Source organism: Miniimonas arenae (assembly GCF_006351005.1).
GTDB classification, from domain to species: domain Bacteria; phylum Actinomycetota; class Actinomycetes; order Actinomycetales; family Beutenbergiaceae; genus Miniimonas; species Miniimonas arenae.
The window spans coordinates 1-47,982 of the sequence record NZ_VENP01000024.1 but is presented as its reverse complement, the minus strand read 5'-3'; the positions used below and the strand labels follow the sequence as shown (position 1 = coordinate 47,982).

32 protein-coding genes and 1 riboswitch are annotated in these 47,982 nt (G+C 74.1%); of the genes, 15 read left to right on the top strand and 17 right to left on the bottom strand.

Annotation, left to right across the window (positions count from 1 at the left end; genetic code table 11):
* The first annotated feature begins 187 nt into the window (after positions 1–187).
* Positions 188–288, top strand: a riboswitch (SAM riboswitch).
* Positions 289–330: 42 nt separating this feature from the next.
* From FH969_RS07980 to FH969_RS07960, 5 genes are all read left to right on the top strand, one after another.
* A complete protein-coding gene (locus FH969_RS07980) occupies positions 331–1,278 on the top strand; it encodes a methylenetetrahydrofolate reductase (RefSeq protein WP_139986836.1) in 948 nt (315 codons plus the stop codon).
* An 85-nt stretch (positions 1,279–1,363) separates the two neighbouring features.
* Positions 1,364–3,736, top strand: a complete 2,373-nt coding sequence (gene metE / locus FH969_RS07975) for a 5-methyltetrahydropteroyltriglutamate--homocysteine S-methyltransferase (RefSeq protein WP_139986834.1) — start codon at positions 1,364–1,366, stop codon at positions 3,734–3,736.
* A 699-nt stretch (positions 3,737–4,435) separates the two neighbouring features.
* On the top strand, positions 4,436–5,863 hold the full coding sequence (locus FH969_RS07970) for an ABC transporter substrate-binding protein (RefSeq protein WP_425462454.1): 1,428 nt from the start codon (positions 4,436–4,438) through the stop codon (positions 5,861–5,863).
* A 216-nt stretch (positions 5,864–6,079) separates the two neighbouring features.
* Positions 6,080–7,069: a carbohydrate ABC transporter permease gene (locus FH969_RS07965; RefSeq protein ID WP_108718531.1), complete on the top strand. Its 990-nt coding sequence runs from the start codon at positions 6,080–6,082 to the stop codon at positions 7,067–7,069.
* Positions 7,066–8,010 (top strand): carbohydrate ABC transporter permease, encoded by a 945-nt coding sequence (locus FH969_RS07960; protein ID WP_108718530.1) that lies wholly within the window; start codon positions 7,066–7,068, stop codon positions 8,008–8,010. The genes FH969_RS07965 and FH969_RS07960 overlap by 4 nt, the downstream gene beginning before the upstream one ends.
* A 219-nt stretch (positions 8,011–8,229) precedes the next feature.
* Here the strand turns inward: FH969_RS07960 and FH969_RS07955 are convergent, their stop codons facing one another.
* Positions 8,230–12,168: a TM0106 family RecB-like putative nuclease gene (locus FH969_RS07955; RefSeq protein WP_139986832.1), complete on the bottom strand. Its 3,939-nt coding sequence runs from the start codon at positions 12,166–12,168 to the stop codon at positions 8,230–8,232.
* Between the two features lie 288 nt (positions 12,169–12,456).
* On the opposite strand from FH969_RS07955, the gene FH969_RS07950 reads away from it, so the two are divergent.
* The 3 genes from FH969_RS07950 to FH969_RS07940 all read left to right on the top strand — a co-directional run bounded on the left by FH969_RS07950 (position 12,457) and on the right by FH969_RS07940 (position 15,912).
* Positions 12,457–13,524 carry a VIT1/CCC1 transporter family protein gene (locus tag FH969_RS07950; RefSeq protein ID WP_246071776.1) on the top strand — a complete coding sequence of 356 codons (1,068 nt, stop codon included), beginning with the start codon at positions 12,457–12,459 and terminating at the stop codon, positions 13,522–13,524.
* Between the two features lie 75 nt (positions 13,525–13,599).
* A complete protein-coding gene (locus FH969_RS07945; RefSeq protein ID WP_139986830.1) occupies positions 13,600–14,517 on the top strand; it encodes a hypothetical protein in 918 nt (305 codons plus the stop codon).
* A gap of 18 nt (positions 14,518–14,535) precedes the next feature.
* Positions 14,536–15,912, top strand: coding sequence for an MFS transporter (locus tag FH969_RS07940; protein WP_139986828.1), 1,377 nt, complete (start codon positions 14,536–14,538; stop codon positions 15,910–15,912).
* A gap of 156 nt (positions 15,913–16,068) precedes the next feature.
* Here FH969_RS07940 and FH969_RS07935 read toward each other — a convergent pair whose 3' ends face one another.
* The 3 genes from FH969_RS07935 to FH969_RS07925 all read right to left on the bottom strand — a co-directional run bounded on the left by FH969_RS07935 (position 16,069) and on the right by FH969_RS07925 (position 17,744).
* Entirely contained in the window at positions 16,069–16,554 is a 486-nt protein-coding gene (locus FH969_RS07935) for a pyridoxamine 5'-phosphate oxidase family protein (RefSeq protein WP_108718524.1), read from the bottom strand.
* Between the two features lie 126 nt (positions 16,555–16,680).
* Complete coding sequence (locus FH969_RS07930; protein ID WP_108718523.1) at positions 16,681–16,995, bottom strand: AzlD domain-containing protein; 315 nt, start codon at positions 16,993–16,995, stop codon at positions 16,681–16,683.
* Positions 16,992–17,744 (bottom strand): AzlC family ABC transporter permease, encoded by a 753-nt coding sequence (locus FH969_RS07925; RefSeq protein WP_139986826.1) that lies wholly within the window; start codon positions 17,742–17,744, stop codon positions 16,992–16,994. Before FH969_RS07925 ends, FH969_RS07930 begins: the two co-directional genes overlap by 4 nt.
* 66 nt (positions 17,745–17,810) lie before the next feature.
* On the opposite strand from FH969_RS07925, the gene FH969_RS07920 reads away from it, so the two are divergent.
* Positions 17,811–18,401, top strand: a complete 591-nt coding sequence (locus FH969_RS07920) for a helix-turn-helix domain-containing protein (protein ID WP_108718521.1) — start codon at positions 17,811–17,813, stop codon at positions 18,399–18,401.
* Positions 18,402–18,443: 42 nt separating this feature from the next.
* On the opposite strand, the gene FH969_RS07915 is transcribed toward FH969_RS07920, so the two are convergent.
* From FH969_RS07915 to FH969_RS07885, 8 genes are all read right to left on the bottom strand, one after another.
* Complete coding sequence (locus FH969_RS07915) at positions 18,444–19,094, bottom strand: MBL fold metallo-hydrolase (protein WP_139986824.1); 651 nt, start codon at positions 19,092–19,094, stop codon at positions 18,444–18,446.
* Positions 19,095–19,126: 32 nt separating this feature from the next.
* Entirely contained in the window at positions 19,127–19,261 is a 135-nt protein-coding gene (locus FH969_RS15970) for a hypothetical protein (protein WP_281285354.1), read from the bottom strand.
* Positions 19,262–19,270: 9 nt separating this feature from the next.
* Positions 19,271–19,762 (bottom strand): Pr6Pr family membrane protein, encoded by a 492-nt coding sequence (locus FH969_RS07910; protein ID WP_139986822.1) that lies wholly within the window; start codon positions 19,760–19,762, stop codon positions 19,271–19,273.
* On the bottom strand, positions 19,759–21,405 hold the full coding sequence (locus FH969_RS07905; RefSeq protein WP_139986820.1) for a phytoene desaturase family protein: 1,647 nt from the start codon (positions 21,403–21,405) through the stop codon (positions 19,759–19,761). Before FH969_RS07905 ends, FH969_RS07910 begins: the two co-directional genes overlap by 4 nt.
* Positions 21,406–21,470: 65 nt before the next feature.
* Entirely contained in the window at positions 21,471–21,842 is a 372-nt protein-coding gene (locus tag FH969_RS15715) for a hypothetical protein (protein ID WP_139986818.1), read from the bottom strand.
* A 371-nt stretch (positions 21,843–22,213) separates the two neighbouring features.
* A complete protein-coding gene (locus tag FH969_RS07895) occupies positions 22,214–22,669 on the bottom strand; it encodes an Hsp20/alpha crystallin family protein (RefSeq protein ID WP_139986816.1) in 456 nt (151 codons plus the stop codon).
* Between the two features lie 176 nt (positions 22,670–22,845).
* A complete protein-coding gene (locus tag FH969_RS07890; RefSeq protein ID WP_139986814.1) occupies positions 22,846–24,180 on the bottom strand; it encodes a uracil-xanthine permease family protein in 1,335 nt (444 codons plus the stop codon).
* A gap of 164 nt (positions 24,181–24,344) precedes the next feature.
* Complete coding sequence (locus FH969_RS07885) at positions 24,345–25,433, bottom strand: LppM family (lipo)protein (RefSeq protein ID WP_108718514.1); 1,089 nt, start codon at positions 25,431–25,433, stop codon at positions 24,345–24,347.
* Positions 25,434–25,605: 172 nt separating this feature from the next.
* Between FH969_RS07885 and pgi the strand changes: the two genes are divergently transcribed.
* Complete coding sequence (pgi, locus tag FH969_RS07880) at positions 25,606–27,285, top strand: glucose-6-phosphate isomerase (protein ID WP_108720072.1); 1,680 nt, start codon at positions 25,606–25,608, stop codon at positions 27,283–27,285.
* A 206-nt stretch (positions 27,286–27,491) separates the two neighbouring features.
* Here the strand turns inward: pgi and trxA are convergent, their stop codons facing one another.
* On the bottom strand, positions 27,492–27,875 hold the full coding sequence (gene trxA, locus FH969_RS07875; RefSeq protein ID WP_108718513.1) for a thioredoxin: 384 nt from the start codon (positions 27,873–27,875) through the stop codon (positions 27,492–27,494).
* Between the two features lie 33 nt (positions 27,876–27,908).
* Positions 27,909–29,159 carry an MFS transporter gene (locus FH969_RS07870; protein WP_108718512.1) on the bottom strand — a complete coding sequence of 417 codons (1,251 nt, stop codon included), beginning with the start codon at positions 29,157–29,159 and terminating at the stop codon, positions 27,909–27,911.
* 231 nt (positions 29,160–29,390) lie between these two features.
* Here FH969_RS07870 and FH969_RS07865 point away from each other — a divergent pair, with 231 nt between their 5' ends.
* On the top strand, positions 29,391–36,089 hold the full coding sequence (locus FH969_RS07865) for an ExeM/NucH family extracellular endonuclease (RefSeq protein ID WP_342777002.1): 6,699 nt from the start codon (positions 29,391–29,393) through the stop codon (positions 36,087–36,089).
* 74 nt (positions 36,090–36,163) lie between these two features.
* Here the strand turns inward: FH969_RS07865 and pgm are convergent, their stop codons facing one another.
* Positions 36,164–37,843 (bottom strand): phosphoglucomutase (alpha-D-glucose-1,6-bisphosphate-dependent), encoded by a 1,680-nt coding sequence (pgm, locus tag FH969_RS07860; RefSeq protein WP_139986810.1) that lies wholly within the window; start codon positions 37,841–37,843, stop codon positions 36,164–36,166.
* A 127-nt stretch (positions 37,844–37,970) separates the two neighbouring features.
* Between pgm and FH969_RS07855 the strand changes: the two genes are divergently transcribed.
* Both FH969_RS07855 and FH969_RS07850 read left to right on the top strand, forming a co-directional pair.
* On the top strand, positions 37,971–38,966 hold the full coding sequence (locus FH969_RS07855) for a DUF5926 family protein (RefSeq protein WP_246071774.1): 996 nt from the start codon (positions 37,971–37,973) through the stop codon (positions 38,964–38,966).
* A 228-nt stretch (positions 38,967–39,194) separates the two neighbouring features.
* Positions 39,195–39,905 carry a glycosyltransferase family 2 protein gene (locus FH969_RS07850; RefSeq protein WP_234417933.1) on the top strand — a complete coding sequence of 237 codons (711 nt, stop codon included), beginning with the start codon at positions 39,195–39,197 and terminating at the stop codon, positions 39,903–39,905.
* A gap of 21 nt (positions 39,906–39,926) precedes the next feature.
* Here the strand turns inward: FH969_RS07850 and FH969_RS07845 are convergent, their stop codons facing one another.
* A complete protein-coding gene (locus tag FH969_RS07845; protein ID WP_139986808.1) occupies positions 39,927–42,485 on the bottom strand; it encodes a hypothetical protein in 2,559 nt (852 codons plus the stop codon).
* A gap of 77 nt (positions 42,486–42,562) precedes the next feature.
* Here FH969_RS07845 and FH969_RS07840 point away from each other — a divergent pair, with 77 nt between their 5' ends.
* A complete protein-coding gene (locus tag FH969_RS07840; RefSeq protein ID WP_139986806.1) occupies positions 42,563–44,962 on the top strand; it encodes a prephenate dehydratase domain-containing protein in 2,400 nt (799 codons plus the stop codon).
* A 95-nt stretch (positions 44,963–45,057) separates the two neighbouring features.
* A complete protein-coding gene (locus FH969_RS07835) occupies positions 45,058–46,590 on the top strand; it encodes an AAA family ATPase (protein ID WP_139986804.1) in 1,533 nt (510 codons plus the stop codon).
* 33 nt (positions 46,591–46,623) lie between these two features.
* Here FH969_RS07835 and FH969_RS07830 read toward each other — a convergent pair whose 3' ends face one another.
* Positions 46,624–47,754, bottom strand: coding sequence for a diacylglycerol/lipid kinase family protein (locus FH969_RS07830; protein ID WP_246071773.1), 1,131 nt, complete (start codon positions 47,752–47,754; stop codon positions 46,624–46,626).
* Positions 47,755–47,982 lie beyond the last annotated feature (228 nt).

Sequence of the window (47,982 nt, the reverse complement as noted above, 5' to 3'; positions counted from 1 at the left end):
GGTTCGTCGCACGAGGGGGCCGTAGTTGCACATGAGAATGATGTGCATCTAGAGCGATGGGCGGAAGGAGACGGCGCAGGTTGAGCGGCACAACAGATGGCCCAGCAGGGCACCTCGCACTCCGTCTCGCGATGCGGACGGCGATCCGGTCCGTGGACGGGGATTCGGCGCCCGCGCTAGGCTCCCCACACCATCCAGAGCGGCCGAGAGACCTGGCTCGTCGACGCCGCAGCAACCCCCAACGGAAGCCTCCCGCGGGAAGGGTGCTCACGCCAGGATCGATGGAGACACCATGCGGGCACACCACCCGTGGCGCAGCGGGAGGCGACGATGACCACGTCGGAGCTCTACCGCGCCCCACGACCCACGATCAGCTTCGAGCTCTACCCACCGCGCACTCCGCGCGGCGAGGAGCAGGTCCACGAGACGGCGGCGCGCCTGGCGGCCGGCGAGGCGGACTACTTCTCGGTCACCTACGGCGCCTCGGGCACCACGTCGGAGCGCTCGCAGGCGCTCGTCGAGCACCTGCTGGCCGAGACCCGAGTCCCAGTCATTGCCCACCTCACCTGCGTGGGGCGCAGCCGGTCGCAGCTGCGCGACGTCGTCAGCGGCCTGCTCGACGCGGGCGTGCGCGACTTCCTGGCGCTGCGCGGCGACCCGCCCGAGGGCGGCGAGTGGTCGCCGGGGGGTGACGGCCTGGCGCGCGCGTGCGACCTCGTCGCGCTCATCCGCGAGGTGGAGGCGGAGCGCTTCGGCCTGCCGCCCGCGAGCCCGGTCGAGCGCCTCGTCGCTCGCCGCACCCGGCGCGACGGCGTGAGCATCGCCGTCGCCGCCTACCCGGGTTACACCGTGCCCGGCCTGTCCGGCGAGTTCCAGGTGCGCGACGACGAGCTCACCGCCCTGCGCGCCAAGCAGGACGCGGGGGCGGACTTCGCAATCACCCAGGTGTTCTTCGACGTCGAGGCGTACGTCGCGCTGCAGCGCGCCGCGCGCGCGGCCGGGATCGTCCTGCCGCTCGTGCCGGGCGTGCTCCCGCTCACCGACCCCGACCGGATCCGCAGGCTGTGCGCGCTCAACCGGATCCCCGAGCCCGCCGAGCTGCTCGCCGAGCTCGAGGCGGCCGGCGGCCCGGAGGAGGCGTACGCGCTCGGCGTGCGGCGCACCGCCGACCTCGTCCGCGGCGTGCTCGCCGCGGGCGCCCCCGGTCTGCACCTCTACACGTTCAACCAGCACGCCGCGGTGACGCGGCTGCTCGACGAGGTCCTGGCTCCGGCCTGAGCCGCCTCCCTCAGTCACTCGACCTCACCCGACCACCGGCGAGCACGAAGCCTCTCCTCGCCACCGCCCGTTCCAGGAGAGCACCATGACCACTCAGTCCACCCCGTTCCCCGCCGCCACGATCCTCGGCTACCCGCGCATCGGCCCCCGCCGCGAGCTCAAGCGTGCGCTCGAGGACCACTGGGCCGGCCGCACCGACGAGGCCGCGTTCGAGGCGAGCGCCGCGCAGGTGCGTCGCGCAGCCGTGACGCGCCTGCGCGACCTCGGCCTCACCGAGCCGGCCGCCGTCCCGCTGGACTTCGCCCACTACGACCAGGTGCTCGACGTCGTGCTCGCACTCGGTGCGTTGCCTGCGCGGCTCGCCACCGACCCCGAGGTCGCTCCGCTCCTGACCGAGGTGGACGGCGCGACGGTGCAGCCGCTGCCGCTCGCCGTCGAGTGGGCGCTCGCGCGCGGCACGACGGCGCAGGGTCCGCTCGAGATGACCAAGTGGTTCGACTCCAACTACCACTACCTCGTGCCCGAGATCGGCCCGGACACCCCGCTCGCCTACCGTGGCTCGCGCCGCGCCGACCACGTCCGCGAGGCGGCGGCGCTCGGCGTGGCCGGCCGTCCGGTGCTCGTGGGTCCCGTGACGTTCCTCCTGCTCGCCAAGGCCGCGGCCGACGCCCCGGCGGGCTTCGACCCGCTCGACCGGCTCGACGACGTCGTCGCCGGCTACGCCGCGCTCCTCGCGGACCTGCGCGCGGCGGGCGCGGAGTGGGTGCAGCTCGACGAGCCCGCCCTGGTGAGCGACTCCTGGGCGCGCACGACGGCGGAGCTCGCCTCCGCCGTCGGGTACGCGTACGCAGCGCTCGCCGCGGCGCAGGAGCGACCGGCGATCTTCGTCGCCGCGCCCTACGGCACGCTGCCCGGCGAGGCGCTCGAGGCGCTCGCGGGCGCGGGGGTCGAGGCCGTGGGCGTCGACCTGGTCAAGGGTGAGCTGCCCGACGGCGAGGCGCCCGACCTCGGCGCGCTCACCCTGGTCGCGGGCGTGGTCGACGGACACAACGTCTGGCGCACCGACCTCGACGCGGCGGCCGAGCGGGCCGCCGCGCTGGCTGCGCTGGGCGCGGGCGCGACGACGGTCTCGACGTCGACGTCGCTCCTGCACGTCCCGCACACGGTGGCCGACGAGGCCGGTGCCCCGCTGCTGCCCGAGCGCGTGGCCGGCTGGCTGGCGTTCGCGGACGAGAAGGTGGCCGAGGTGCTCGCGATCGCGGCCGGCGCCGACGGCGCACCCGACGCGTTCGCCGCGGCCCGGACCGCCCTGGCCGACCGTGCCGGCGCGCCCGGCGTGGTCCGGCCCGAGGTGCGGGCGCGGGCTGCCGCGCTCACGCCGTCGTCCTTCACGCGGGAGCCGTACGCGGTGCGCCGCGCTGCGCAGGAGGCGGTGCTCGACCTGCCGGCGCTGCCGACCACGACGATCGGTTCCTTCCCGCAGACCGCAGAGCTGCGCCGGGCGCGGGCCGCGCTGCGCCGCGGCGAGCTCACCGAACAGGGCTACGAGGACGCGATGCGCGCCGAGGTCGCCAGCGTGATCGCGCTGCAGGAGGAGCTCGGGCTGGACGTGCTCGTGCACGGCGAGCCGGAGCGCAACGACATGGTGCAGTACTTCGCGGAGCAGCTCGACGGCTTCGCGGTGACGCAGCAGGGCTGGGTGCAGTCCTACGGCTCGCGCTGCACACGTCCCTCGATCCTGTGGGGCGACGTCGCGCGGCCCGCTCCGATCACCGTGCCCTGGGCCACCTACGCGGCGTCGCTCACGTCGGCCCCGGTCAAGGGCATGCTCACCGGGCCCGTGACGATCCTCGCGTGGTCCTTCGTGCGCGACGACCTGCCGCTCGGCGACACCGCGACGCAGGTCGGCCTCGCGCTGCGGGACGAGGTCGCCGACCTCGAGGCCGCCGGCATCGGCGTGATCCAGGTGGACGAGCCGGCGCTGCGCGAGCTGCTGCCGCTGCGCCGCGCGGACCAGGACGCCTACCTGGCCTGGGCGGTCGCGGCCTTCCGGCTCGCGACCTCGGGGGTGGCGGTGCGCACCCAGGTGCACACGCACCTGTGCTACTCGGAGTTCGAAGAGGTGTTCGGGGCGATCGACGCGCTCGACGCCGACGTCACCTCCGTGGAGGCGGCCCGCTCGCGGATGTCGCTGCTGCCCGCCGTCGCGGCGGCCGGCTTCGAGCGCGGCATCGGTCCGGGCGTATGGGACATCCACTCCCCGCGGGTGCCGTCCGAGGAGGAGGTCACCGAGCTGCTCCGGCTTGCACTGGAGTCGGTGGGCGAGCGCTCGCTGTGGGTCAACCCGGACTGCGGGCTCAAGACGCGCGGCTACGCCGAGACGACGGCGGCGCTGCAGGCGCTCGTCGGGGCGGCCCGGCGGGTGCGCGCGGAGATCGGGGCGACGACGGCGGTCTGACGCCGGTTGCGCGTGGCCCGTGGCGGTCCCCGCGGGGGTCGCCACGGGCGTGCGCGGGCCTGCGTGGGGCGCGTCACCCGGGGTTCTTGGTGCGTGCTGCGTGGACGCCGCGGTCGCCACGTCCACCGTGGGCGCGGCAGCGGGGCTCCTGCCGCGTGCTGCGTGGACGCTGCGGTCGCCGTGTCCACCAGGGACGCGGTAGCGGGGCTCTTGGTGCGTGCTGCGTGGACGCTGCGGTCGCCGTGTCCACCGTGGGCGCGGCAGCGGGGCTCCTGCCGCGTGCTGCGTGGACGCCGCGGTCGCCACGTCCACCGTGGGCGCGGCAACGGGGCTCCTCGAGCGCGCTGCGTGGACGCCGTGGTCGTGGTGTCCACCAGGGACGCGGCAACGAGACCGAAGTCGCGTCTCCTGTGGACGCCGCGGTCGCCGTGTCCACCGTAGACGTGGCCACGTGTCCGACGGCGCGCCCCACGTGGTCCCGGTGGCCGCCGCGTCGAACGCTCGCTCGCAAGGCACCGCAAGTCTTTACTGGATTCTTGCGATTCGATGGCGTCCGTTACGCAACCGTTACGGCACTGAATCGTTTCGTCAGTTGCGCAGCGCGCTGTCCCGGGGTTGTATCGGGCGGTCAGCCCCTTCGGGGGATCGCCGCGGCCTGACCGGGGGCGGCGAACCACGACGCTGTGGAGGAGCAACGAGATGACCTCATCGATTGGGATGCGACGTGTGCGTGGGAGCGCTGCCATCGTGGCTGCTGGCTCGCTCGCACTCGTTCTGGCCGCGTGTTCGGGCGGCGACGGTGGCGGTGGGGACGCCACCGGTGGGGGCGATGCGACGGGCGACGGCGGCGGCGACACGGCCGAGGGGATCGACTGCGCACCGTACGAGGAGTTCGGCGACCTGAGCGGCACGAGCGTGTCGGTCTACACGTCGATCGTGGAGCCGGAGTCGGACCAGCAGATCGCGTCGTACAAGCCGTTCGAGGACTGCACCGGCGTCACCATCAACTACGAGGGCTCGCGCGAGTTCGAGGCGCAGCTCCTGGTGCGGATCCAGGCGGGCAACCTGCCCGACGTCGCGTACCTGCCCCAGCCGGGCCTGCTTAACACGATCGTCACGCAGTACGGCGACAAGATCGTGGCGGCGCCCGAGCAGACCGCCGCGAACGTGGACGAGTACTACGACCCGAAGTGGAAGGACTACGGCTCGGTCGACGGCACGTTCTACGCCGCTCCGCTCGGCGCCAACGTGAAGTCCTTCGTCTGGTACTCGCCCTCGATGTTCGAGGACGCGGGCTACGAGATCCCGGAGACGTGGGACGACATGATCACCCTGTCGCAGACGATCGCCGACGAGGCCAAGGCGGGCAACGGCGCAATGCCGTGGTGCGCCGGTGTCGAGTCCGGTGACGCGACCGGCTGGCCGGGCACCGACTGGATCGAGGACGTGGTGCTGCGCACCGCCGGCCCCGACGTCTACGACCAGTGGGTCACCCACGAGATCCCGTTCAACGACCCGCAGATCGTCGACGCGTGGGACACCGCCGGCGAGATCCTCAAGAACCCGGAGTTCGTCAACGCCGGCCTCGGCGGCGTCGACTCGATCGCCACCACGACGTGGACGGACGCCGGCTTCGGGATCCTCGACGGCACCTGCTGGATGCACCGCGCCGCGAACTTCTACGCGACGCAGTGGCCCGAGGGCACCAACGTGGCCCCCGACGGCGACGTCTACGCGTTCTACCTCCCGGGCGACGGCACGAGCAAGCCGGTCCTCGGCGGCGGCGAGTTCGTGGCCGCGTTCGCCGACCGTCCCGAGGTCCAGGCGTTCCAGACCTACCTGTCCTCCCCGGAGTGGGCCAACGCCAAGGCGAAGGCCACCGACACCGGCGGCTGGGTCAGCGCCAACAAGGGCCTGGACCCGGAGAACCTCGCGACCGAGTTCGACAAGCTCAACGCCCAGATCCTCCAGGACCCGGAGTCCGTGTTCCGCTTCGACGGCTCGGACCTCATGCCCGGCGAGGTCGGCGCCGGGACGTTCTGGACCGGCATCGTCAACTGGCTGACCGGCACGGACACCCAGACGGTGGTCGACACGATCGAGGCCTCCTGGCCCGCCAGCAGCTGATCGCCCGTCGAACGGCACAGCGCCGGCTGAGCGCCGGCACCCCGCTTCACCCGTAGCACCGGTTCGAGGGGGTCCACCTCCTGGTGGGCCCCCTCGTTCCACCTCGGCACTCGTGCCGAGCCAGTCTCGAGGTCCTGCTCGAGTCAGCCCACCTCTCCGGCCGCGAGGTCGGACACGCATCCGCCGGTGACGTCGCCGGCGGGAGGGAGCCCCTTCATGGACTGGTTGCTCCGGCCTGAGGCCGCGGGCGAGAAGATCGTGGTGATGGTCATCGCGATCCTCCTGTTCGCCGCCGTCATGGCCCTCATCCTGTTCGCCGTCGACCGCCCCAAGCGGATCAGCGGCACCGTCGTCGCCGTGGCCTTCGCGGGCCCGGCGATCATCCTCGTGACGATCGGCCTGATCTATCCCGCGATCCTCACGATCATCAACTCGTTCAAGAACAAGAACGGCAGCGCCTGGGTCGGCCTTGACAACTACTCTCAGGCGTTCAGCAACCCCGAGCTCCTGCTCGTGCTGCGCAACACCGCGATCTGGGTCATCCTCGTGCCGCTGCTCTCGACGGCACTGGGCTTGATCTACGCCGTGCTGGTGGACCGCACCCGCGGGGAGAAGGTGGCCAAGGCGCTGGTCTTCCTGCCGATGGCGATCTCCATGGTGGGCGCCTCGATCATCTGGAAGTTCGTCTACGAGTTCAAGCCCAACCAGCCCGGTGTGAAGCAGACCGGTCTGCTCAACCAGGTGATCGTGTGGCTCGGCGGCGAGCCGCAGCAGTTCCTCTCCACCCAGCCGTGGAACACGTTCTTCCTCATCGTCGTGATGATCTGGATCCAGACCGGTTTCGCGATGACCATCCTCTCGGCCGCGATCAAGGCGATCCCCGACGACATCATCGAGGCGGCGCGGCTGGACGGGCTCAAGGGCATGAGCATGTTCCGCTACATCACGATCCCGAGCGTCCGGCCTGCCCTCGTCGTCGTGCTCACGACGATCGCGATGGGCACGCTCAAGGTGTTCGACATCGTCCGCACGATGACCGGTGGCCAGTTCGGCACGTCGGTCGTGGCGAACGAGTTCTACACGCAGCAGTTCCGGCAGGCGAACCAGGGCCTCGCGGCCACCCTCGCCGTCATCCTGTTCGTCCTGGTCATCCCGATCGTCGTCTACAACATCGGGCAGATGAAGAAGGTGGAGGAGATCCGATGAGCTATCCCGCGATCGAGTCCACGACTCTCGTCGAGACGGCCGACGGCGGAGGTGACGAGCGGCGCCGTGGGCGGCTGCGTCGCTCGAAGATCGCCGAACGGTCGGAGTCCGCCGCCTCGCGCCTGTCCTCGCCCTGGGCGTCGGCCGTCGCGATCCTCGTGGCGATCCTGTGGACCATCCCGTCCGTCGGCCTGCTGGTGACCTCGTTCCGACCGGAGCTGGACATCCGCCGCAGCGGCTGGTGGACCGGCCTGACCGGTCCGTTCACCGTCCAGAACTACGAGACCGCCTGGTCCGGGTCCGGCGGTCTGGGGCCGTTCTTCGTCAACTCGTTCGTCATCACGCTGCCGGCCGTGCTCATCCCGATCACGATCGCGCTGCTGGCGGCCTACGCGTTCGCGTGGATCGACTTCAAGGGGCGCAACTTCCTGTTCGTGGCGATGTTCGCGCTGCAAGTCGTGCCGCTTCAGGTGGCGCTCGTGCCGCTGCTCAAGGCGTACGTCGACATGGGGATCAACGGCACCTTCTGGTCGGTGTGGATCTCGCACGCGATGTTCGGCCTGCCGCTGGCGATCTTCCTGCTGCACAACTTCATGAAAGACATCCCGCCCGCGCTGGTCGAGGCGGCCCGGGTGGACGGCGCCGGCCACGTGAAGATCTTCTTCCAGGTGCTGCTGCCGCTCCTCGTCCCGGCGATCGCCGCGTTCGGGATCTTCCAGTTCCTCTGGGTCTGGAACGACCTGCTCGTCGGCCTGACGTTCACCGACACCGGCAGCCGCCCGATCACGGTGGCGATCGCCGAGCTCGCGGGCTCGCGCGGCGGCCAGTGGCACCTGCTCACCGCGGGTGCGTTCATCTCGATGATCGTGCCGCTCGTGGTGTTCTTCTCGCTGCAGCGGTACTTCGTCCGAGGGCTTCTGGCGGGGTCGGTCAAGGGCTGACGCCGATCGCTGCCAGGAGGAGAGGAGGCCCCCCGCCCAGCAGGGCGGGGGGCCTTCGCGTGCTTGCGGTCGACTCGGCGCCCGCGTGCGGTGAGCACACGCTACCGGCGCCGGTCGAGACTGCGCGCCGCACCGGCGCCGGTCGAGACTGCGCGCCGCACCGGCGCCGGTCGAGCTTGCGCGCCGCACCGGCGCCGCACCTGCTTCCCCCCGTCCCCGCTACGCCCCGAGCGGTTGGGCCTCGCGCAGCTCGAGCACGGGTGCGCGGGCGCACAGGCGCAGGTAGGCGCCGAGGTCGGCGAGCGCGTCGCCGTCCAGGGGCACGCCGTCGGTGAGTGCGGGCGAGGCGACGAGCACCGCGGCCCACTGGCCGCGCGACACCGCCACGTTGAGCCGGTGCCGGTCCAGCAGGAACCCGACGCCGCGCGGGATCTCCCGGGCCGACGACGCCGCGAGCGTCACGATCGCGACGGCGGCCTCCTGGCCCTGGAACTTGTCGACCGTGCCGACGCGCACGCCGGGCAGGCCGGCGTCGTCGAGCATCGCCCGCACGAGGGCGACCTGCGCGTTGTAGGCGGCGACGACCAGCACGTCGCGGGACTCGGTGGGGCGCGGCGCGCTCTCGCCGTCGGGCCGCCACGGCCGGCCGATGAGGTCGCGCACCAGCCGGACGACCTCGGCTGCCTCTTCCGTGGACGCCGAGCTGTTGCCACGGTGCGCGACCGGCCGCCGGTGCACGCCCGGCGCGAGGCCGTCCAGGTGCCGGACGTCGGTGACGTCGACCTCCGAGCGCAGCCGGCCTGCGTAGGCCAGGTCGGAGGCCGCGGCGCACAGCGCCGAGTGCATGCGCCACGAGCGGTCGAGGAAGTAGCCGTGCGTGGGCGGCATCACCGGCTCCCCACCGGTCACCCAGGCGAGCGCGGACTGGTCGACGGGCTCGTCGTGGTGGCCCTGGCTCACCTGCGGCAGCTGCTGCGGGTCGCCCAGCAGCAGGAGCCGCCGCGCAGACGTGGACGCGGCGAGCGTGTTCGCGAGCGAGAACTGCCCGGCCTCGTCGACGACGAGGAGGTCCAGCTCGCCGTCGGCGATCCGTGACCTGTTGGTGAAGTCCCACATCGTGCCGCCGATGACGCACCCGTCCGAGGCGTGCTGCGCGAGGAAGGTCGCGTGCGCGTCCGGCCCGAGCATCGTCCACGGCGGCGGGACGACGGCGGGGTCGGACAGGTCCGGCGTGGTGGCGGGCTTCTTGGCGACCTGGGCCGCGTCGAGCCCACCGGCGACCACCTGGTCGAGCAGGTTCTCCACCACGGCGTGCGACTGCGCGACGACGCCGACCCGCCAGCCCAGCTGCTGCACGAGCCGCGCGATGACCCGCGCGCCGACGTGCGTCTTGCCGCTGCCCGGCGGCCCCTGCACGGCCAGGTAGGAGCGGTCGAGCGCGGCGGTCGCCCGCGCGATCGCGGCGGCGCGGTCCTCCCCGAGCGGCGGCAGCGCGCCCCCGCCCGCCAGGCGCGGCGTGCGGCGTCGGAGCAGCTCGACCGCGGCGGTGTCCGACAGCGCCGGCGTGCCCGACGGCGTGGGGGCACCGGCGGGGAGCGCGTCCAGATCGCGGAGCGAGAGTCCCGCGGCCCGCGCGGCGACGTCGATGATCGCCGCGTGCGGGTTCTTCGTGGGCACGGGGGCGCCGGGCACGACGGCGACCGGGGTCGCGTCGACGCCGACACCCTCGGCGAACTCGGCCGGCGCCCGCTCGACGACCTCGAACACGGCGCGCGTGCCGTCGGGTGAGACCGAGACCTCGGCGAGGACCGCGTTCGTGGCGGCGTAGGCCGCGCCGGTGCCGATCCGCAGGCCCTCGGCGGCACCGGCGGGGTGCAGGCAGAAGACGTCGCGGCCGGCGTCGGGGGAGCTGGCCGGCCCGAGCGTGCCGGTCAGGCGCAGCCGCCGCCGGCGGTAGCGCCCGGCGGTCGACCACGGCTCGACCACCTCGACCGCCTCGGGCCCGTCGCCGACGCTGAGCACGTCGCGCGTCTCGGCCCACCAGTCGCGCGGCTGGGCGAGCCGCTCGAAGTGCTCGCGCCAGCCCGGAGCCTGCTCGCGCCGATGGTAGTCGACGGCCGCCGCGAGGAGGGCGAACGCCTGGTCGTCGTCGGAGCGGGGCGACTCGCCCGCGGCGGCGAGGAGCGCGCCCACGAGGCGCTGCTCGCCGGTGGGACGAAGGCCGATCTCGGGGCTCGCCGTCGGGCCGGGCGTGGCGGGCGACGCGGGCAGGTCGGCGGCCGGGCCGGGTGTGCCGACGGGCGCCGGGCCGCGCGCCGAAGACTCCGCGGTCGAGACGGGCTGCGACGTGACGCCGGCTCCGGCGCCGGCCAGCGAGCGCAGCCAGAGCAGCAGTCGGCGGGTGGAGACGCAGTCGTACCGGTTGTAGTCGGCGATCTCCGCCATGGCCGCGGCAAAGGCCTCCTCGGCGCCCGGCTCGCCCGCCCCGCGCGCGGCCGCGGCCTCGGCGTAGGCGATGACGGAGTCGCCGCCGGTCGTCACGCCGCCCGCGTCGCGCAGCTCGGCGCCCATGTAGAGGGGCTCGAGCGACTTGAGGCCGTAGGAGGGCTGCGAGACGACGACGGCGTTGCGCACCACCGGGTAGAGGTCCACGAGGACGCCCTCGCGCACGAGCGTGAGCACCTCTTCCAGCCCCGCGCCGTGCCGCTCGGCCAGCCGCTCGAGCGCGGTCTTCTCGTAGGACGCGTAGTGGTAGACGTGCATCCCGGGAAAGCGCGCGCGGCGCCGCTGCAGCCAGGCGAGGAAGTCGACGAGCGCCGCCTTCTCCTGCGCTCGGTCGTGTGCCCAGAACGCGACGTACCGCTCCTGCTCGCCCTCCTCGACGAGCCCGAACAGGTACTCCAGGCCACCCTCGAGCGCGCCGTGCGGCGCCCACATGGGGTCGCCCTCGAAGTCGAAGTAGACGTCGCCCGGGTCGGGCGCGGGCAGCGCGGCCAGGACGTGCCGGCCCTCCCGCTGGAGCACCTGGAACCGCACGACCGGCTCGAGCGCCGCGGACGCCGCGGGGTCGACGTCGGCGAGCGGCACGCCGTCGGGCGTCACGACCCGCGCGCCCGGACCGAGGGTCCAGCCGGCCGCCTCGACCGCGGCGATCCGCGCGCGCTGCCCGGCCTGCGCGGCCGCCTGGCGGACGAGCCGGTCCTGGACCAGCGGCGGGATCCGGGGCACCGGCGTGCGCAGGGCGCCGAGCTCGGCCACCGTGTGCACGCCGGCGGCGAACAGCCGCGTGCGGTGCACCGCCTTCATGCCGTGCACGAGCCGGACGTCGTCGGTCCGCTCCACCTCGGGCGTGCACGCCTCGCACCGCCCGCACGCGCGCCGACGTACGCCGAGACCGGCGGGCAGGAGCGCGAGCTCGGCAGGCTCGGCGTCGCCATCGCGCCACTCCTGCCACGAGACGGGACGCCCGAGCGCGACGTGGGCGTCGATGAGGCCCTCCACGAGCCGCCGCTCGCCGCGGTAGACCTCGAGGAGATCGGCGAGCAGGTGGTCGCTGCGCACGCCGTTGCCGTGGTGCAGCCACACCCGGTCGGTGATCGGCACGTCGAGGGCGAGGAGCTGGTCGGCGTACGCGGCAAGCTGGAGCAGGGCCGTGCCGCGCACCTTGGCGGTCAGCTTCGTGTCCACGACGGCGTAGCGCGGCCGGGGCGTCGAGCTCGCCTGGCGTTCGCCGCCGCCGTCGCCGTCCTTGACGAGGAAGTCGGCGCGTCCGTAGAACCGCCCGTCGAAGAACGTCGCCTGGAACACCACGTCGGCGCCGCCGCGCAGCGCTGCGATCGTCTGCTCCCGCGCGGTGGCGATCGTCGCCCGGAAGTCGCCCTCCGGCTCGATCGCCGCGACGCCGCGGGGGGTCACGCCGTCGTACGTCCCGTACTGCTCCTCGTAGGCGAGCCGCACGCGCGCCTCGTGCGCGTCGCCGAGGAGGGCGGCTCGGCGCAGCATCGGGTCGTCCACCTCGGGCAGTCGCTCGGCGCGCCCGAGCACGCCGTCGAGCGTGCGCAGCAGGCGGAACGGGCAGTCCGCGAGCGTCACGTCCGTGGGCGAGTAGACCACGGTGGGAGAGTCGGCGACGGCGTCGCGACCGGCGAGGATGAACACCTCTGCACGCTAACGCCGACCACCGACGTCCGGGCGTGGGCCCACCCGGCCGGGTGGCCGCGCGCAGGAGTTCGGCTCCCCGACACGTTGCGAGCGGCCCCAACGCGCCGTCAGGATGACCCGGTGACCTCCCCAGAGCCGGCGGCGGGGACGTCCCAGCCGTCCCCTCCCGCGTCGACCCCTGCCCCGTCGACGCCCCCCGCGCCGACCCCGGCCTCGCAGGAGACGGCCCCGCAGCCGCCCGCCCCCAATCTCCCCCCGCCGACCCCGACTCCGTCGGCCGAGGGCCTGCGGACGAGCGCGCGGGCCGCGGACATCCGGCGCTGGCGCGGCTACCTCGCCGACGAGCGCGCCGAGATGCAGATCTACACGGACCTCGCGTCCCGCCGCACGGGCGAGGAGCGGGCGATCCTCCTGGCGCTCGCCGAGGCCGAGAAGCGGCACGAGCAGCACTGGCTCCACCTCCTCGGCGAGCACGCCGGCGACCGGCAGCGGCTGCCCCTGCGCAGCCGGGTGCTCGGCTGGTTCGCGCGCCGGTTCGGGTCGGTCTTCGTGCTGGCGCTCGTGCAGCGCGCCGAGGCGCGGTCCACGTACGCCACCGAGCGCGACGCGACGCCGCAGATGGTGGCCGACGAGCGCATCCACGCCGAGGTGGTGCGCACGCTCGCGGCGCGCGGCCGCGCACAGATGTCGGGCTCGTTCCGGGCCGCGGTGTTCGGGATGAACGACGGCCTCGTGTCCAACCTCGCCCTCGTGCTCGGCATCGGCGCCACGGGCGTCTCCACCGGCGTGGTGCTCGCCACGGGGCTCGCCGGCCTGCTCGCGGGCGCGCTCTCCATGGGTGCGGGGGAGTTCGTGTCCGTGCGCAGCCAGCGGGAGCTGCTCGAGGCCTCGACCCCGGACCCCCTCTCGCGGACCGTCTACCCGCACCTCGACCTCGACCACAACGAGCTCGCGCTCGTCTATCGCGCCCGCGGAGAGTCGCCCGAGGACGCGCGCGTGCACGCCGAGCGCGCGATCACGAGCTACCGACCCGACTCGGTGCAGCCGCGCCACCTGCACACCGAGTTCGAGGAGATCGGCAGCGCCTGGTCGGCTGCGTTCTCCAGCTTCGGGCTCTTCGCGGCGGGCGCCGTCGTACCGGTGCTGCCCTACCTGTTCGGCCTGACCGGCCGCTCGGCCGTGCTCGTGGCGGCGATCCTCGTGGGGGTCGCGCTGCTCGTCACCGGTGCGATCGTCGGGGTGCTCTCGGGCGGTCCGCCGCTGCGCCGGGCGCTGCGCCAGCTCGCGATCGGCTGGGGCGCGGCGGCCGCCACCTATCTCCTCGGCCTCGCGTTCGGCACGCAGGTCGGCTGACGCACGCCCGCACCCCCGCCGAGGCGACCGCCGCGCGCGGTGCAAGGCCCGGCGGAGGTGCGACACAGACCCGGTATGAACCGGCCCGGCAGGAGAAGCCCCGGCACGAACGGCCCCGGCACCACGCGGTCGCTCGCCGTGCTCGCGATGCTGGGCACGGCCGCTCTGACCGGCTGTGCGACCAACGGCCCTGGCGGTGAGCCGGGATCGTCCTGCGCCGTCGTCGAGCCGGCCACGGACGTCACGCTCGACGGGCTCGGCGAGGCCGACGTCCTCGCCCTCGACGCCGTCACGAACTTCTCCCGCGTCGTGGTCTACGCCGACGGACGCGTCGCGATCATGGACGTCGAGGGCTGGGACGGCGAGCGGCCCGACGGCGAGCCCACCGCGAGCGCGGCCCTCACCGACGCACCACCGGCACCCGGGTTCACCGCGGTGCTCGCGGCCGGAACCCTGCGACCCGGCGCCGGGGCCGCCGAGATGGTGCCCGCGATGGCGTGGCCGTGGCCCGTGGTCCCGGACGTCCCCACGCTCTGGGCCGGGCAGCTCTCCCCGTGCGCCCTCGGTCTCCTGGCTGCCCAGGCCGCAGACCTCGCCCATCACGTCGGGGAGCTCGACGGCGATCTCGGCGTCTGGGCCACCACGGACCTCGCGACGACGATCCTCGACTACCGGGGCGAGCCCGCCGTCGTCGCCTCCGCCTACGGTCTGGACGTGGACGCGGACGGCGACCCGGCCTCGCGCTACAGCCAGCGCCAGCGTGACGCACGCGAGCTGATGCGGCAGATGCAGGACACCGTCGTCAGGTACACGAGCGGCGTGCGCGAGGTTCCCGTCACGCGGCTGGAGGTCTACTGGCCGACGGACGCGTGCAGCGCGGTCACCGACCCGGACGAGGTCGCGCAGCTGCTCTCCGGAACGGCCGCCGACGACCACGGCCTCCTCACCAGGGCTCTCGCCCCCGGCGTCGAGGCGTGCGACGGCACCACCTGAGCCGACTAGCGTGGGTCGGTGCGCCGCCTGCTCCTGGACACCCGACCGCTCCACGTCTCACCCGCCTACCGCCGCCTGTGGTGGGGCCTCGGCCTCGCGCAGATCGGCACGATGGTCACGCAGGTCGCGGTCAGCCTGGAGATCTACGAGCAGACGTCCTCGACGTTCGCGGTCGGCATCCTGGGCATCGCGGCCCTCGTCCCGCTCGTGGTGCTCGGCCTGTACGGCGGCGCGCTGGCCGACGCGTTCGACCGGCGCACCGTCGCCCTCGTGTCCGGCGTCGTGATGATCTCGGCCACCGTGGGGCTCGTCGTGCAGGCCGCGCTGCAGCTCGAGCAGCCCTGGGTGCTCTACCTGCTCGTCGCGATCCAGTCGGCCGGCTCGGCGGTCAACGTCCCCACCCGGATGTCGATCATCCCGCGGCTCGTCGGGCGCGACCTGCTGCCCGCCGCGAACGCGCTCGGCACCCTCACCGGCTCCCTCGGCCTCACGGTCGGCCCGCTGCTCGGGGCCGTGCTCGCCGCGTCGGTGGGCTACGCGGCGACCTACGCGCTCGACGTCGTGCTCTTCGGGTTCGCGCTCTACGCGCTGCTCCGCCTCCCGGCGATGCCGCCGGGCACGCCGATCGCGGCGGCGCCCGGGCTCCCTGCCGCGGGCCCGGGGTCGGACGACGTCGCCGCCGTGCTGCCGGCCGACCCCACGGCCGCCGACGGCGAGCCCGCCCCCCGCCGTCAGGCCGGCTTCGCGGCGGTGTGGGAGGGCCTGCAGTTCCTGCGCACGCGGCCGAACCTGCGCACGACCTTCGTGCTCGACATCATCGCCATGGTCACCGCCATGCCTCGCGTGATGTTCCCCGCGGTCGGCGCGGTGATCCTCGGCGGCGGCGAGACGACCACGGGCGGCCTCACGGCGGCCATCGCGATCGGGTCGGTGCTGGCGAGCGCGCTGTCCGGCGGCCTGGGCCGGGTGCGCCGCCAGGGCGTCGCGATCGTCGTGGCGATCGTGGCGTTCGGCGTGTGTGCGGTGGGGTTCGGCCTCTCACTCATGGCGGCCGGGCGGACCTCGCCGTCGTCGCTGCTCGTACCCGTCGCGATCGTCGCGGGCCTGTTCCTCGTCGGCGCGGGCGCCGCGGATGCGGTGAGCGCGGTGTTCCGCCAGACGGTGATGCAGTCGGCCACGCCGGACCACCTGCTGGGCCGCCTCCAGGGCGTGTTCATCGTGGTGGTCGCCGGCGGCCCGCGGCTCGGCGACCTCGTGCTCGGGTCGGCCGCGACCCGGTTCGGCGAGGCGTCGGCCGCCGTCGGCGGCGGGATCGTGTGCATCCTCGCGGTGCTCGCCGTCGCGTTCGGCCAGCGCGGCTTCCTGCGCTACGACGCGCGGCACCCGACGCCGTAGCGCACCCGGCATCGGCGGCTCGGCGGCGGCGCCGTCACGCACGTGCCCACCGCGCCGCGCCCTGGTGTCGGTGACTCCCGGCCGCGCGCGACGGGTTGCCCGGGGGCGGGAGTCACCGACGGTCTGGGACGCGTCGGGCGCTGGGCGGCAGCGCGGCTAGAGGTCGACCGAGCGGTTGGTCGCGACGTCGGGCTCCTCGCCCTTGACCATCGCGACGGCGTACTTGACCAGCGCCACCGGCTTCGGGTCGTCCATGGTCCAGTACTCGGCGGAGTCCGCGTCCACCTTGAGCAGCGCGACGGCCGGGTCCTCGCGGCCGCCCTCGAACCAGGCCTCCGCGTGCGGGTTCCACAGCTCGTCGATCTTCGCCTGGTCGCGCGAGACCGACGCGGTCCCGGCGATCGAGAGGTAGCTGTCGCCCGCGGTGATCGCGACGTTGACGTGCGGGTGCGCCTCGAGCTGGGCCGTCTTCGGGGAGGGCTCGGCGACGAGGAAGTACAGCGTGCCGTCGAAGTCCCGCTCGACGACGGCGAGGGGCCGGCTCAGCAGCTCGCCCTCGGGTCCGACGGTGGTGACGAACGCGGTCCGGGCCTTCTTGACGAGACCCGCGATGGTCTCCAGGTCCTCCTGAGATGCGGTCATGAGCGTGACGGTACGTCCAGGTCCCCGGGCGGGCCTCCCCCTTTCGGGTGGCCGAACGGGCACGGGGTCCGAGGCGACCTCAGGGGCCATCTCGCGAGCCGGCTCAGGGCCAACTCACAGGACGGCTCACAGGCCGAGGAGGCGCAGCAGCGCGGTCGCACCGGCGCCGAGCAGCACGCTCACCACGAGCGGTGCGCGCACGGCCGCCGCGCCGAGCGCCAGCCCCACGCCCACGGGACGTGCCCACCCGTCCGGTGCGGCGCCGTCGTACACCGCGGCCGAGGCGGTGACGGCGATGAGGAGCGCGACGACGCCCTGCTCGAGCAGCTGCTCGACCTGGGCGGCGCGGCCGAGCACGCGGCCGCCGAGCTCGACGCCGAGGCGGCGCGTCGCGTACGTGCCGAGCGCCAGGAGCAGGCCGGCGGCGACGACGGCGCTCACGCGAGGCCGCCGGGTGCGTCGCTCTGGGCAGGCCGCGAGCGGCCGGGCACGAGCACGACGGCGAGCGCCGCCAGGGCGAGCACCGGCGCCAGCCCGGCGGGCACGAGCGGCGTGGTCACCAGGGCGATGACCGCGGCGAGGACGGCGACGGCGAGCGTGCGGCCCGCGCGGATCGCCGGCACCGCGAGCGCGCCGAGCAGCGCGGGCAGCACGGCGTCCAGGCCCCACACGCGCGGGTCGGAGACGACGAGCCCGAGGCCCGCGCCCACCGCGGCGCCGACCGGCCAGCCGAGCGCGACGCCGATCCCGGCGACCCAGAACGTGGCGACCCGCCCGCGGTGGGCCGTGGGGACCGGCGCGGCTGCCGGCGCCGGCGAGGTGGCGAACGCGACGGTCTCGTCGTTCACGAGGTGCGCTCCGAGCGCCCGGCGCCACCCGCGCGGCAGCAGCGGCGAGACGGCCATGCCGTAGACGCTGTTGCGCAGGTTGACGAGGATGCCCGCCGCTGCCGCGAGCCACGGGCTGGCACCGGCGCCGACGAGGCCGACGAAGAGCAGCTCGGCCGAGCCCGCGAGCACGGTGAGCGCGAGCAGCAGCAGCTGCCAGGCGGCGAACCCGGCGCTGACGCCGGTCACGCCGTAGGTCACGCCGACCAGGGCGACGGCGAGCGACATGAGCAGGATCGGGCGACGCAGGTCGCGGGGCACGTCGTGCCACAGCGCCCGGATCGCTCGCAGTCCGTGGGCCATGCGGGGATCGTGCAGCGGTGACCGAACGTTCGTCAAGTCGAACGGACGGTCCGCTAGGGTGAACACATGAGCGGACCGACGTCGCCGAACGGAGCCGACCGTGAGGCTGCCCCGGACGTGCGCGCGCTCGTCGCTGCGGGCCTGCGCGCCGCGCGGACGCGCAGCGGCCTGAGCCTCTCGGAGGTCGCGCGCCGCGCCGGAGTGGCGAAGTCCACGCTCTCGGCGCTCGAGGCCGGTCAGGGCAATCCCGGCGTGGAGACCCTCTGGGCGCTCAGCGACGCGCTCGGCGTCCGGTTCTCGGAGCTCGTCGACCCACCACCCTCGCCCGTGCGACTCCTCCGGGCGGGCGAGGGTCCACGGGTCCCCGCGGGCGAGGCGACCTACGCCGCAACGCTGCTCGCCGCGTGCCCGCCGACGGCGCGACGCGACGCCTACCGCATCACGGCCGAGCCGGGCGTGCCGCGACGCTCGACGCCGCACGCGCGCGGGACGCAGGAGCACGTGGTGCTCGCGGCGGGTCGGGCGCTCGTGGGCCCGACGGACGAGCCGGTCGAGCTCGCCCCGGGGGACTACCTCGCCTACCCCGGCGACGTCGCGCACGTGTTCGAGGCGCTCGAGCCCGGCACGTGGGCGGTGCTGCTGTCCGAGCTGGGCTGAGCAGCGCTGGGCTGAGCAGCGCCCGGCGCCGACGCCGCCCGCTCACCAGCCGCGCGCGAGCCAGGCCGCGACGTCGGCCGCCTCCGCCCCGATGGTGGTGTCCTCGCCGTGCCCGGTGTGCACGGGGGTCTCGGGCGGCAGGACGAGCAGGCGCTCGCGGATCGACGCGACGATGCCCTCGAACGAGGAGTAGGGCCAGCGCGTCGCGCCCGGGCCGCCGTGGAAGAGGGTGTCGCCGGTCATCACGGCGAGCGGCCGGGCCGCCCCGCGCTGCTCCTCGCCGTCACCCTCGCCACCCTCCGGCCACGCGACCACGACGCACGAGCCGGGGGTGTGCCCCGGCGTGTGCCGCACCTCGACCTCGCCCCCGGCGACGGCGAGCCGCAGGCCATCAGTGAGCTCGCCGTCGGGCGCGTCCACGAGCGACTCGTGCCAGAGGGTGCGGTCGGCCGCGTGCAGGAGGACGGGCGCGTGCGTGCGGGCGCGCAGCCGCGGCGCCGCGCCGACGTGGTCCCAGTGCCCGTGCGTCACGAGGGTGGCCACGACGCGCCGGTCACCGACCGCGTCGGCGATCGCGTCGCCGTCGTGCGCCGCGTCCACGACGACGACCTCCGCGTCGTCCCCGACGAGCCACACGTTGTTCGTGAAGTCCGTGCGGCCCGGGGCCGGCACGACGAGCCGCTCGATGCGCATCGCCCCACTGTGCCGCGCGGGGCCGCCCCGCGTCACCCTCGCCGGCCCGAGCGGCCCGTGCGGCCCGAGCGGCCCCTCGGGCCCGTCCCGCCGAGCGCGTTGCCCACCCACGCCACCAGCAACGCCATGGCGAAGAACGCGACGGCCACGAGCAGGCTGCCCACCACCACGGGTGCCTACCCGCCGTCGCGCGGGTCGAGGAACGGGTAGGGGTACCAGTCCACGATCGGACCGCGCACGAGGGTGTAGGCGAGGTAGGCGAGGGGCACGAGCATCCACGCCACCACGCGGCGCGGCGTGGTGCGCGTGCGCGGCGGGTCCAGCAGCCAGTCGGCGACCATGCGGATGGGCACGACGACGTGCAGCACCGTGTTCGGGAACCCCTCGGTCTGCACGTCCACACCGCGCAGCATCGTGTTGTAGACGATCCCGGTGAGTCCGAGGAAGGTCACGGCGGCGCCGCGGACGACGTCGGGCACGGGTGCCACGAGCGCCCACGCGCACACCACGGCGCCGAGCAGGTTCGAGAGCACCGTGAAGTAGGAGTAGTGGTTCGCGGGGGAGAACGCGTCCCCGAGCGACGTCACGAGGTACGTCTCCGCCGCCACCACGAGGGCCACGACGGCGATCCGCACCACCGCGCTCGCGCGCAGTTGCGCGGGGGTCACGCCTGCTCCAGCACGGCCTGCGCCGCGTTGTGCCCGCCGAGCCCCGACACCGCGCCGCCGCGCACCGCACCGGACCCGCACAGCAGGATCCGATCGTGCGCCGTCGCGACGCCCCAGCGCTGCGCGGGGGAGAGCTCGCCGTCGGGCGCCGCGTCCTCGCGCCACGGCCAGGCGAGCGGCCCGTGGAAGATGTGTCCGCCGGGCATGCCGACGGAGCGCTCGACGTCGAGCGTGGTGCGCACCTCGACGCAGGGGTTGCCGTGGGCGTCGTGCGCGACGACGTCGAGCACCGGCTCGGCGAGGACGGAGTCCAGGGCTCGCAGGACCGCGTCCCGCAGCGCCTCGCGGAGCGCGTCGTTGCCGTGCGCCGCGACGAGCCGGTGCGGTGTGTGCAGGCCGAACACGGTGAGGGTCTGCGCGCCGGACGCCGCGAGCTCCGGCCCGAGGATCGAGCGGTCGCTCAGGGTGTGGCAGTAGATCTCGCAGGGCAGCGGGTCGGGCACGGCGCCACCCGCCGCGCGCGCGAACGCGGCGGTCAGCTCGCTCGCGAGCTCGTGCACGTGGAACGTGCCGGCGAAGGCGGCGGCGGGGTCGACGCTCGTGTCCCGCAGGCGCGGCAGCTGGTCCAGGACGAGGTTCACCTTGACCTGCGCGCCCTCCGGGGCGGTCGCCGGTGCCGGGTCGGTGCCGGCGTCCTCTGCCAGCAGGCGGTCCAGCACGGCCGGGGCGAGGCCCGCGAGCACGACGGCGCCGCTCACCTCGTGCGTGCGGCCCGCCCGGGTGAAGCGCACCTCGCCCGCGGGGCTGACCGCGACGACCTCGGCGCCGGTGAGCAGCTCGGCGCCCGCGCTGCTCGCGGCGCGGGCGAGGGCGCCGGAGACCGTGCCCATGCCGCCGACCGGGACGTCCCAGTCGCCAGTGCCGCCGCCGATCACGTGGTAGAGGTAGCACCGGTTCTGCGCGAGGGAGCGCTCGTGGAGGTCGGCAAACGTGCCGATGAGGGCGTCGGTCGCGACGACGCCGCGGACCAGGTCGGACGCGAAGCGGCGGTCCAGGGCCTCGCCGAGCGGGCGCTCGACGAGGTCGCGCCAGAGCGCCTCGGCTCCGGCGTCGGCTCCGGGTTCGGCGTCGGCTTCCGTGCGTGCGAGGGCGCCGGCCTCGGCGAGGAACCGCTCGCGCACCTCGGTCCGGGTGGGCAGCGGCTGGATGAGGGTCGGTGCCAGCGCCCGGGCGAGTGCCGCGGTGCCCGCGTACCAGCGCGACCAGGGTTCGGCGTCGTGCTCCGCGCCCACGCGCGCGAACGCCGCCCGGTGGGCGACGGCGTCGGCGGCGGAGTCGACGAGCAGGCCGCGGGCGGGGTCGTGCGGGTCGGGCGTGTAGGAGGAGAAGCGGCGCCGGACGAGGGTGAGGTCGAGGTCGAGGTCGAGGTCCCGGGCGATCGCCCGGGGCAGCAGGCTGACGAGGTAGGAGTAGCGCGAGAGGTGCGCGTCCACGCCGTCGAACGGTCGCTCGGACACGGCGGCGCCACCGAGGTGGTCGGCGCGCTCCAGCAGGAGGACGCGCCGACCGGCCCGCGCGAGGTAGGCCGCGGCGGTGAGGGCGTTGTGGCCGCCGCCGAGGACGACGACGTCGTAGCGCTGCACGACCCGAGCGTAGGGCGCCGCCGTCCGGAGGGCGGGCGCTCGAGCCGCCGCGCGGCTCAGGTGGCTCAGGCGGCCGTGGCAGCCAGCACGTAGCGGGCGGCGTCGGCCGCGGCCTGCGGCGTGAGGCGGTGCGTGGTGCGCACCGCCGTCTGCGCGCCGGGCGCGTCGCCGACGAGGTCGCCGTCGGTGTGCACCTCGACGCCCCAGGAGCGGGGCTGGTCGGCGGGACGGCCAGGGCCGTCGTCGACCACGAGGAAGACACGGCGGCCGTCGTCGAGGAACGCGATCGGCACGGGCCGGCTCGCGGTGAGGGTGGTCTCGCCGGCGAGCTCGCCGGCCAGGAGGCTGCGGACGGTCTCGGTGACGGCGAGCACGGCGGTGGCCTCGTCGGTCATGCCGGTGCGGTCGATCGGTCGGAAGGTCGGGATGGTGGTCATGGGTACTGCTCCTTGCGTGCATGCGGCCCGGTCGTCGGGTTCCGAGGAACGCAGCGGGTGCGCGCTCACGACGGCGCAGCTCGCCCAGGTGGGCGGCGCACCGTGCCGGTGACGTCCGGGAGGGGGCACGGCGACGATCCGTCGTCGCCACGCTCCCCGTGGGTGCCGGGCGGGTGCCCGGTCGACTCGTCCGGCCGGTGTGACCACGGCCGTGGACGAGCCGCCCACGTTACGTCATAACGCCGACAAGGGCCAACGCATTCCCGGTGAGGTGGGACGAGTCACGACGGCGAGGGGCCGCCGTCCGGGTGGACGGCGGCCCCTCGGGGGTGCTGCGAGCGCGGCGGGCGTCAGGCCATGTGCGCGGCGACTCAGTCGTTCGCGGGCGCGGCCTCGACGGCCTCGGCCTGGACGACGCCTCCGTCGCTCTGGCCGTGCTGCACCTCGATGCGACGCGGCTTCGCCTCCTGCGCCACCGGGATGGTGAGCGTGAGCACGCCGTCGTGGTAGGTCGCGCTGATCGCGTCGAGCGCGAGACCGCGGCCGACGGTGAGCTGGCGCGCGTAGGTGCCGGTCGGGCGCTCCTTGGCGAGCCACTGCACGTCGTTCGCCTCGGGGGCCGTGCGCTGCGCCCGGATGCTCAGCGTGCGGTCCTCGACGTTGACGTCGATCGTGCCCGGGTCCGCCCCGGGGATGTCGACCGTGAGCACGTAGTGGTCGCCGGACCGGTACAGGTCCATCGGCATCTGCGCGGCGGCGCGGTCGGCGTTGAGCATCTGTCCGACGAAGCGGTCGAGCTCGCGGAACGGGTCGTAGGTCTTGGCCATCTGTCGCTCCTCGTGACGGTGGGACTGCCCCGTGCGGTCCCGCTGACGTCATTGCTAGCACTCGGTAGCGGTGAGTGCCAAGAGAGTTGAGTCGGGTTCACTCAAGGCGAACGACGGGCGGCATCGACGCAGGTCAGGGCGCCATCGGGCGGCCGGTCCGGACGGACCCGGCCCGGTCAGGGCACCGACGCGGGCGACGCCGGCTCGTCGTGCGTCCCGCGCCACCGGGCCACGGACCGCATGAGGTGGTACACCGCGAGCGCCGAGAACGTGCCGAGCGCGATGCCCTCGAACGTGAGCTGCCCCGCGCTCCACGTGAAGTTGGCGATCCCGACGACCAGGGCGATCGCTGCCGTCGTGAGGTTGACCGGATCGGCGAAGTTGACCTTGTTCTGGACCCAGATCCGGGCGCCGAGCACGCCGATCATGCCGTAGAGCACCGTGCCGGCCCCGCCCAGCACCCCGACCGGGATCGTCGCGATGAGCGCGCCGAACTTGGGCGACAGCGACAGCAGGAACGCGGTCACCGCCGCGACGTAGTACGCGGCCGTCGAGTACACCCGCGTGGCCGCCATGACGCCGATGTTCTCGGCGTACGTCGTGGTGCCGGACCCACCGCCGAGGCCCGCGAGGACCGTGGCGAACCCGTCCGCGAAGAGCGCGCGCCCTGCCATGGGGTCGAGGTTGTCGCCCGTCATGGCCGCGACGGACTTGAGGTGGCCGATGTTCTCGGCGATGAGCACGAGCACCACCGGCACGAACAGGCCGAGGACGGCCACGCTGAACGTCGGCGTCGTGAAGTGCGGCAGCCCGACCCAGGCCGCGGCGCGCACCTCGTCGAACACGACCTCGCCGCGCACCAGCGCGACCGCGTAGCCCACGAGCACGCCGAGCAGGATCGACAGTCGGCCGAGGATGCCCCGGAACAGCACGGTCACGAGCACGACGGCGAGGATGGTCACCAGCGCCGTGACCGGCGCCACCTTGACGTTGTTCCACGCCGCGGGCGCGAGGTTGAGCCCGATCACCGCGACGATCGTGCCGGTCACGATCGGCGGCATGAGCACGTCGATCCAGCCGTGCCCGGCCCAGCTCACCACGAGGCCGACGACGGCGAGCACCGCTCCCGCGACCACCACGCCGCCCAGCGCGCTCGCCATCCCGCCGCTCTGGCTGGCGGCCGCGATCGGCGCGATGAAGGCGAACGACGAGCCGAGGTAGCTCGGCACCCGCCCCCGGGTGATGAGCAGGAACAGGAAGGTCCCGATGCCGGAGAAGAACAGCGTCGTCGCGGGCGGCAGGCCCGTGATCAGCGGGACGAGGAACGTCGCGCCGAACATCGCGACGACGTGCTGCATCCCGATGCCGATGGTGCGCGGCCAGCTCAGCCGCTCGCCGGGGCTGACGACGGTGCCCGAGGCCACCGTGCGTCCGTCGCCGTGCACCCGCCAGCGGAAGGGGTGGTTCGCGGTGGCGTCGGTGGAGGGGCCGGTGGTCGGGCGTGCGGGCATGCGGCATCCAGGGGGGTGACGGGGGGTCGGCAGGGTCGAGCACACCCTAGTGAGGCCGCCGGCCCGACGTCGCGGGAACGCCGCACGGCCCCGGGGCGAGGAGCTCCGGGGCCGTGCGGGTCGTGCGGGTGGTGCGGGTCGTGCGGGGGGTGCGATGGTGGGCGTCAGCTCGACGGCGGGCCCCACGGCTGCGTCGGCGGCTTGGGCTCGCCGTCGGGCTCCGTGGGCGTGGGCTCGCCGTCGGGCTCGCCGGACGTGGGCTCGCCGTCGGGCGCAGCGGGCGTGGTCGGCGCGGTGGGCTCAGCCGGACGGTCCCAGGGCTGGCTCGGCTGCGCCTGCGGCTCGCTCGGCGCGGGGGGCGCGGCGGGACGGTCCCAGGGCTGGCTCGGCTGCGCCTGCGGCGCGGCCGACTCGCTCGGCGCGGTGGGCGCGACGGGCTGCGCAGGCGCCTGCGGCTGCGCCCACGGCGCCGCCTCCGGGCTCGTCGGCGCGCCGGGCACCGCCGGCACGACGCCCGCCCCACCGGCGGCCCCGCCACCGGCGCCCGCGTACGCCCCCGCGTAGGCGGCGGCCGCGTCCGGGCCGCCGTTCTTGCGGTTGCGCAGCACGAACCACACCACCAGCGCGACCACCACGAGGAATGCGAGCAGCACGACGACGATCCAGATCGGGAAGCCACCCGCGGACCCGCCGGCCTCCGCCGTCGCGGTGAGCGCCTCGGTGTAGCTCGTGAGGTCCCACGTCGCGGTGTTGCCGTCGATGTCGGCGCCGGGAGCCTCGAGGACCTTGCCCGGGAAGGTCACCACGATGGTGCCCTCGTCCAGCAGGGTCGCGGGGTCGGCGCCCAGGTCGGTGCCGCTGGAGTCGAGGTCGCCGAGGGTGGAGGTGAAGCTCGGCATCGAGAACGTGATGGTGTCGTCGTCGTCGTTCTTGGTGAACGTGAACGACTGGCCCTCGTCGGTGCCCTGGAACTCGCTCGCGGGCACGTCGTCCATCACTACGCGCATCCCGACGTACTCGCCGTCGTCGATCTGCTCGACGGTGACGCCCTCGGGCGCGTCGTCGGTGCCGGAGGTCATCTGCTGGAGGAAGTCGTCCTTCGACATCCCCATCGTCTCCAGCGCGCTGGTCTGCATCGCGATCTCGAGCGTGCCGGTGACCTCGAGGTCGCCGTTCACGGTGAGGTCGGCGTTGTACTTCATGCAGCCCGCGAGCATCGCCACGGCGGCGATCACGACGGCGAGCCGCGGCACCCGGGACAGGATGCGGCGGGAGCGGGAACGGGGGGATCGGTGCGCGGGTGGGGAAGTCGGGCGGGAGGTGGCGGCACGGGTCAGGGTCGGCACGGGGACTCCTCGGAGGGGGACCAGCAGAACGGAGCAGCATAAGGGACGCTACTGGTCCCGGAGCCCTAGGGTGGGCGCCATGACCTCTCCGATCGACCCCACCACCACTGCGGCCTGGGCGGAGCTGGACGCCCTGCGCACCGCCTTCACCCCGGACCTGCGCGCCTGGTTCGACGGCGACCCGGGCCGGGTCGGCCGGTTCTCGCTGCCGCTGGCGGACCTGCACGTGGACCTGTCGAAGAACCTCGTGACGGACGAGGTCCTCGCCGCGCTCGTGCGCCTGGCCGAGCAGACCGGCGTCGCCGACCGCTTCGCCGCGATGCTCGCCGGCCAGCACATCAACACCACCGAGGACCGCGCCGTCCTGCACACCGCGCTGCGCCGCCCCGCGGGTGCGACCCCGCCGCTCGAGGTCGACGGCCAGGACGTCGACGCGGACGTGCAGGCCGTCCTCGACCGGATGTCCGCGTTCGCCGAACGGGTCCGCTCGGGCGAGTGGGTGGGCGTCACGGGGCAGCGCGTCACGCACGTGGTGAACATCGGCATCGGCGGCAGCGACCTCGGCCCCGTCATGGCCTACGAGGCGCTCAAGCCCTACGCCGACGCGGGCATCGAGGCGCGGTTCGTCTCCAACATCGACCCGACCGACCTCGCGCAGAAGGTCTCGGGGCTCAACGCCGAGACCACCCTTTTCATCGTTGCGTCGAAGACGTTCACCACGCTGGAGACCCTCACGAACGCGCGGCTCGCGCGCGACTGGCTGTGGGAGAAGCTCGGCGCGGCGGGCGCGATCGGGACGTCCGAGGAGGACCGGAGCAACGCCGTCGCGCACCACTTCATCGCGGTCTCGACGGCGCTGGACAAGGTCGCGGCGTTCGGGATCGACCCGGCGAACGCGTTCGGGTTCTGGGACTGGGTGGGCGGGCGCTACTCTGTGGGCTCCGCGATCGGCACGAGCCTGGCGATCGCGCTCGGCCCGCAGGTCTTCCGCGACCTGCTCGCGGGCTTCCACGCCGTCGACGAGCACGTGCGCACCACGCCGCTCGCGCAGAACGTGCCGGTCCTCATGGGCCTGCTCAACGTCTGGTACGTCAACTTCCTCGGCTCGCAGACGCACGCCGTGCTGCCGTACGCGCAGCAGCTGCACCGCTTCCCGGCCTACCTCCAGCAGCTCACGATGGAGTCGAACGGCAAGTCCGTGCGCTGGGACGGCTCGCCGGTCTCGACCGACACCGGTGAGGTGTTCTGGGGCGAGCCCGGCACGAACGGCCAGCACGCCTTCTACCAGCTCATCCATCAGGGCACGCGGCTCATCCCGGCGGACTTCATCGCCGTCGTGAACCCCGCCTACCCCCTGCGCGACGGCGAGCAGGACGTCCACGCCCTCTTCCTCGCCAACTTCCTCGCGCAGACCAAGGCGCTCGCGTTCGGCAAGACGGCCGAGGAGGTCGAGGCCGAGGGCACGACGGGCGCGCTCGTCGCGGCGCGGACCTTCGCGGGCAACCGCCCCACGACGTCGATCTTCGCGCCGGCGCTCACGCCGTCGGTGCTGGGCCAGCTCATCGCGCTGTACGAGCACATCACGTTCACGCAGGGCGTGGTCTGGGGGATCAACTCCTTCGACCAGTGGGGCGTGGAGCTGGGCAAGAAGCTCGCCCTGGAGATCGCGCCCGCGATCGAGGGCGACGACGCCGCGCTCGCCGCGCAGGACGCCTCCACCCAGGCGCTCATCGCCTACTACCGCGAGCACCGCGTGTAGTCACGCGAGCCGCGCGCTCAGACAGCGAACGACGGCGCGAGAACGGCCCTCCGCGACCAGAACGGCCCGCTGGGGGCCGTCCTCGTCGCCTCGGGCCGTTCTCGCGCCGTCGTGCGTCGTGCGGGTGGTGCGCTGCGCCGTCGTCCTGGTGAGGGTGGCGGCGCAGGTGGTGCGGGTGCGACTCGGTCGCGCTCGGCTCGGGCGCGTCAGGCCTGGTCGGCCGCCGCGCTCGCCTCCTGCTCGGCGATCTGGCGCCGCACGTCGTCCATGTCGAGCGCGTTGACCTTGCCGAGGAGGTCCTCGAAGGCCGCGGGCGGCATCGCGCCGGCGTTGCGGTAGACCAGGATCTGGTCGCGGAAGACCATGAGCGTCGGGATCGACGTGATCTGCGCCTGCGCGGCCAGCGCCTGCTGGTCCTCGGTGTCCACCTTGCCGAAGACGATCTCGGGGTGGGACTCCGAGGCCTTGCTGAAGGTCGGCGCGAACTGGCGGCACGGGCCGCACCACGAGGCCCAGAAGTCGAGCACGACGGTGCCGTTCTCGCTGATCGTGCTCTCGAAGTTCTCGGCCGTGATCTCGATGGTGGCCATGCGTGCTGCTCCTGTCTGCGGGATCGGGCTCCGCTACGACGTCGGGTGTCCATGCGCGTCAACGCCGAGCGGTGCGTCGGCATTCCGCCGGGCCCGCATGGTCCAGCCCGCGCCGAGCGTCACCACGACGGCGACGACGCCCGCCCCGGTCGAGACGAGGAAGCCGGTGTGGGAGCCGTGCGCGTCGATGAGCGGACCCGCGATCGCGGACCCCGCCGCGACCCCGACGCCGAGCGCCGTGCCCACCCACGTGAGCCCCTCGGTGAGGCGCGTGCCCGGCACGATCTCCTGCACGAGCGAGTTGCCCGAGACCAGCGTCGGGGCGATGGACAGCCCGACCACCACCATGACGCCGGCGAGCATGACGAGCGACGTCGTGAGGAAGAAGAGCGAGACGCCGACGGCGAGCACCACCGTGCCGATGCTGAACCGGCGCCACAGCGGGCTGGACCAGCGCCGCGCGCCGTACACGAACCCGCCCACGAGGGAGCCGGCCGCGAAGCACGCGAGGATCACGCCCGACAGGCCCTTGTAGCCGGACTCCTCGGCGAACGCGACGGTCGAGACGTCGGTCGCGCCGAAGATCGTGCCCATGCACACGAACACCACGACGAGCACGAGCATCCGGCGGTTGCGCAGCAGGGACTGCCGGGAGCCCGCGCTCGCGGCGTCGACCCGGCCGCTGGGCGGCGGCTCGGTGGCGCGCTGCGCGAGGAACGCGTAGCCGCCCAGCACCGCGGCGACGATCGCGACGGCGAGACCGGCCGCCGGGTGCACCCCGGTCGCGAGCACGGTCGCCAGGACGGGGCCGACGACGAACACGACCTCGTCGAGCACCGACTCGAGCGCGTAGGCGGTGTGCATCTCGTCGTGGGTGTCGGTCACGGCGTTCCACCGCGTGCGCACCAGCGAGCCCATGCTTCCCAGCGACGCACCGACGACGACGGCGAGCACGAGCAGGACGGGGACGGGCGCCATCGCGTTCGCCGCGAGGGCGAGGGCGGCGAGCGCGGTCATCGAGATCGCGATCGCCGGGCGCATGACACGCGCCTGGCCGTAGCGGTCGATGAGCTTGGCGATCTGCGGCGCGGCGACCGCCTGCGCGACGACGAACACGCCCGAGACCTGTCCGGCGAGTCCGTAGGAGCCGTACAGACGCTGGTCGGACAGCATGAGGACGATGCCGATGCCGACCATGGAGATCGGCAGGCGCGCGAACAGGCCGGCGAGGGAGAACTTCCAGGCGCCGGGCTTGCTGAGGACCTCGCGGTAGGGGCGGAACATCGCCCGCAGTCTCTCACCCGACCGGCCGGACGGTCGAATCGATTCGGTGCGTCCCGCCTCCGACGGTCGGCGGGAAAAGTTCATCGAAGCGTTACGCCCCGGGGTACCCCGCGTCGGTGGCTCGTCGTAACGTCACGAGGTCAGCCGTCGTACGGAGGGAACGCAAGGATGCACAGACGGACACGATTCGTCGCTGCGGCCGGAGCCGCAAGTCTCGTCACGGCGGGGGCGGTGATCGTCCCGGCTACCGCCTACGCGGACGTCAGCGCCGACGCCGCCGTGGTGATCAACGAGGTCTACGGAGGTGGTGGCGGGGGATCCTCCGTCTACCAGCAGGACTTCGTCGAGCTTCGCAACACCAGTGCTGCACCGGTCGACCTGACCGGATACTCGGTGCAGTACGCCGCAGCCGCGGGGACGAACTGGTCGGGTCGAATCGATCTCGCCGGCTCGATCGCCCCGGGCGACACCTTCCTCGTGGTCACGGGCACGGCCGGGTCCGGCACCCCGACGCCGACGGGAGACGTCACCGGATCGGTCAACCTGGCCCAGGCCAACGGCAACGTCGCCCTCGTGTCCCGTCAGACGGCGCTCACGTGCGCCACCACGGCCTGCGCCACCGACGACGCGGTCGTCGACCTCGTCGGCTACGGCACCGGCGCCGCCTTCGCCGGGTCCGGCCCGGCCACCGGGATGAGCCAGACCACCTCCGTCGCCCGCAACGCCGCGGGCACCAACACCGGCAACAACGCCGCGGACTTCGCGGCCGGCGCGCCGACGCCGCAGGCCTCGACGGGCACGACTCCGACGCCGGAGCCCACCACCGAGCCGACGGTGGCGCCGACCACTGAGCCGACCATCCAGCCCACCACCGGACCGACCACTGGGCCCACCACCGAGCCGACCAGTGAGCCCACGGCAGAGCCGACGGGCGGGCCCACGGCCCCGAGCTGGACCCCGATCGCGCAGATCCAGGGCACCGGCACCTCCGTCGCCGTCACGGGCACCGTGACGACGCGCGGCGTGGTCACGGCGGCGTACCCCACGGGCGGGTTCGCCGGCTACGTCATCCAGACCCCCGGCACCGGCGGGACCACCACCGGCCGGACGGCGTCGGACGCGATCTTCGTCTACTCCCCGAACACCGTGGCCCAGGTCGAGATCGGCGACTACGTCGAGGTGACCGGCGCGGCGGGTGAGTTCAACGGCCTGAGCCAGGTCGACCTGCGCAGCGGCACCCTCACGGAGCTGACCGACGAGGTCGAGCCGGTCGTCCCGCTCTCGATGGCCTGGCCGGCCACCGACGCCGAGCGCGAGGCGATCGAGTCGATGCTCCTCGCGCCCGCGGGCGACTACACGGTGACGAACACCTACTCCACCAACCAGTACGCCGAGGTCGGCCTCGCGAGCGGCACCACGCCGCTGCGCCAGCCCACCGACGTCGCGCGTCCGAACAGCGTCGAGGCCGCTGCGGTGGTCGCCGACAACGCCTCTCGCGCGGTCACGCTCGACGACGGCGCGACGACGAACTTCCTCGCTGCCGCCAACCAGTCGCAGACGCCGCCCTACGTCTCGCTCACCGACCCGGTGCGCGTCGGTGCCCCGGTGACGTTCACGCACCCGGTCGTCGTCGACTACCGCAACAACACGTGGAAGCTCGCGCCGACGTCGCAGGTCACCCCCGCGGACCCGGCCGCCTACCCCGCGACGTTCGCGAACACCCGGACCGCCGGGCCGGACGCCGCCGCGATCGGCGACGCCGACCTCACCCTCGCCTCGTTCAACGTCCTCAACTACTTCACGACGCTCGGCGCGGACACGCCCGGGTGCACCGCGTACACGGACCGGACCGGCAACGGCGTCACCGTGAACAGCGGCTGCGACCCCCGAGGGGCCTGGGACGCCGACGACCTGAAGCGGCAGCAGGACAAGATCGTCGCCGCGATCGGGGGCATCGACGCGAGCGTCATCGGGCTCATGGAGATCGAGAACTCGGCCAAGCTCGGCGAGACCCCGGACGAGGCCACGGCCACGCTCGTCGCCGCCCTCAACGCGGCAGCGGGCACCACGAAGTGGGCCTACGTCCCGTCCAGCACCGAGCTGCCGCCCGTGAGCACGCAGGACGTGATCACGAACGCGATCATCTACCAGCCGGCCGAGGTCACCCCGGACGGCGCCTCCCACGCGCTCGGCACGGCGTCGGGCACGAACCAGGCGTTCGACAACGCGCGTGAGCCGATCGGCCAGCGGTTCGTCCCCGCGGGGGACTCCGGCGACGACGAGGACGCGATCTTCGTCGTGGTCAACCACTTCAAGTCCAAGGGCTCGGCGGGACCGCTGCCGGGCGACGCGGACAGCGGTGACGGCCAGGGTGCGTCCAACGCCTCCCGCGTCGCGCAGGCCACGGCGCTGCGCGACTGGCTGCCGACGGTGACCGAGGAGGGCGACGCCGTCGCCCTCGTGGGTGACTTCAACTCCTACGGCACGGAGGACCCGCTCGAGGTGCTCTACGACGACGGGTTCACCGACGTCGAGCAGCACTTCGACGTCCCGGAGAGCTCCTACAGCTTCTCGGGCCTGTCCGGGTCGCTGGACCACGTCCTCCTCAACGAGGCGGCCCTGGCGCGCGCGACCGGCGCCGACATCTGGTCGATCAACTCGGGCGAGTCGATCGCGCTGGAGTACAGCCGGTACAACTACCACGGCACGCTCTTCTACGCCCCGGACGCCTACCGGTCCTCCGACCACGACCCGGTGGTCGTGGGCCTCACGGCCGACGGCGGAGCGGCCGAGCCGATCGAGCTCGACCTCGTCAACCTCAACGACTTCCACGGGCGGATCGACGCCAACACCGTGAAGGTCGCAGGCACGGTGGAGCAGCTGCGCGCGCAGAACCCCGAGGGCACGGTCTTCGTGTCCGCCGGTGACAACATCGGCGCATCGCTGTTCGCCTCGGCGCTGCAGCAGGACCAGCCGACGATCGACGTCCTCAACGCGCTCGACCTCGCCACCTCGGCCGTGGGCAACCACGAGTTCGACCAGGGCTACGCCGACCTCACCGACCGCGTGATCGGGGCCGACAAGCCGAACGCGCAGTGGGCCTACCTCGGTGCGAACGTCTACGAGAAGGGCACCCAGACCCCGGCTCTGCCGGAGTACGACGTCGTGGAGGTCGACGGCGTGCGCCTGGGCTTCGTGGGCGTGGTGACGGAGGAGACGCCGACGCTCGTGACGCCGTCGGGCATCGCGGACCTCGACTTCGGCGACCCCGTCGAGGCGCTCAACCGGGTGACCGGCGAGCTGCTCGACGGCGACGAGTCGAACGGCGAGGCCGACGTGGTGGTCGCGCTCGTGCACGAGGGCGCCGGCGCGGGCACGCCCGACGGCGCCACGATCGAGCAGGAGATCGCCGCCGGCGGCGCGTTCGCCGACGTCGTGACCGGCACCGACCCGCGGGTCGCGGCCTTCCTCACCGGCCACACCCACAAGCAGTACGCGTGGGACGCGCCGATCACGGGCACCGACCGCACGCGACCGGTCATCCAGACCGGCAGCTACGGCGAGTTCGTGGGGCACACCACGCTGCTCGTGGACCCGGGTTCGTTCGAGGTCGTGGACTACGCCGTGGAGAACGTCGCCCGGACGACCACCTCAGACGCCGAGCTCGTCGCGGCCTACCCGCGGGTGGCCGACGTCAAGACGATCGTCGACGCGGCGCTCGCCGAGGCGACCGTGATCGGCGCGCAGCCGGTGGGTGCGGTGACGTCGGACATCACGACGGCGTTCGCGGGCGGGTCGTTCGCGAACGGCGTCTGGACCGGCGGCACGCGGGACGACCGCGCGTCGGAGTCCGCGCTGGGCAACCTCGTGGCGAGCTCGCTGCGCGACACGCTCGCCGACGACAGCCGGGGCGGCGCCGACATCGGCGTCGTCAACCCGGGCGGCCTGCGGTCCGAGCTGTACTACGCCCCGGACGGCGTCGTGACCTACGCGGAGGCGAACGGCGTCCTGCCGTTCGTGAACAACCTCTGGACGGTCACGCTCACGGGCGCGCAGCTGGACACGCTGCTCGAGCAGCAGTGGCAGACGAACGCCGACGGCGTGACGCGGCCCTCCCGGCCGTATCTCGCTCTGGGTCTGTCGGACAACGTCACCTGGGTCGCGGACACCGCCGACGGCAACGCGACGCCGGGCGACAACGTGTCGGCGATCTACGTGAACGGCGAGCTCGTGCAGCCCGACGACACGTTCACCGTGGCGACGTTCTCGTTCCTGGCGACCGGAGGTGACAACTTCCGGGTCTTCACGCAGGGCACCGGGGTGCGTGACTCCGGCCTCGTGGACCGCGACGCGTGGATCGACTACATCACGGCCAACAGCCCGCTGACGCCGTCGTTCGCCCGCACCCGCACCGTCCTGCCGGCCCTGCCCGGCACGGTCGAGGCCGGCTCGGACGTGACGCTCGACCTCGCCGGGCTCAACCTCACGTCGCTGGGGGCGCCCGCCAACGCGAGCGTCTCGGTGACGCTCGGGGACGCCCTCGTCGGCACGGCGCCGGTCCTCGCCGGGACGTCGTCGGTCACCGTCACGGTGCCCGCCGACGCCGTGGCCGGGGACACCGCGTTCACGGTCACGGTCGACCCGGCCGGGACGGTGGCGCAGATCCCCGTGACGATCGCGGCCGCGGCCGAGAAGACCGTGGACCTCACGCTGCTCAACGTCAACGACTTCCACGGCCGGATCGACGCCAACACCGTGAAGGTCGCCGGGACGATCGAGCAGCAGCGGGCCGAGGTCGAGGCCGCCGGCGGCGAGGTCGCGTTCCTGTCTGCGGGCGACAACATCGGGGCGTCGCTGTTCGCCTCGTCGGTCGCGCAGGACCAGCCGACCATCGACGTGCTGAACGCACTGGACCTGGCGGCCTCCGCCGTCGGGAACCACGAGTTCGACGGCTCCTTCGCCGACCTGACCGACCGGGTGATCGGGTCGGAGGCCGACCCCAACGCGGACTGGACCTACCTCGGGGCGAACGTCTACGACGCCACGGGCAACCCGGTCCTGCCCGAGTACGAGCTGCTCGAGCTGGGCGACGTGACGGTCGGCGTGATCGGCGCCGTCACCCAGGAGACGCCGTCGCTCGTCTCGCCGGGCGGCATCGAGGGCCTCACCTTCGGTGACCCGGTCGAGGCGGTCAACCGCGTCGCGGCGCAGCTCACCGACGGCGACCCGGCCAACGGCGAGGCCGACGTCCTCGTGGCCGAGTACCACGAGGGGGCCGGCGCGGGCACGCCCGACGGCGCCACGCTCGAGGAGGAGGTCGCGGCCGGCGGCGCGTTCGCCGACATCGTGACGAAGACCTCGGCGTCGGTGGACGTCATCTTCACCGGCCACACGCACAAGCAGTACGCGTGGGACGCCCCGGTCCCGGGCGTGGACGGGGCGACCCGGCCGGTGCTGCAGACGGGCTCCTACGGGGAGTTCGTGGGTCGCGTCGACCTCACCTACGACACCGAGACCGACACGGTCACCGCCCACACGGCGACCAACGTGGCCCGCACCACGACGGCCGACGCCGAGCTCGTGGCGGCCTACCCGCGGGTGGCCGAGGTCAAGACGATCGTCGACGCGGCGCTCGCCTACGCGGACGTGATCGGCGCCGAGCCGGTCGGTTCGGTGACCGCGGACATCACGACCGCGTTCGCCGGCGGCTCGTACGTCAACGGGGTCTGGACCGGGGGCACCCGGGACGACCGGGCGTCGGAGTCGGCACTCGGGAACCTCGTGGCGAACTCGCTGGTGGAGTCGCTGTCGGCACCCGAGCGGGGCGCGGCGACGATCGGCGTGGTCAACCCCGGCGGCCTGCGGGCCGAGCTCCTGCGCGGGGCGGACGGGGTGATCACGTACGCCGAGGCCAACGCGGTCCTGCCGTTCGTGAACAACCTCTGGACCACGACGCTCACGGGCGACCAGGTCATCGAGATGCTCGAGCAGCAGTGGCAGACCACGGCGACCGGGACCGTGCCCTCGCGGCCGTTCCTCAAGCTCGGCCTGTCCGAGAACGTCTCCTACACCTACGACCCCGACCCGGACGGCGACGGCGTGCTGCTCGGCGACCTCGACGACCAGGGCAGGCACATCACCTCGGTCACGGTCGACGGGGCACCGATCGACGAGGCCGGGCAGTACCGGATCGGGTCGTTCTCCTTCCTCCTGCAGGGCGGGGACAACTTCCGGATCTTCACGTCGGGCACCGACACGCGCGACTCGGGTCTCATCGACCGTGACGCGTGGATCGACTACCTGCGTGACGCCTCGCCGCTCTCGCCGGACTTCGCCAAGCAGGCGGTGGCCGTGGAGCCGGTGGAGCCCGTCGTGGCGGGCGGCACGCTGGCCGTGACGCTCTCCCGGTTCGACCTCACCTCGCTCGGCGCGCCGCAGAACACCACGGCGACCGCGCTGCTCGGTGGGACCGCGGTCGGGACGGCGACGGTGTCGGGCGGGTCCGTGACGCTGAACGTCGTGGTGCCGGCCACGACGCCCGTGGGGCAGCAGCTCCTCACGGTGCGGCTCGCGCCCTCGGGCACCGAGGTGACGATCCCGATCGAGGTCGAGGCGGCTCCGCCGGTGAAGGTGACGACCACGACGAGCCTGTGGCTGTCGCAGCAGGACGTGCGCAAGTGGCAGATCCTGCCGGTGCTCGCGACGTCCTACGTGCGGGCCTCGGACGGGTCGTTCGTGACCGGCACGGTCGAGATCCGGTCCGGTGACCGGGTGGTGAGCCGGGCACCGGTGTTCGCCGGGGTCTCGATCGCGCTGATCTGGCCCTGGCAGCAGCAGGTCGGCACACAGGAGCTGACCGCGACCTTCATCCCGCGCGACGGCGGCCCGGCCGGGTCGACGAGCGCTCCGGTGAAGTTCCGGGTCCGCTGACGCAGCAGAAGGGGGCCGACCGCGATGCGGTCGGCCCCCTTCTGCGTGCCCGGCGCCTGTGTGGGCGCGAGGCGTCAGGCGATCGCGTCCGCCACCACGGCGCGCGCCGCGTCCTGCACCTGCTCGAGGTGCTCGGGCGAGACGAACGACTCGGCGTAGATCTTGTAGACGTCCTCGGTGCCGGACGGCCGAGCGGCGAACCAGGCGTTCGCCGTCGTGACCTTGAGCCCACCGATGGGCTCACCGTTGCCGGGCGCCGTGACCAGCCGCGCGGTGATCTCCTCGCCCGCGAGCGTCGTGGCGGTGACGGCCGACGGCGAGAGCGCCGTGAGCGCGGCCTTCTCCTCGCGCGTCGCGGGCGCGTCCACGCGGGCGTACCAGGACTCCCCGTGCCTCGCCACGAGCGAGCGGTGGTAGGCCGACGGCGAGGCGCCGGTCTTCGCGGTGATCTCGGCCGCGAGCAGGTCGAGGATGAAGCCGTCCTTGTCCGTGGTCCAGACGGTGCCGTCGAGCCGGAGGAACGAGGCCCCTGCGCTCTCCTCGCCACCGAAGCCCATCGTGGTCTGCAGCAGGCCGTCGGCGAAGTACTTGAACCCGACGGGGGTCTCGATGAGCGGACGGCCGAGGTCGGCCGCGACGCGGTCGATGAGCGAGGACGAGACGAGCGTCTTGCCGACACCTGCCGACGCGGGCCAGCCGGACCGGTTGCGGAACAGGTAGTCGATGCAGACCGCGAGGAAGTGGTTGGGGTTCATCAGCCCGCCGTCGGGCGTGACGATCCCGTGCCGGTCGGAGTCGCCGTCATTCCCCGTCGCGAGGTCGTAGGGCGCGGAGCCGCCGTCGGGAACGGCCATGATCTCGCGCAGCGACGCCATCGCGTACGGCGAGGAGCAGTCCATCCGGATCTTGCCGTCCCAGTCCAGCGTCATGAACGAGAACTGCGGGTCGGCGTCGGGGTGGATGACCGTGAGGTCGAGCCCGTAGAGCTCGCCGATGACTCCCCAGTACTCCACGCTCGCGCCGCCGAGCGGGTCGGCGCCGATGCGCACGCCCGCTGCGCGGATCGCCTCGAGGTCGACCACCGAGGGCAGGTCGTCCACGAACGTCGCGCGGTAGTCGTGCTTGACCACGAGGTCGCTCGCGACGGCGCGCTCGTACGGCGTGCGGTCGATCGAGCCGAGGCCGGAGCGCACGAGCTCGTTGGCGCGCCGCGCGATCCAGCCGGTGACGTCGCCGCCGGCCGGGCCGCCGTCGGTCGCGTTGTACTTGATGCCGCCGTCGGTGGGCGGGTTGTGGGACGGCGTGATGACGATGCCGTCGGCGATCCCCGGCCCGGCCGTGCGCGGCCCCTCGCTGGTCGCGGCGCCGTTGTGCAGGAGGATCGAGTGGGACACCGCGGGCGTCGGCGTGTAGGAGCCGCGCGCGTCCACCCGGACCTCGACCCCGGCCGCCACGAGCACCTCGAGCACGGTGCGCTCGGCGGGCTCGGAGAGCGCATGGGTGTCGCGACCGACGTAGAGCGGCCCGTCGATGCCCTGCGCTCGGCGGTAGTCGACGATCGCCGCGGTGATCGCCGCGACGTGCGTCTCGGTGAAGCTGCCGTTGAGGCTCGAGCCGCGGTGGCCGGAGGTGCCGAAGACCACCTGCTGCACCGGGTCGTCCACGTCGGGCACGGTGTCGTAGTAGAGGCCGAGAACCTTCTCGACGTCGATGAGGTCCTCGGGCTGGGCGGGCTGGCCGGCGCGTGGGTGCATGGCCTGATCCTGCCAGCGCCGCGCACGCGCCGACTAGGCTTCGCGGCCGCGACGCCCGTCACGCCGCCGGTCACCACGGCCCCCGGCGGGGGCGTCCGGCGACGCACTCCGACTAGGCTTGCTCGCCATGGCCAAGAAGAACCGCCGGTCCTCGGGCCCCGCGCAGCGCGCGGGCGGCACGCGCCCCGGAACCCGTCCCGCCAGCTCCCGCCCGGACACGCACGGCGCCGGTGCCGACGCCGGCGCCGCCACCGCTCCCGGCGCCGCGAGCGCCGAGGCGACCACGCGGCAGCGTCGCACCCCGGTCCCCTTCGTCGCCCGCCCGTTCGAGGGCCTCGCGGGCGAGGCCGACTGGGTCGCGGTGCGCGAGATCGTGCCGTCCGCGGTGGGCACGGTGCGCACGACGGCCGAGCACGGCGCCGTCGACGTCACGATCGTGAGCCTTCTGCCCGACCTCATGCCGGCCGTGCGTCGCGAGGACGGCCAGGTGCTTGTGGCCCTGCAGACGGTTGGCACGAGCGGCGACGCGAGCCGCGACGTCGCGGACGCGCTGCTGCGCGCCCTCGAGCTCGAGCCCGGGGACGCCCTGACCACCAACGACCTGCCCGAGCCGGGACCCCGGCTGCAGGACGTACTCGACCCCGCCGTCCCCTTCGAACCCGAGGTGCGCGACGAGTTCGACTTCTGGCTCGCGCCGGGCGAGCACGCGCACGAGGTGGAGGCGGCGCTCGAGAACGCCAACGAGCTCATCGTGCCGACGCGCCCCGTCGCCGTCCCGGAGGAGCTGGGCAAGGCGTTCTGGTGCCGGATGAACGGCAAGGAGTTCCTGCGCTGGGTCGTGGCCGCCGCCGAGGAGGAGACGCTCGACGCGCTGGCGCGGCTCGCGGCGCGGCGCACCGCGGCCCTGGAGGACGGCGCACGGCTGATCGGGGCGTTCCGCACGTGCGGCGTGCTGGTCCCGGTGTGGGAGCTGGTCCGCGGCACGGAGGCCGACGAGCTGGCCGAGCCGGTCGCGGCCCTCGCCGAGCGGCTCGGGACCGCGCTGCGGACCACGGACCCGCTGACCTCCGACGAGCGCCGAGCCCGCGCCGGACTCGTCTCCCGCCAGGTCAACCTTCGCTAAAGCACACGCCACGCACGACGGCGCGCCCGCAGTCCTCGAGGCGAGCGCGGCCACGATGGGCAAGTGGCGGGCAACCGACCGGCAACCGGTCGGCAAGCGATGAGCAACAGACCAGCAACCGACGAGCATCGTAAGGTAAGCACCGTGGACGGACAGGGCGCCTCGAGCCGGGACCCACTGCGCGTCGTCCGCGCCCGTGGCGCGTCGCGTCCCGCACCCTCCGACACCGTGCGCCGGGCTCAGCGCGTCGCCGCCGTCATCCCCGCCAAGGACGAGTCCGAGCGGATCGCCGCGACCATCCGCGCCGCCCGCGCCATCCCGAGCGTCGACCTCGTGCTCGTCGTGGACGACGGCAGCACGGACGACACCCAGCACGTCGCCCGCGCCGCCGGTGCCGTCGTCGTGCGGCACTCGCACAACCGCGGCAAGGCCTCGGCGATGGAGACCGGCGCCGCGGTCGCGGCGATGCGCGACGCCGACGGCGAGCCGCCCCGCCTCCTGCTCTTCATCGACGCCGACCTCGGCGACACCGCGGTGAACACCGCACCACTCGTCCCGCCGGTGCTCGCCGGCAAGGCCGACCTCTCGGTCGCGATCCTCCCGCCGCAGGCGGGCGCCGGTGGTCACGGCATCGTGCTCGGCCTCGCACGTCGCGCGATCCAGGCGGTGTCGGGCGGGTGGACGCCCAAGGCGCCGCTGTCCGGTCAGCGCTGCCTCACCCGCGAGGCGTTCGAGGCCGCGACGCCGCTCGCGCGTGGCTGGGGCGTGGAGACCGGGATGACGATCGACCTGCTCGAGCAGGGCTTCGCCGTCGTGGAGGTGCCGTGCGACCTGCGCCACCGGCCCAGCGGCAAGGACCTGCGGGGCTACCTGCACCGTGCGGCGCAGTACCGCGACATCGCCTACGCGATCTCGGTGCGCAAGGTCCGCCGGTACTGAGCGTCCGCCGGCACGGCGTGCTCAGCGCTCGCCGTCGCCCGCGCTCGCCTGCGCCGGTTCCTCGCTCGGCGCCAGCGTGAGCAGCCAGCTCGCGCACGTCGCGAGCAGCAGCGGCACCGCGAGCGCGACGCCGTAGGCCGGGATCGCGATCCCGGAGTCGTTGACGGCGAACCCGATGCCGAGCGCCACGGCGAGCGCCACGAAGCCGGGCCGCAGCATCGGCACCACGTCGCCGAGCTCGGACAGCCGCGCCCCCGCGCTCAGCCACGAGAACCGGCCCCCGCCGGGTGAGGTGATCGCCGAGCGCACCGGCCGGGCCAGCAGCAGCACGACCAGCGCGACGCCCGCGATCGCGAGGATCGTGAGCGGCCGGTTGTTCGCGAGGATCCGCAGGTTCGCCTCGAGCTTGCGGCCCACCACGTCCCACGCCCCGCCGTCCAGCACGGTCTGCACGAACCCGCCGAGGTGGGTGCGGTCCTCCGCCGGGCGCAGGTAGTCCAGGACCGCGAGCGCCGCGGTCGCGGCGACGGCGGCGCCGACGACGGCGAGCACCCGCCCCCACGTGATCCGCACCCCCGCGGCCATGAGGGCGAGCAGGGCGAACGCCGGGATGATCGCCGGCGGACCGCCGAAGTCGGCGCCGATGCCGGGGGCGCCGTCGAGCACGGTGGCGAGCAGACCGACGATCGCGACGATCGCCGCAGCACCGGCCCGCTGCCCGCGGCGCACGAGGTGGTTCGTGACGGCCAGGCAGAGGAGGATGCACGCCGTCGTGAACAGTGCGAACGCCGTGTTGTTGAAGCCGTAGAAACGGCCGGCCACGAGCACGGGCACGCCCATCACGGCCGAGAGCTGCAGGCGCGCGCCGGTCGCGACGTCGACGGCGAGCACGAGCGCCGTGAGCCCGGCCACCACGCCCATCGGGACGAGCAGGCCGGGGATGCTCGGCGCGGGGCGCGCGCTGCCCGTGACGTCCGAGCCTGCGGCGGGCGCGGGCGCGGGCGCTTGTGCGGGCGATCCGGCCACAGCGTCGACGGCGTGACGCGAGGCTCGCCGTCGTCCCGCCGCTGCGGCCGCGACCAGCGCGCCCGCGGTCACGACGGCGCAGATCGCCAGCGTGGCGACGGCCAGGGCCAGCCCCGCCGGCTCCACCCGCCACCACGGCAGGAGGTTGGCGAGGAACGTGGAGACCGGGATCGCGGCCATCGCGACGGCGACGACGCGCAGCGTGCGCAGGACCCGAGGCCGCTCGCGGGTCGGCGAGACCGTCGCCGGGTCGGTGCGCCGCCAGCGCGCGAACCACCGGCCGAGCCGGGTCGCGGTCTGTCGTGAGAGGCCGAGCGCGACCCCCGCGTAGAGGATGACGTTGAGGATGACGAGCAGGAGGTAGAACGGCGCGACGAGCGGACGCTGCGCCTGCGCGTGGTCGTTCGCGTCCACGAGGGCCGCGATGCGGTCCTCGCCCGCGTCGGTGGTCCCGGCGCCGCCGACGACGTACGGCGCCGAGCCCACGAGCGAGGCGGACGGCGTGGTGAGCCGCGCGATGCCGGCGGTGCGCAGGAACCACGGCGTGAGGTCGGTGGCCTGCACGTACCCGGGCTGGCGCGTGGAGGTCGAGGTCAGCGTGCCCGGGCCGAGCCCGTCGGCGGCGATGACCTGGAGCGCGGGGCTGGACCCGGAGTCGGCGAGCGAGGCGGCGACGACGAGCGGGCGGTCCCGTGCGTCCCCGGCGGCCTCCGCGACGCCGCTGAGCACCTCGCCGACGAGCGCGTCGACCACCGCGACCTGCTGGGCGCGGAACGCCGCCCGGTCCGCCTCCGACGGCTCGTCCGCGGCCGCCGATCCCGGCTGCGCCACCCAGTCCCGAACGGAGCCGACGTCGACGACGAGCACCGCGGAGTCCGCCATCGCGTCGCGAACGGCGTGCTCGAGCGCCGCGGCGTCCTCGGGCCGGGGGAGCGCGGTGCCGGCGACGGCACCGTTCGACGTGGCCAGCGCGATCGCGGCGCCGGGCCCGATCGCCGTCGCGGCCACACCCGCCGCGCGCAGCTCGTCGCCGAGGAGACCGGGGCGGGAGTCGTAGGAGGAGCTCGCGGACGCCGCCGCGTAGTCCGCCCAGCCGGGCACCGTCGCGCCGGTCGCGGCGCCGTCGGTCGAGGCCTCCTCGAGCGGCCGGCAGGTGAGGCCGGAGTCGTCGGTGGTGCGGTCCGCCGCCGCCAGGTCGGCCGCACGCGCGCCCGAGGAGACCGCGAGCCAGCCGTCCGCGGGGCAGGTGGTCGACCGGACGCTGCGCACCACGAGGTTGCCCACGCCCGTGCCCACGCCGAGGCGCCACAGCGACGGCGTCGCCTCCGGCGAGACGTCGTCCCAGCGCACGCCCGTGAAGCCGACGACCACGAGCGGGCGGGCCTCGTCCTCGCCGTCGCGGGTGTCCGCGTGCGCCGCGGGAGACCAGGGTGCCAGCGGACCGAGCACCGTCGTCAGAAGCGCTGCGAGGAGGGTCAGCGCGAGCAGCCGCGCCGTGGGAGGGACCGGTCTGTCGCCGCGTCGGCGGGGGCGTCGGGCGGCGGGTGCGATCACGCTGCCAGGGTAGGCGAGCGGATAGGGTCGCTCGGGGCGGAACTCCGCACCCGAGGTCGAGGCGAGACGGAGAAGTCGTGGAGAACGGGGCCCGGCCGCTCGTCGTCGCCGGGTTCGCTCGCGGCGCCGGCCCGTGGGTCGTCGAGCACCTCCTGCGCGGCACCGCCTGGTCCCGCGTCGAGGCGCTCGACGGCGAGCCGGCCTCGGCGGGTGCGCTCGCCGTCGCGCACGGTGGGGGTGGGCAGGGTGCCGCCGCTCCTGACGCCGCGGACGTCCCCGCCCTCCCGGACCTGCCCGCGCTCGCCGTGCTCGCCGTCCCCTCGGACGAGGTCGCCGGGTACGCGGCGCGGCTGGCCGGGGTGCTGCCGCCCGGGTCCGGCGTGGTCGTGGTGACCGCGGGCAGCATGGCGAGCCTCGCGGCGGTGACCGCCGTCGAGCCGAGCTGGCAGGTGTGCGGGCTGCACATGCTGTTCGACATCTACCGCACGGGTCCGCAGGGGCAGACCTGCTACGTCGTGGAGCGCACGAACCCGCTCGGTCAGTGGGTGGCCGCGCTCGTGGAGCGGGCCGGCGGCGTCGTGAAGTCCGGCCCCGCCGCGGTGCACGACGAGACGATGGCGCTGGTCCAGGCGCTGCCGCACCGCATGCTCACGGCGTTCGTCGACGAGGTGCTGCGCTCGGACGTGCACCTGGAGGACGAGCTGTGGGCGGCCCGCACGCCGCTGTTCGAGGCGTTGCTCAGCCTCGGCGTCGGCGTGCTCGACACCCGTCGGGAGAACTCCCTGGCCGCGGCGCAGGAGCTGCCCACCACGCCGGCCGTCCGTGCGGGCTACGACGCCGCGCTCGCGCGCTTCGACGCCGCGGCCGACGCGCACGCCACCGCGGACCACCTCGGCGTGGTGCGCGACGCGCTCACCGGCGCCGCCTACGACTCCCTGCGCCGGGTCGGCGCGAACGCCGTCGCGGCGGTGCAGGCCAAGCGTGCCGAGCTCGCGCTGCACCGCCGCACCGGAGCGCTCATCGGGCTGCGCACCGTCACCGACGCGGGCAGCCTGCGGGTGGGCCGGGTCGTCGGGATCGAGCCGAACACCGTCACGCTCGAGGAGCTGCTCGTCGGGCCGCCCGGGCGCGCGGCGCTGCTGGACGGGCCGGGGGTGCGCAACGCGCGCCGGCTCGGCGTCGCAGGCCGGGTGCACCGCACGACGTTCGCCCTCGGCCACGTCACGCTGCTCGAGCCGACCGCGCTGCAGGCCGAGCTCGACGCCTGGCTCGGGATCATCCACCGCGACGTGCGGCTGCTCGTGCCCGAGTCGGTCTCGGGGCTCGGCGTGCTGGCCGCCGTCGCGCAGCTGCCGCAGGTGCGCGACGCCGCGCACGTCGACGACGTCGTGCGGGTCGGCCAGCGGTCCGTCGTGCTGCGCATCGGCATCCGGGCCGACCGCGACCTCGAGGCGACCGTGGAGTCGGTCCGGGCGTACGTCGCGGGCGTGTACCGGTGGCCCGCGGGGGTGGCGCTCGCGCACGAGGCAGCGGGTGATGCAGCCACAGGGCCGACCGACGCCCCAGCACAGGCCCGCGTCCACTTCCTCGGACCGCGCGGCTCGTTCTCCGAGGTCGCGGCCGGCAGCGTCGAGCAGCTCGTCGCCGCGCGGCCGCGTGCGCTCGTGGCCGAACCGTCGTTCGACGCGGTCCTCGCGGGCGTCGCGGCGGGCGGACTGGGCGTGCTGCCGGTGTCGAGCTCGGCGTCGGGCCTGGTCTGGCGCGCCGTCGAGGCGCTCCTGGCCGCGCCGCCCGCCGCGGACGGCGGCCCGACCGCGGGCGGGATGATCGACGTCGCCGTCCGCTTCGACGCCTACGGCCGTCCCGGCACGTTCCTCGAGGACCTGCGCGGTGCCGTCGTGCTCAGCCATCCGCAGGCGATCGCGCAGTGCGGGGCGTTCATCCGGCGCTGGGGCCTGCGCCCGGTCCCGGTGTCCTCCACCGCGCGCGGGCTGGAGATCCTCGCGGACCCGGGGCTCGCCGTCGTCGACGGCCTCGCGGACGTGCCCGGCGTCGCCGGGGTTCTCGACGGCGAGCCCGCCGTCGCGCTCGGCGTGCAGGACCGCGGGGCGAACCTCGGCCTGGTGACGCTCGAGCGCGAGGTCGACGACCTTCCGGGCTCGATCACGCGGTTCCTCGTGGTCGGCCCGGCGGGCACGTTCGGTGCGGCGCCGGGCGGGGCGCGGCCGACGCTGCGCAGCGTGTGGGTGGGCTCCGGGCTGCGCGCGGGCGCGCTCGCGGCGACCGGCACGGAGGCGCGGTTCGACGAGCTGCTCTCCGACGGTGAGGGCCGGTTCCTCCTCGTGACGAGCGGGCCCGGGCCCGGGGGGATCGCGGGGACTGGGCTCGCGGCGGGCGGGGAGCCGTTCGCCGAGCGCGCGCGGCTGCTGGGAGAGATCCCGTGGAGCCCGCGCACTCCGGTGGTGCGGCCCGGCTGAGGTGCGTCTCCCGGCCATCGAGGCGCGGCCGGCCTGTGCCCGCCACGATGGGGGAGTTCGGTGCGCCGCGGCGGACTCGACGGCAGACTGCGGGGGTGTTCTTCACCTCCGCGTCCATGTCGCCCTCGCCCGACGATCGCCCTCGCCCCGACGGCTCCGGCGAGGAGCCGCCACCGCCGCCGGACGCCTACGCGGACAGTCGTCTGGACACGTTCCTCACGGCGTTCCACCGACTGTCCCAGGCGGCAGCGGCCCGCGCGGCCAGTGAGGCCGCCGGGGGTGTCGGACTGGTCGCCCGGGTCACCGACCACCTCGGCGTCAACCCGGGCACGCTGCCGGTCGTGACCGAGGCGGTCGCCCCGATGCGCGTGGTCGACATCGACGTCGCGGTCGCGCACGTCGTCGAGGCGCACGGTGGTGGCGAGCTGGTCGGTGTCGGGGGAGGCGACCAGCGCTGGCACATGTCGTTCGCCGACATGCTGCAGGAGAACGGGTGGGCACGACTGAGGGTCGGCGCCGTCGAGTACCGGCGCGAGTCGACCGGCCCGGACACCGAGCGCGACATCGTCGCCTACGGGCTGCACCTGTTCCGCCACGACGGCGTACCGGTCGCCCTGCTCCAGCGCGGCAGCAACCCGCAGTTCGGCGGTGAGCCCAAGCTGGAGGTGGTCAGCCCCGACGCGGACGCGGTGCGCAGGGTCCTGGCCGAGGTGCGCGAGGCGATGTCCACGCACTCGGTCCTGCGCGGGCAGGTCGTCGTCTTCACCTCCTCCCCGTTCGAGCCCGGCAGCGGCGGAGTCAGCTTCCTGGCCCGACCGCGGATCGAGTCGGGTCAGATCGTGCTGCCCGACGGGCTCCTGGCGCGGCTGCGGCGGCACGTCATCGGCATCGGGGAGCGGGCGAGCGAGCTGCGGGCGCTCGGTCAGCACCTCAAGCGCGGCGTGCTGCTGTACGGGCCTCCGGGCACCGGCAAGACCTTGACCGTTCGCCACCTCGTCGGGGAGTCGTCGTCGACGGTCATCGTGCTGACCGGCGCAGCGCTCGCGAACATCACGCTGGCGGCGCGGACCGCGCGTGCCCTCGCGCCCTCGATCCTCGTGCTCGAGGACTGTGATCTCGTCGCCGAGGAGCGCAGCACCTACACGAGCTCACCGCTGCTGTTCGAGGTGCTCGACGCGCTCGACGGGCTCGATCCCGATGCGGACGTCACGTTCCTGCTCACCACCAACCGCGTCGACGTCCTCGAGCCGGCGCTCGCCCAGCGGCCGGGGCGCATCGACCTCGCGGTGGAGCTGCCGCTGCCGGACGAGCGGGCTCGCCTCGCCCTGCTCGAGGTGTACGCGCGACACCTCGATCTCGGCGCCGAGGCGCTCGCGTCCGCGGCACGGGAGACGACGGGTACGACGGCGTCGCTCGCCAAGGAGCTCGTCCGCCGGGCCGTGCTCACGGCCGCGGAGGAGGGCCGAGCCGTGGCCGACGAGGACCTCGCGGCTGCTGTCGCGGAGGTGATGCGTGAGGCGCGCGGGATCGGGCAGTCGATGCTCGGGGCGTCGCCTGCTCGCGCGGCCGCAGCCCCGGGTGACGCCGACGCTGACGCCGCGGCCGACGGCGGTGCCGACGCGCTCTGACGCGCGTGGCCGGCTGGAAGGACGGGGAGTGCGTCAGCGGCGCACGCGCACCCGCAGGCCGCCCGCCTGCACCCGCACGTGCACCTCGACGGCCTCGCCCACGAGGTCGCCGTCGACCTGCACCGGCTCGGGCTTGTCCAGCTGCACGGAGATCGACCGGCCGCGGAAGAACTCGATGCTGCTGGGGTTGTAGAGCACGGTGTGCCGCACCCCGATGCCCTGCAGCAGCACGCGCCACAGCAGCGACGCCCAGCCGATGAGCCCGCCGCGGGTGTCGATCGCGGCGACGTCGAGGTAGCCGTCGTCGAGGTCGGCGTCGGGCAGCAGCACGATGCCGGCCGGGAGGCGGCCGCAGTTCGCGAACAGCAGGGTGCGCACGCGCAGCGCCTGCCACGCGCCGTTGCCCACCTGGAGTGCGAGGCGGGTGCGGCGCGCGTGCAGGTGCCGGACGCCCGCGAAGAAGTAGGCGACCCAGCCGATCCGGCGCTTGAGCGCGTCGTCGGCGCCGGCCACCATCTGCGCGTCGAACCCGGCGCCTGCCATGACGAGGAAGAGGTGCTCGGGGTACCCCTCGGCGCCCGGGTCGCTGTCGGCCGGCACGGCGGTGAGCCAGCCGAGGTCCATCTCCATCTCCCGCCCGGTGAGCGCGGTGCGCACGAGCGGGAAGTGACCGTCGACCGGGAGGTCGAGGTTGCGGGCGAGCAGGTTGCCCGTCCCCGCGGGGATGAGAGCCATGGGGATGTCGCCGCCCGCGAGCGCGGTGGCGACCGACCGCACGGTGCCGTCGCCGCCGGCGGCCACGACGACGCTCGCCCCCGACTCCAGAGCCTCCGTCGCCTGACCGACGCCCGGGTCGGCCACGGTGGTGTGGAAGATCAGCGGGTCGGGCAGGCCGAGCTCGCGCGAGATCGTGCGCGCCGCGGTCTCGAGGGCCTCGACGTCGGGCACCTTGATCGGGTTGATGACGAATGCCGCCGGGCCGACAGGGCGGGGCGTGCCGTCGTCCTCCAGCGTGGGACGTGGCACCGGGACCGGGCGAGGCGCGCGCATCGGGGGGAGCGTCGCCATGGTGCGGTGCTCGCGGTAGGTCACGGCGGCGATCCACAGCGCCACGGAGGCGAGCACGACGGCGATGATGCCGAGGACGAGCGCCGCATGGACCACGCTCCCACGCTATCGGTGTCCGCTTCGTTGAGGAGTCCCGGGAGTGCCTCGTGCGCCGCAGTCAGATCGTGGTCGCACCACAAGGCTGCCCGAACCCGTCTTCGTTCCGTCGCACCGAACGCCGCCGCTTCTCGTGCGCCGGTGCTAGCCCCGGTCTTTCATGAGGTTCTCGTCGACGGGAGCGGGGCTTGAGGTGGATCGGTGAGGGTTCTTGGGTATGACGCTGAG

Excerpts from the sequence above, each read along its gene's own strand:
- FH969_RS07980 (WP_139986836.1), top strand. The coding sequence starts at position 331 with ATGACCACGTCGGAGCTCTACCGCGCCCCACGACCCACGATCAGCTTC.
- metE (WP_139986834.1), top strand. The coding sequence starts at position 1,364 with ATGACCACTCAGTCCACCCCGTTCCCCGCCGCCACGATCCTCGGCTAC.
- FH969_RS07970 (WP_425462454.1), top strand. The coding sequence starts at position 4,436 with ATGACCTCATCGATTGGGATGCGACGTGTGCGTGGGAGCGCTGCCATC.
- FH969_RS07965 (WP_108718531.1), top strand. The coding sequence starts at position 6,080 with ATGGACTGGTTGCTCCGGCCTGAGGCCGCGGGCGAGAAGATCGTGGTG.
- FH969_RS07960 (WP_108718530.1), top strand. The coding sequence starts at position 7,066 with ATGAGCTATCCCGCGATCGAGTCCACGACTCTCGTCGAGACGGCCGAC.
- FH969_RS07945 (WP_139986830.1), top strand. The coding sequence starts at position 13,600 with ATGAACCGGCCCGGCAGGAGAAGCCCCGGCACGAACGGCCCCGGCACC.
- FH969_RS07935 (WP_108718524.1), bottom strand. The coding sequence starts at position 16,554 with ATGACCGCATCTCAGGAGGACCTGGAGACCATCGCGGGTCTCGTCAAG.
- FH969_RS07925 (WP_139986826.1), bottom strand. The coding sequence starts at position 17,744 with ATGGCCCACGGACTGCGAGCGATCCGGGCGCTGTGGCACGACGTGCCC.
- FH969_RS07920 (WP_108718521.1), top strand. The coding sequence starts at position 17,811 with ATGAGCGGACCGACGTCGCCGAACGGAGCCGACCGTGAGGCTGCCCCG.
- FH969_RS07915 (WP_139986824.1), bottom strand. The coding sequence starts at position 19,094 with ATGCGCATCGAGCGGCTCGTCGTGCCGGCCCCGGGCCGCACGGACTTC.
- FH969_RS15715 (WP_139986818.1), bottom strand. The coding sequence starts at position 21,842 with ATGACCACCATCCCGACCTTCCGACCGATCGACCGCACCGGCATGACC.
- FH969_RS07895 (WP_139986816.1), bottom strand. The coding sequence starts at position 22,669 with ATGGCCAAGACCTACGACCCGTTCCGCGAGCTCGACCGCTTCGTCGGA.
- FH969_RS07890 (WP_139986814.1), bottom strand. The coding sequence starts at position 24,180 with ATGCCCGCACGCCCGACCACCGGCCCCTCCACCGACGCCACCGCGAAC.
- pgi (WP_108720072.1), top strand. The coding sequence starts at position 25,606 with ATGACCTCTCCGATCGACCCCACCACCACTGCGGCCTGGGCGGAGCTG.
- trxA (WP_108718513.1), bottom strand. The coding sequence starts at position 27,875 with ATGGCCACCATCGAGATCACGGCCGAGAACTTCGAGAGCACGATCAGC.
- FH969_RS07870 (WP_108718512.1), bottom strand. The coding sequence starts at position 29,159 with ATGTTCCGCCCCTACCGCGAGGTCCTCAGCAAGCCCGGCGCCTGGAAG.
- pgm (WP_139986810.1), bottom strand. The coding sequence starts at position 37,843 with ATGCACCCACGCGCCGGCCAGCCCGCCCAGCCCGAGGACCTCATCGAC.
- FH969_RS07855 (WP_246071774.1), top strand. The coding sequence starts at position 37,971 with ATGGCCAAGAAGAACCGCCGGTCCTCGGGCCCCGCGCAGCGCGCGGGC.